Source organism: Pseudomonas sp. MDT1-85 (assembly GCF_054898065.1).
Genome location: NZ_CM142715.1, coordinates 1027706 through 1085376 on the forward strand (window position 1 = coordinate 1027706; position 57671 = coordinate 1085376).

At 59.0% G+C, this 57671-nt stretch carries 45 protein-coding genes, 2 tRNA genes, 3 rRNA genes and 2 pseudogenes (2 of these 52 running past the window's edge); 23 read left to right on the plus strand and 29 right to left on the minus strand.

The window, feature by feature from the left end; all coding sequences use genetic code 11:
- Positions 1 to 328, minus strand: the start of a protein-coding gene (locus ACYZT2_RS04555) for an ATP-binding protein (protein WP_461970494.1). The gene continues 2441 nt to the left of window position 1, outside the view; the window shows 328 of its 2769 coding nt (coding positions 1-328); it begins with the start codon at positions 326 to 328; the stop codon falls past the left edge of the window.
- On the minus strand, positions 325 to 765 hold the full coding sequence (locus ACYZT2_RS04560) for a TadE/TadG family type IV pilus assembly protein (protein ID WP_461970496.1): 441 nt from the start codon (positions 763 to 765) through the stop codon (positions 325 to 327). The genes ACYZT2_RS04555 and ACYZT2_RS04560 overlap by 4 nt, the downstream gene beginning before the upstream one ends.
- Before the next feature lie 75 nt (positions 766 to 840).
- Here ACYZT2_RS04560 and ACYZT2_RS04565 point away from each other — a divergent pair, with 75 nt between their 5' ends.
- The 3 genes from ACYZT2_RS04565 (at position 841) to ACYZT2_RS04575 (ending at position 3486) form a co-directional block, all read left to right on the plus strand.
- Entirely contained in the window at positions 841 to 1311 is a 471-nt protein-coding gene (locus ACYZT2_RS04565; RefSeq protein ID WP_461970498.1) for a prepilin peptidase, read from the plus strand.
- Positions 1312 to 1424: 113 nt separating this feature from the next.
- Positions 1425 to 2213, plus strand: a complete 789-nt coding sequence (locus ACYZT2_RS04570; RefSeq protein WP_461970500.1) for a response regulator — start codon at positions 1425 to 1427, stop codon at positions 2211 to 2213.
- A gap of 898 nt (positions 2214 to 3111) precedes the next feature.
- The gene (locus ACYZT2_RS04575; protein ID WP_461970502.1) at positions 3112 to 3486 is read left to right on the plus strand and encodes a DUF6124 family protein; all 375 of its coding nucleotides are present in this window, start codon (positions 3112 to 3114) and stop codon (positions 3484 to 3486) included.
- Between the two features lie 201 nt (positions 3487 to 3687).
- On the opposite strand, the gene ACYZT2_RS04580 is transcribed toward ACYZT2_RS04575, so the two are convergent.
- The 5 genes from ACYZT2_RS04580 to cpaB form a co-directional block, all read right to left on the minus strand.
- A complete protein-coding gene (locus ACYZT2_RS04580; protein ID WP_461970504.1) occupies positions 3688 to 4578 on the minus strand; it encodes a type II secretion system F family protein in 891 nt (296 codons plus the stop codon).
- Entirely contained in the window at positions 4575 to 5459 is an 885-nt protein-coding gene (locus ACYZT2_RS04585) for a type II secretion system F family protein (RefSeq protein ID WP_461970506.1), read from the minus strand. The genes ACYZT2_RS04580 and ACYZT2_RS04585 overlap by 4 nt, the downstream gene beginning before the upstream one ends.
- An 11-nt stretch (positions 5460 to 5470) precedes the next feature.
- Positions 5471 to 6751, minus strand: coding sequence for a CpaF family protein (locus ACYZT2_RS04590; protein ID WP_461970508.1), 1281 nt, complete (start codon positions 6749 to 6751; stop codon positions 5471 to 5473).
- The gene (locus ACYZT2_RS04595) at positions 6748 to 7953 is read right to left on the minus strand and encodes an AAA family ATPase (protein ID WP_461970510.1); all 1206 of its coding nucleotides are present in this window, start codon (positions 7951 to 7953) and stop codon (positions 6748 to 6750) included. The genes ACYZT2_RS04590 and ACYZT2_RS04595 overlap by 4 nt, the downstream gene beginning before the upstream one ends.
- Positions 7954 to 8042: 89 nt before the next feature.
- On the minus strand, positions 8043 to 8969 hold the full coding sequence (gene cpaB / locus ACYZT2_RS04600) for a Flp pilus assembly protein CpaB (RefSeq protein ID WP_461970512.1): 927 nt from the start codon (positions 8967 to 8969) through the stop codon (positions 8043 to 8045).
- 325 nt (positions 8970 to 9294) lie between these two features.
- On the opposite strand from cpaB, the gene ACYZT2_RS04605 reads away from it, so the two are divergent.
- Both ACYZT2_RS04605 and ACYZT2_RS04610 read left to right on the plus strand, forming a co-directional pair.
- Positions 9295 to 9492 (plus strand): Flp family type IVb pilin, encoded by a 198-nt coding sequence (locus ACYZT2_RS04605; protein ID WP_461970514.1) that lies wholly within the window; start codon positions 9295 to 9297, stop codon positions 9490 to 9492.
- A gap of 85 nt (positions 9493 to 9577) precedes the next feature.
- Positions 9578 to 9988 carry a response regulator gene (locus tag ACYZT2_RS04610; RefSeq protein WP_461970516.1) on the plus strand — a complete coding sequence of 137 codons (411 nt, stop codon included), beginning with the start codon at positions 9578 to 9580 and terminating at the stop codon, positions 9986 to 9988.
- A gap of 213 nt (positions 9989 to 10201) precedes the next feature.
- Here the strand turns inward: ACYZT2_RS04610 and ACYZT2_RS04615 are convergent, their stop codons facing one another.
- Positions 10202 to 11056, minus strand: a complete 855-nt coding sequence (locus tag ACYZT2_RS04615) for a MaoC family dehydratase (protein WP_461970518.1) — start codon at positions 11054 to 11056, stop codon at positions 10202 to 10204.
- Positions 11057 to 11058: 2 nt separating this feature from the next.
- Entirely contained in the window at positions 11059 to 12411 is a 1353-nt protein-coding gene (locus ACYZT2_RS04620; RefSeq protein ID WP_461970520.1) for a 3-oxoacyl-ACP reductase, read from the minus strand.
- A 171-nt stretch (positions 12412 to 12582) separates the two neighbouring features.
- On the opposite strand from ACYZT2_RS04620, the gene ACYZT2_RS04625 reads away from it, so the two are divergent.
- A complete protein-coding gene (locus ACYZT2_RS04625) occupies positions 12583 to 13860 on the plus strand; it encodes an acetyl-CoA C-acetyltransferase (protein ID WP_461970522.1) in 1278 nt (425 codons plus the stop codon).
- Between the two features lie 160 nt (positions 13861 to 14020).
- Here the strand turns inward: ACYZT2_RS04625 and ACYZT2_RS04630 are convergent, their stop codons facing one another.
- Positions 14021 to 14788 (minus strand): methyl-accepting chemotaxis protein, encoded by a 768-nt coding sequence (locus ACYZT2_RS04630; protein ID WP_370694472.1) that lies wholly within the window; start codon positions 14786 to 14788, stop codon positions 14021 to 14023.
- 138 nt (positions 14789 to 14926) lie between these two features.
- A pseudogene (locus ACYZT2_RS04635) lies at positions 14927 to 15967 on the minus strand (cache domain-containing protein); the annotation flags it as partial.
- 445 nt (positions 15968 to 16412) lie between these two features.
- On the opposite strand from ACYZT2_RS04635, the gene ACYZT2_RS04640 reads away from it, so the two are divergent.
- Positions 16413 to 17306 carry a PA4780 family RIO1-like protein kinase gene (locus ACYZT2_RS04640; RefSeq protein WP_253552160.1) on the plus strand — a complete coding sequence of 298 codons (894 nt, stop codon included), beginning with the start codon at positions 16413 to 16415 and terminating at the stop codon, positions 17304 to 17306.
- A gap of 210 nt (positions 17307 to 17516) precedes the next feature.
- A complete protein-coding gene (locus tag ACYZT2_RS04645) occupies positions 17517 to 18731 on the plus strand; it encodes an MFS transporter (RefSeq protein WP_461970525.1) in 1215 nt (404 codons plus the stop codon).
- On the opposite strand, the gene cueR is transcribed toward ACYZT2_RS04645, so the two are convergent.
- The 3 genes from cueR to ACYZT2_RS04660 form a co-directional block, all read right to left on the minus strand.
- Positions 18685 to 19098: a Cu(I)-responsive transcriptional regulator gene (gene cueR / locus ACYZT2_RS04650; RefSeq protein ID WP_461970527.1), complete on the minus strand. Its 414-nt coding sequence runs from the start codon at positions 19096 to 19098 to the stop codon at positions 18685 to 18687. The genes ACYZT2_RS04645 and cueR overlap by 47 nt on opposite strands.
- The gene (locus ACYZT2_RS04655; RefSeq protein WP_461970529.1) at positions 19095 to 21488 is read right to left on the minus strand and encodes a heavy metal translocating P-type ATPase; all 2394 of its coding nucleotides are present in this window, start codon (positions 21486 to 21488) and stop codon (positions 19095 to 19097) included. Before ACYZT2_RS04655 ends, cueR begins: the two co-directional genes overlap by 4 nt.
- A 200-nt stretch (positions 21489 to 21688) precedes the next feature.
- The gene (locus ACYZT2_RS04660; RefSeq protein ID WP_048396201.1) at positions 21689 to 22072 is read right to left on the minus strand and encodes a hypothetical protein; all 384 of its coding nucleotides are present in this window, start codon (positions 22070 to 22072) and stop codon (positions 21689 to 21691) included.
- A gap of 159 nt (positions 22073 to 22231) precedes the next feature.
- Between ACYZT2_RS04660 and ACYZT2_RS04665 the strand changes: the two genes are divergently transcribed.
- A complete protein-coding gene (locus ACYZT2_RS04665; protein ID WP_008069687.1) occupies positions 22232 to 22429 on the plus strand; it encodes a heavy-metal-associated domain-containing protein in 198 nt (65 codons plus the stop codon).
- A gap of 107 nt (positions 22430 to 22536) precedes the next feature.
- Complete coding sequence (locus ACYZT2_RS04670) at positions 22537 to 23733, plus strand: multidrug effflux MFS transporter (protein ID WP_461970531.1); 1197 nt, start codon at positions 22537 to 22539, stop codon at positions 23731 to 23733.
- A gap of 8 nt (positions 23734 to 23741) precedes the next feature.
- Here the strand turns inward: ACYZT2_RS04670 and ACYZT2_RS04675 are convergent, their stop codons facing one another.
- Together ACYZT2_RS04675 and ACYZT2_RS04680 are read right to left on the minus strand one after the other, a co-directional pair.
- Entirely contained in the window at positions 23742 to 23912 is a 171-nt protein-coding gene (locus ACYZT2_RS04675) for a hypothetical protein (RefSeq protein ID WP_461970533.1), read from the minus strand.
- A gap of 255 nt (positions 23913 to 24167) precedes the next feature.
- Entirely contained in the window at positions 24168 to 25181 is a 1014-nt protein-coding gene (locus ACYZT2_RS04680) for a zinc-binding alcohol dehydrogenase family protein (protein WP_461970535.1), read from the minus strand.
- Positions 25182 to 25299: 118 nt separating this feature from the next.
- Between ACYZT2_RS04680 and ACYZT2_RS04685 the strand changes: the two genes are divergently transcribed.
- The 3 genes from ACYZT2_RS04685 to ACYZT2_RS04695 all read left to right on the plus strand — a co-directional run bounded on the left by ACYZT2_RS04685 (position 25300) and on the right by ACYZT2_RS04695 (position 28795).
- Positions 25300 to 26229 (plus strand): LysR family transcriptional regulator, encoded by a 930-nt coding sequence (locus tag ACYZT2_RS04685; RefSeq protein ID WP_461970537.1) that lies wholly within the window; start codon positions 25300 to 25302, stop codon positions 26227 to 26229.
- 314 nt (positions 26230 to 26543) lie between these two features.
- Complete coding sequence (locus tag ACYZT2_RS04690) at positions 26544 to 27278, plus strand: ArsR/SmtB family transcription factor (RefSeq protein ID WP_030128369.1); 735 nt, start codon at positions 26544 to 26546, stop codon at positions 27276 to 27278.
- A gap of 137 nt (positions 27279 to 27415) precedes the next feature.
- The gene (locus ACYZT2_RS04695; RefSeq protein ID WP_461970540.1) at positions 27416 to 28795 is read left to right on the plus strand and encodes an MFS transporter; all 1380 of its coding nucleotides are present in this window, start codon (positions 27416 to 27418) and stop codon (positions 28793 to 28795) included.
- Between the two features lie 107 nt (positions 28796 to 28902).
- Here the strand turns inward: ACYZT2_RS04695 and ACYZT2_RS04700 are convergent, their stop codons facing one another.
- The 7 genes and pseudogenes from ACYZT2_RS04700 to ACYZT2_RS04730 all read right to left on the minus strand — a co-directional run bounded on the left by ACYZT2_RS04700 (position 28903) and on the right by ACYZT2_RS04730 (position 34956).
- A complete protein-coding gene (locus ACYZT2_RS04700; protein WP_007907140.1) occupies positions 28903 to 29856 on the minus strand; it encodes an adenosine deaminase in 954 nt (317 codons plus the stop codon).
- An 81-nt stretch (positions 29857 to 29937) separates the two neighbouring features.
- Positions 29938 to 30597 carry an isopenicillin N synthase family dioxygenase gene (locus ACYZT2_RS04705; RefSeq protein WP_461972989.1) on the minus strand — a complete coding sequence of 220 codons (660 nt, stop codon included), beginning with the start codon at positions 30595 to 30597 and terminating at the stop codon, positions 29938 to 29940.
- Positions 30580 to 30901: pseudogene (locus tag ACYZT2_RS04710) on the minus strand (2-oxoglutarate and iron-dependent oxygenase domain-containing protein); the annotation flags it as partial. The pseudogene ACYZT2_RS04710 and the gene ACYZT2_RS04705, both read right to left, overlap by 18 nt.
- Before the next feature lie 140 nt (positions 30902 to 31041).
- A complete protein-coding gene (locus ACYZT2_RS04715; protein ID WP_461970543.1) occupies positions 31042 to 32124 on the minus strand; it encodes a BMP family ABC transporter substrate-binding protein in 1083 nt (360 codons plus the stop codon).
- A 242-nt stretch (positions 32125 to 32366) separates the two neighbouring features.
- On the minus strand, positions 32367 to 33725 hold the full coding sequence (locus ACYZT2_RS04720; protein ID WP_461970545.1) for an 8-oxoguanine deaminase: 1359 nt from the start codon (positions 33723 to 33725) through the stop codon (positions 32367 to 32369).
- Positions 33726 to 33892: 167 nt separating this feature from the next.
- Positions 33893 to 34579, minus strand: coding sequence for an SDR family oxidoreductase (locus ACYZT2_RS04725; protein WP_448722911.1), 687 nt, complete (start codon positions 34577 to 34579; stop codon positions 33893 to 33895).
- 26 nt (positions 34580 to 34605) lie between these two features.
- Positions 34606 to 34956 (minus strand): MerR family transcriptional regulator, encoded by a 351-nt coding sequence (locus ACYZT2_RS04730; protein WP_461970548.1) that lies wholly within the window; start codon positions 34954 to 34956, stop codon positions 34606 to 34608.
- Between the two features lie 82 nt (positions 34957 to 35038).
- On the opposite strand from ACYZT2_RS04730, the gene ACYZT2_RS04735 reads away from it, so the two are divergent.
- Entirely contained in the window at positions 35039 to 35503 is a 465-nt protein-coding gene (locus tag ACYZT2_RS04735) for a hypothetical protein (protein WP_461970550.1), read from the plus strand.
- A 39-nt stretch (positions 35504 to 35542) separates the two neighbouring features.
- Here ACYZT2_RS04735 and ACYZT2_RS04740 read toward each other — a convergent pair whose 3' ends face one another.
- From ACYZT2_RS04740 to ACYZT2_RS04765, 6 genes are all read right to left on the minus strand, one after another.
- On the minus strand, positions 35543 to 36469 hold the full coding sequence (locus ACYZT2_RS04740) for an ABC transporter permease (RefSeq protein ID WP_461970552.1): 927 nt from the start codon (positions 36467 to 36469) through the stop codon (positions 35543 to 35545).
- Entirely contained in the window at positions 36469 to 37575 is a 1107-nt protein-coding gene (locus ACYZT2_RS04745) for an ABC transporter permease (RefSeq protein WP_461970554.1), read from the minus strand. Before ACYZT2_RS04745 ends, ACYZT2_RS04740 begins: the two co-directional genes overlap by 1 nt.
- 11 nt (positions 37576 to 37586) lie before the next feature.
- The gene (locus ACYZT2_RS04750) at positions 37587 to 39152 is read right to left on the minus strand and encodes an ABC transporter ATP-binding protein (RefSeq protein ID WP_461970556.1); all 1566 of its coding nucleotides are present in this window, start codon (positions 39150 to 39152) and stop codon (positions 37587 to 37589) included.
- 585 nt (positions 39153 to 39737) lie between these two features.
- The gene (locus ACYZT2_RS04755; RefSeq protein WP_461970558.1) at positions 39738 to 40319 is read right to left on the minus strand and encodes an IMPACT family protein; all 582 of its coding nucleotides are present in this window, start codon (positions 40317 to 40319) and stop codon (positions 39738 to 39740) included.
- Positions 40320 to 40326: 7 nt separating this feature from the next.
- Positions 40327 to 40977, minus strand: coding sequence for a TetR/AcrR family transcriptional regulator (locus tag ACYZT2_RS04760; protein ID WP_461970560.1), 651 nt, complete (start codon positions 40975 to 40977; stop codon positions 40327 to 40329).
- Positions 40978 to 41188: 211 nt separating this feature from the next.
- On the minus strand, positions 41189 to 42109 hold the full coding sequence (locus tag ACYZT2_RS04765) for a LysR family transcriptional regulator (RefSeq protein WP_008006295.1): 921 nt from the start codon (positions 42107 to 42109) through the stop codon (positions 41189 to 41191).
- Positions 42110 to 42247: 138 nt separating this feature from the next.
- Here ACYZT2_RS04765 and aptA point away from each other — a divergent pair, with 138 nt between their 5' ends.
- The 9 genes from aptA to recB all read left to right on the plus strand — a co-directional run.
- A complete protein-coding gene (aptA, locus tag ACYZT2_RS04770) occupies positions 42248 to 43597 on the plus strand; it encodes an omega-aminotransferase AptA (protein ID WP_461970562.1) in 1350 nt (449 codons plus the stop codon).
- A gap of 78 nt (positions 43598 to 43675) precedes the next feature.
- Complete coding sequence (locus ACYZT2_RS04775) at positions 43676 to 45169, plus strand: CoA-acylating methylmalonate-semialdehyde dehydrogenase (protein WP_007906810.1); 1494 nt, start codon at positions 43676 to 43678, stop codon at positions 45167 to 45169.
- A gap of 625 nt (positions 45170 to 45794) precedes the next feature.
- Positions 45795 to 47333 (plus strand): 16S ribosomal RNA (locus ACYZT2_RS04780).
- Positions 47334 to 47496: 163 nt separating this feature from the next.
- Positions 47497 to 47573, plus strand: a tRNA-Ile gene (locus tag ACYZT2_RS04785).
- 30 nt (positions 47574 to 47603) lie between these two features.
- Positions 47604 to 47679, plus strand: a tRNA-Ala gene (locus tag ACYZT2_RS04790).
- Positions 47680 to 47915: 236 nt separating this feature from the next.
- A 23S ribosomal RNA gene (locus tag ACYZT2_RS04795) occupies positions 47916 to 50807 on the plus strand.
- Positions 50808 to 50980: 173 nt separating this feature from the next.
- Positions 50981 to 51096 (plus strand): 5S ribosomal RNA (gene rrf / locus ACYZT2_RS04800).
- Together the 16S, 23S and 5S rRNA genes with 2 tRNA genes alongside form the textbook arrangement of a ribosomal RNA operon.
- Positions 51097 to 51252: 156 nt before the next feature.
- Positions 51253 to 54705, plus strand: coding sequence for an exodeoxyribonuclease V subunit gamma (gene recC / locus ACYZT2_RS04805; RefSeq protein WP_461970565.1), 3453 nt, complete (start codon positions 51253 to 51255; stop codon positions 54703 to 54705).
- A protein-coding gene (recB, locus tag ACYZT2_RS04810) for an exodeoxyribonuclease V subunit beta (protein ID WP_461970567.1) crosses the window boundary here: on the plus strand, positions 54702 to 57671 show its 5' portion. The gene runs 720 nt beyond the window's last position; 2970 of the gene's 3690 nt are visible here — the first part of the coding sequence; it begins with the start codon at positions 54702 to 54704; the stop codon falls past the right edge of the window. The genes recC and recB overlap by 4 nt, the downstream gene beginning before the upstream one ends.

A 57671-nucleotide genomic window follows, 5' to 3' on the forward strand; every position in this document is an offset into this window, starting at 1 on the left:
GCTGTACCCAGCCACGCAGATGCAGCGGTTGTTCGCCGAGGCTGAAAAAATCCAGGTCCAGACTTTGTCCTTGCCACTCGGCCGGCGCGCCTTCGACCGACAGGCCGCTATGGGGCATGAGGTAATCGAGTAGATGCGGTACCTGCGCGCCGGGCATTTGCTGCGCCAGCAGATGCCGCAGCGGGCCGCTCAGCTGAATCACTCGGCCCTCGTCATTCAGATGCAGCTGCAAACCGACACGTTGCACGCTCGGCGTGTCCGCACTGTGTGAGGGCTGTGGCGGTTGGCGATTGAGCAGGCGCCCGAAGAGCTTGTCCCCGGAACTCAAAATTGCAGGCTCGATCGGGCGGTAAGGGTCGCCGGCAGATCGGGTACCGAGCCGATCCCCGGCAGCACCAAAAACGGCAGGACTTGATTCAGTTTACTGGTGGGGTAGTTGATGCTGACCGTCAGCACGCCACTGATGTAGGTGGCACTGGTGTCGGTGGCCACATTGAAGTTCAGCGCGGCGGGAATCCAGGCCAGCTGCCGGGTCAGTTCGGTGGTGGCAACGGTTCGCACGGCGGTGTCGTAATTGGCGGTACTGGGGTCTAGCGCCACACTGCGGCGCACCGCTTCGGCTGTCGATTGATTGAACGATTGCATCAGCAACAGCGGCAGGCTGTAACTGACCACCCCATAAAACACGGCGAAGAAGATGATGAACACCAAGGCGAACTCAATCGCCACGGCACCTTTTTGTTTGCGGGGGAGGCCTGTTTTCATGAGTGCGTCTACCCTGACCATCACGACGTAGTATCAGCATAGAGTCATTCAGCCAAAACGGACGTTTTTTACCGGATGCAGAACCTTGTCCTACTTATCTGGCTGACGCTTTGCGCAGCACAGGATGTCCGAGAGCGGCACATCGCCAATGCCCTGACCCTTGGCGCAGGTGTGTTGGCGCTGACGTATCTGTTGTGGACGGGCACCACGTGGCTGGGGGCCGAGGCGGTGCAGGGCGGCTGGGCTTTGTTGTTGGCACTGGCCTTCACCTTGCCCGGTTATGCATTGAGACGTCTGGGGGCGGGCGACGTGAAACTGATGGCGACGCTGGGCCTTGCGACGGACGGTATGCACCTGCTCGGCGGTTTTATCGGCGCCGGTTTGGCCAGTGTGTTCTGGCTGCTGTTGGCGCCAAGACTCTGGCTGTATATGGGGCAGGGGCTTAGGGATCGTCTTCGCTACCTGGGGCCGGGAACGTCAAAAAAGCAGCCTTTTGCGCCGTTCGTATTAGTGGGCATGTTGCTCACTCTGGTCTGGATGCATTAGTCACCGTGCGCCGCCCGTTCTATGTACATAGTTGGAAAGTGCGTCTACTTTCAAAACAGTTGTTGTACAGCCTTTGGAAGTGGGTACAGGAACGGTCAAGCCTGGAGTGACACGTGAGCAAGCTAATCTCGGCAATAAAAGTCCTTGTGGTCGATGACGAGCCATTGGTTGTCGAAGAACTGTGCGAGTTCATCGAGCGCAATGGTTATCGCTGTGTTCCTTGTCAGTCCGGCAAACAGGCGATCGAGCGTTTCAATGCATATGAGGATATCGGTCTGGTGCTCTGTGATTTGCAGATGCCTGACATGGATGGCATTCAGCTCGTCCAGGCATTGCAACGGTTGTCCGGCAAGCACCGGGCGTTCGAGGCGATCATGCTCACCGGTCGCGCAGACAAGCAGGATGTGATCAAGGCCTTGCGCGCCGGGTTCGCTGACTACTATCAGAAGCCGATTGATCTGGCTGAGTTGCTCGAAGGTTTGCAGCGCCAGGAGGTGGTCTTGCAGGAGCGACAGAAAAACCTGCAGTTGGGGCATTTGAGTCAGAAGCTGCAGTACCTTTGCGAGTCGATCGACGAGTTGTATCAGGATCTGGACAAGGTTCGTCGGGGACCGTCCTCGGTGTCTTCGTCTGATTCGGCTGATGGTGTGGCCAGTGAGGCGGAGCGGGTGGAGATGCCGGCGGTTTTCAATCAGCTGTCGCCGCGGCAGTTGGAGGTGGCGCGGTTGGTGGGCAAGGGGCAGACCAATTATCAGATTGCCTGTGAGTTGGGGATTACCGAGAACACGGTGAAGCTTTATGTGTCGCAGGTGTTGCGGTTGACGCATATGCATAATCGCACGCAAGTGGCGTTGGCGTTGTCGCCTGGTAATGCGGGTGTGCGGCGGCTTACTGCGCACTGAGTTTTTTCGGGTGTACGCTGTTTCATTGGTGTACATATCCATTTCTGCGGTAACGGCGGCTTATGGTTTCGCCCTTACGGCGAGTCCCTTTTGGCAAACGCCCCAAAAGGAACCAAAAGGTCTCGCCCCAAGCGTCCGGCCCCTCGCTAAGGCTCGGCGTTCCTTCGCTCCGGTATCCATCTGGGGGCATCGCCCTACGGTCTGCTTCGCTACGACCTACATGCGATGGGTTCGACTGCGTCGAACGGCGCTACGCGCCAATCCCCAGATGAACACCTCCACTCAGCCTCCCGAAGGGGCGGGCAGATCAAGATCAAAAGCAGCAGGCGAGCTAACGCTCGGCCTGTTGAGTGGTGAGGGGCGGGTGCACACCGCTCCACTGTGGGAGCGGGCTTGCCCGCGATGGCGCCCTGACAGCCGACCAATCTCTCGCGGGTATACACAACCCCACGTAGGAGCTGCCGAAGGCTGCGATCTTTTGATCTTGGCGGCCTGACAGCCGACCAATCTCCCCCCGGATATACGCCGACCCACTGTGGGAGCGAGCCTGCTCGCGATGGCGGCCTCACAGCCAACGATGTTTATCGATCGGTAAAAACATCAGAACCTTCCCACATGTTTTTCAGGTTGCCCGTCGGACGCTGTGTCTCTAGCCTTTGTCCGTCGCTGACAATTCAGCGTCCGGGCGTCGCGGCTCGATTCTTGAGGCATAATCGCTCCACCAAACAACAGCACTTTTGGGTGTCTGTCGTTTCGTGTCATGGCGACTGTGCGCGGGATACCTTCGGGTATGCCGAGCAAGCCTCAGGGATCGGTCCGCGAACCCGCGTACAGCTGCCACCCCAAATTGCATCGCGGCAATTTGGAAGTGGCTCCATTTCATCCCAGAGGTGTAATCATGTTCAAAGCAACCCCGAATCCCCCAGAAACCGACAACATTTCCCCTTACGAATCTGCTGATTCAAAAAAATTCCACGACGCCGCTAACCGCGCGCTCGACCACTACCTCAATCCCACCCCAAACAAAACCGAAGGCCGCAAGCCGAGCAAGATGTTTATGGTTGCGCCAGATATGGATAACGAAAGCCTGCTAGCCCATGTCTGCGAGTCGTTGGCGTCGGCAAGCGTCATGACCAGCGACATTGCCGCGTATGTCGAAGCCCCACAGCGGCATACGATCCTGGCGATTCAGCAGGTCATCATGCTGGCCGAGCTGGCGGTGAATCGAATGCTGGATAACGTCGACATACCAAAACCCGCGCCACACAGCTGACCCCCCTGTAGGAGCGAGGCTTGCCCGCGAAGGCTTTCTCACATTCAACATGGATGTCGTCTGACATGCCGCCATCGCGAGCAGGCTCGCTCCCACAATTGAATCGTATGCATCTGCAAGAAATTGGTTGGCTGTCAGGTCGCCTTCGCGGGCAAGTCGGATCGCCGCACCGCTCGCTCCTACGGGATCGCCGTTGGTCTTTCAACGACCAAAGGCCCGGGCCAATGCGCTGAAACTGGGGCCGGCCAGTACGATCAGCAGCGCCGGGAAGAGAAACAGCATCATCACGACGGACATTTTCGCGGACATCTTGGAGATGTATTCCTGCAAGCGTGTCAGGCGCCGGTCATCGAGCAGTATTTTGAGCCCCAGCAGTGATTTCATGGCGCCGCCGCCCTGGTGGATCAATTGCTGAAGAATCACGCAGGTGTCGGTGAATTCGTCCACCGCCAACAATTGAGTGGCCTTGTTCAGTTCTTCGCCCAGTTCCAGACCGGAATCGACCCGGGTCAATATCAGGCGCAGTTCATGGGTCAGGGCTGGCAGTAATTGTTTGCCTTCGATGCTCAGCACTCGCAGCGACTGCTCCACCGCCATGCCGGATTCGAACAGGATGCGCAGCAGTGGAATGAAGGTCGAAATCTCGATCGCCAGTTGTCTTTGCCGACGGTGTGCGGCAGCGGCCAGCAAGCGTTTTGGCAACAAATAACCGAGGGCGGTGGCGAAGGCCGGGGCGATCCAGGCATTGTTCACCTGCGGGAAGAACACGCTCTGGATCAATAGACTCAGGACCAACGCAAGCACCGGTATGCCGATCTGGCAGGCGGCGAACAGCGAGCGTTGTCGGGCGCTGCGCCAGCCGAGGCGGTTGAGCAGTATTTGGGTTTCGTTGTCCAGTTTGACCGAGCGCTGACCGATGCGACTGTCGCCCAGCGCTTGCAACCAGTGACTGACGCGATGGTCGCTCAACGGTTTGCCGTCCAGTCGTTGAACCACCTGGCGAGCACGTCGATGCTGGTCCAGCAGCCCGTTGAGCAGCAACAGTGTGGCGGCCAGAAACAACAGTGCGCTGATCAGCAGGGCTATTTTCATACGCTACGCAACATGCGCCACAGCGCCAGGCAACCCACGACCTGCAGGCCGAACGCGGTCGCGAGCATCATTTGCCCCGAACTGCTGTTCCACATGGCGAGCAGGTATTTCGGATTGGACAGCAAAAAGTAAGCGGCAAGCCCCACTGGCATCAGGGCCAGCACTATCGCCGTGATGCGGGTTTCGCCCGTCATGGCGCGCAGTTGGCGCGCAGCCTGGTCTCGTTCGCGGATCATTTTGATCAGGTTCTCGAACAGCTCACTGGCATTGCCGCCGTAGCGGTGATTGACCTTCAGGCCCAGCGCGAACAAGCGAAACTCGTCTTTCTCGTACAGTTCGGCGAAGTCCGTGACAGCGTCAGGCAGGCTGACGCCCAGGTGCACGTTGCGCTGAACCCGGCCCATGGCGTTTTTCAGTGGGTCTTCGGCGGCGTCGATGGCGACCAGCACCGCATCGGCCAAGGTGCGTCCGGACTTCAGACTGCGCACCGTGTGATCGAGCAATGACGGCAGTTGTTCGATCATGCGCTTGAGCCGGCGCTGATAGCACCAACTGATGTACAGCCGTAGAGCCAGAGGTGGCATCAGCAACAACGCCAGCAAACCGATCCAGCTCGCGAGGGCAAACCCCAGCAAGATGCCCACGGCCCAGAGCAACAGCCACAACCCCAGGCGCTCGGTGGGACGACCGAGGCCGGCGCGTAGAAAGGCCCGTTCCAGGCCAGCCCAGGAAGATTTCGCCACCGCCAGTTGCGGTTGCCCCTGCATCAAGCGACCGAGGGTTCGATCGATGCCGGTCTGGCGCAGACCGTTGTAGAACAAACGGATCGACAGACCCAGCAACGTCAGGCAAATCAGGATGAGCAGCGCCGGTTTGAGCATGCTGTGACCCTTTAGTGCGGTAAGGGAGAGAGCGCCGATTCGCGACGCAGTTTATCGCCGGCGGGGTTGACCGCCTCGCGCAGAAAACCGAAACCGGTCCGTCGGTCGAAGCGGAACAGCGTATTGGTCACGTAGATGTCATCACGAATACCCACGACCTCCACCACTTCGCTGACGCAGCGGCGGCCATCGGGCAGGCGCGTCAGTTGAATCACCACGTCCAGCGCCGCACAGATCATTTGCCGCAGGGTGCGTTCAGCGATGGAGCGTCCGGTCAGGCCCACCAGGGTCTCCAGGCGCAACAGCGCATCCTGGGCATTGTTGGCATGCACAGTGCTCATGGAACCGTCGTGGCCGGTGTTCATCGCGGTGAGCACATCGACTACTTCGACGCCGCGGATCTCGCCGAGGATGATCCGGTCCGGGCGCATCCGCAGCGCGTTGCGAATCAGATCGCTGGCCTTCACTTCGCCGTGGCCTTCGGCATTCGGCGGTCGGGTTTCCAGGCGCACCACATGAGGATGGCCCAGTTGCAATTCGGCGACGTCTTCGATGGTGACCAGGCGTTCGTGAGGGGCGATCAACTGGCTGAGGATGTTCAGCAGCGTGGTCTTGCCGGTGCCGGTACCGCCGCTGACCAGAATGTTGCAACGCTTGCCCACGGCCTCCTGAATAAATTCAAAGATCGCCTGATCGATGGTTTGCATCGCCATCAGATCGGAGCTTTTGAGCATGTCCTTGCGAAATTTTCGAATCGACAAGCAGGGGCCATCGAGGGCAATGGGCGGGATGATCGCGTTGACCCGGCTGCCGTCGGGCAGGCGCGCATCGACCATCGGCGAAGATTCGTCGAGCCGTCGGCCCAGAGGCGCGAGAATTCGCTGCATCACCCGCTCGACGTGGTGGTCGTCGATGAAGCGCAGGTCACTCAGGTGCAACACACCCTCGCGCTCGACAAACACCCGGTGCGGGCCGTTGACCAGAATCTCGGTCACCGTCGAGTCACGCAGCAGCACCTCCAGCGGACCGAAACCGGTGAGCTCGTCGACGATTTCTTCAGCCAGCCGCTCCATCTCATAACGGGAAATCGCCAGGTGCAAACGGGCGATGTACTCGGCGACTTTGTCGATGACGAACTGCGACAGCATTTGCCGCGAACCTTCCAGCAGGTTTTTTCCAGACTCTTCGATGGCGTCGATGATGTAGCGGTGCAGCACCAGTTTCAGGCCTTCGTGGTCGGTATTGCCGGCCGGCCCGTGGGAGGGCGCGCCGAAGAGTTTTTCCCCGCTCATGGCGCGCCCCTCAATCGGTCGAACCAGCCGGCCTTGGGTTTGTCCGGGTCTTCGGAGCGTTTGGCCAGGCGTTCGCCGAGGGCGCGCAGGCTTTGGGTCAGGTTCTCTCGCGGAGCCAGTTCGAACAGGCTCACCCCCTGATTTTTGGCGCTGAGCCGCACTTCCGGGCTGTAGGCCAAGACCGCGATAACTTCCATGCCGAAACTTTTGCTCAAGGTGTCGGAGTCTGGCGCGACGCTGCGCAGATAGCGGTCCACCAGCAATCTGGCGTGGTCGAGCTTCAGGCCTTTTTCGCGCCAGCGGCCGAGCACCTCAAGGTTGCGTCGGCAGTCGAGCACATTCTGATCGGTGTACCACAGCAACTTGTCGCAATGGCTGACGAAGGTGCGCAAGGCTTCGCTGTCTGACTGGCCGGCGAGGTTCACCACGATGTGCTGGAAATGTTGACGCAAGGCACTGAGCAGCATGTACAGCTCGGCGGCACTGGTCTGTTCCAGCGGTTCGTCGTTGCTGGCGTAGGCGAGGATCCGCAGCCCGGCGTCACAGGTGGTGAAGGCACTGTCGATCAGTGTCGCGTCGAGGCGTCTGAGATGGCGCAACGCATCGCCGAAATGAAACGAACTCTCCAGCCCCAGCAATGCAAGGCTGTCGCCACGCGGCAGGCCCAGATCCAGCAACAGTGTCTGCTGGCCGCTCTTTTGCACCACGTGCGCAAGGTGGTTGGCGAGCAACGCTCCGTCGGCATTGCTCTGCGCACCGTAAAGCACGGTCAGGCCACCCTGTTGACTCTGTTGTGTGTTCGGCGACACGGTCGGCAGGCGTTTGCTCAGGCGTCGCACCAGCCCGGCCACTTCACTGGAACGCGAGCCGTAAGAGACGAAATCCCGCGCGCCGGCACGCATGGCATTGAGCACGAGTTGGTTATCCATGCCGTCGCCCAAGGCAACGATCGCCAGCATCGGTTTGGCTTCCAGGGCTCCTTCGATCAACGCGCTCTGGGCCACCACATGTTCACGGTCCAGACCCACGAACACCAGGCTGGCGAAGGTCACGTCTACCAGCGTCAAGAGTTCATCGAGATTACCGCCACCGGCGCTGATCACTCGGCCCAAAGGCGCAAGCGCACCTTGCAGCCACTCGAAGTCGGTGCTGTTGCGCGTGATCGCGAGGAACGTCTGACTCAGGTTCTGGGGCTGGCTCATTGCAATAACCCGCTGCATTTATCGAAGCAGCCGTTGTCGAGCAAGTACTGCGTGAAACGTCTGCGCATGGAAAAGCGTCCTCGCTCGATTCAGGGCGTTTGTTGGGTGACTTCATTGCCGCGGATGACTTCCACGCTCGCCTTGTGCGGTGCTGCGCCGGTCGCAGGTTTGGGTGTGCCGGCCAGGGCCAGTTGACTGAATTGCACCAGTTCGCGATGGGCGCTGGCCAGGCTCGCCTTTGAATCGCGGTTGCCGGCCCAGTATTGGTTCAGACGTTTTTCCTCTGCACTGCGCACGGCCAGGCGCAAAACCCCGACCTGAGCGGCGAGCATCAGGCGACTCAAGAGAGGTTCGGGGACGGCGAGCAAAACGGTGCGGGCGCTGGCGCGCTGTTGTTCCTGCTTGAGTCTTTCTTCGGTGCTGCGTGCCGGGTTGGCAGGCTGGCCATCGTTCATCAGCCCCAACTGGTCGCCGACACCGAGTACTCGCAACGCCGGGACCACGACCTGGGCCGATTGCTGGAGGTTGTTGGTGTCCATGCGCAGAAACAGCAGGACGTCGACATAGTCGCCGGGGCTCAGTTGACCGCCGACATTGACCACGTCATCCGCCGCCACAGCGAGGGCGCGCTCATCGGGGCGGATCATTCGCGCCAGCGCACCGCCGGTTTCGAAACTTTCATCATTTAGCCAACTGCCGGCAGTCAGCGTGCGCCAAGGCATACGGCCAATGGCTTGATCGAGACGAGACAGGCTGCCGGCCGGGGCAGTCCGGAGTTTTTCCACGGTCACGTCGGCGGCGGTGATTGGCTCGAACGGCGCTATGTCACGCAGCAGCACAACCACTGGCTGGCGACTCGGGTCGTCCGTCGGCGCCAAAATCGGGGCCGATGACGTGCCGGGTTGCGCGACGGATTCGGGTGCCGGTTGGCGACTCAGCGCCAGCCCCCAGTAACCGGCAATGATGGCGCCTACCAGAAACAGCCCGGCCAGGCCCATGGTGACGCGACTGTTCATGACGGCTCTCCCTTTCCTGCTGCGTAACGCCCCCAAGAGTTTATAAATGAGATGATTTCGCAATCAGGCAGCTATGAACATGGAACTATTTCGCTATTTGACCGTAGCGCAGGTAGAGCAAAAAGCCATTACAGGTCAGTAAATATCTGACAAAAGTTACGGGCTGCAGCCAAAAGGGCTGCTTTATTACGTAAATGACCCGGCTATTACTTAAGTATTAATGCGTTCTTACAGTTGTTGGTCCGGGGTTTGCCGACAATGCTGGTGCTGGCATAGGGGAATCATGTTGCGGCCGTGCAACATCCGCTGCCTTGGGAGACACGTCATGTCCTTTACTAAAGTTGTTCAGAAGATCAAAACCGAATTCGTTTTTTACAAAGGTCTGGCCAAAGATACTGAAGGTGCTTCGGGTATCGAGTACGCGATTATTGCGGGTATGGTGGCTGTCGCGCTGGCGGCATTTGCGGGACCCATCGCCACGAGTGTCACCGCAATGTTCACCACAATTTCAGATGCGCTTTGATTTGAAGGCTGGCAATAGGCAGTCATTTGCCAATCCCGTAAAGGGCTTCTAACGTCAAGGCTTAGTCCATTGCAGGTGTTACCCCATGAACGCTCCAGCGCTCCTTCGCCAACAGCTGCTTCTGGTCGATGATGAGGAGGATGCGTTGCTGGAGTTGGCGGAGTTGCTGGAGGGCGAGGGCTTTACTTGTTTTACGGCAACGTCGGTCAAACTCGCCCTTCATCATTTGACTTGTCATCCTGATATTGCGCTGGTGATTACTGATTTGCGGATGCCGGAGGAGAGTGGCATGTCGTTGATCAAGCGGTTGCGTGAGCATACGGCTCGCCAGCATTTGCCGGTGATTGTGACGTCGGGGCATGCGGATATGGATGATGTGAGTGATATGTTGCGGTTGCAGGTGCTGGATTTGTTTCGCAAGCCGATTTATCACGTGCGGTTGTTGGAGACGTTGAATAATTTGTTTCCGCAGCCTCGGAATTTGGTTAACTCCTGACCTACGGAAGATCAAAAGCCGGATCAAAAGATCGCAGCCTTCGGCAGCTCCTACACGGCGTACGCGTTTGCCCTGTAGGAGCTGCCGAAGGCTGCGATCTTTTGATCTTGGCGGCCTGGTAGCCGACCATTCTCTTTCAGCCATACGCTAACTGTAGGAGCGAGGCTTGCCCGCGAAGGCAATCTCGCAGGCGCTGTCAATTAAGCGCCGAACTCACGTAGCAGGCCGCCACTGCCCCACCATATGTTCCAGATCCCCCGCACCCATCAACTGAAAATCCCCACTGGACCCCGCCGCGCTGGACATCAGCGTCACTTCACTGGGAAGGCGCACCGGTTTCCTGAACTGCACCGCAATCTCAACGTTTGCCGTCGGCAAATGATCGGTCAGGGCTGCCAGCGTACGGGCCTTGTTCCACAGGCCATGGGCGATGGCGCCAGGAAAGCCAAAGAGCTTCGCGCTGATCGCACTCAGGTGGATCGGATTGTAGTCCCCGGACACCTTGGCGTACCGCCGACCTATGTCGGCCGGCGCTTTCCAGTGGGCCACTTCGGTCAGCGGTAGCGTCGATGCAAAAGCGTCCTCGACGGGCTCGCCTTCCAGTTTGACGCCGCGACAGAGCATCTGGCTTTCCGCTTCCCACAGCACGCCCAACTGATCGTCGAGCGTCGTCACCAAATCGAATGTCGCCCCCTTGGCATGAGGTTTCAGGTTCTGCACTTTCACACTGACCCGCACCCGGTGCACGCCGCCCATGGGGCGCAGGATGCGGATGCGATTGCTCAAGTGAATCAGCCCCAGCAGCGGGAACGGAAACGCTTTGGCCGTGAGCAATTGCATCTGCAAGGCAAACGCCAGGATGTGTGGATACGTCGGTGGTAGCAGCCCGTTGTCGGCGAAACCACAGACCTTGAGATAAGCCTCCAGGCGTTTCGGATCGACATTGACCCAGCAGTGATAACCCAGGTCAGGCAGTGTGGTGCCGATGATTTTGCGTCGCGTTGCCGCCTTCACATACAGCGTTTGCAGGCCCGGTTCGCTATTGAGTGTGTGCCAGTCGGTGGTCATGGTCAGGCTCCCAAAACGCTTTGCCCGCAGACGCGTAACGCTTGCCCGGTAAACGCTCCGGTGCCCGGTTGTGCCAGCCAGGCCACGGCTTCGGCGACGTCTTGTGGCAGACCGCCCTGACCCAATGAACTCATGCGTCGCCCGGCTTCGCGCAGGCCGAAGGGCAGGTGCGCGGTCATTTGGGTTTCTATGAATCCTGGTGCTACGGCATTGATGCTGATGCCGCGCTCACTCAGCAGCGGGGCCCAAGCCTGGGCCAGGCCGATCAACCCGGCCTTGCTCGCCGCGTAATTGGTTTGCCCGCGATTGCCGGCGATGCCGCTGATGGACGCCAGCAGGATCACTCGGCCGTTGTCGCGCAGGGTGCCGCTGTCGAGCAAAGCCTTGGTCAGCACTTGCGGCGCGTTGAGGTTGACTGCCAGCACCGCGTCCCAGAATTCCGGGGTCATGTTGGCCAGGGTTTTGTCCCGGGTGATGCCCGCGTTGTGGACCACGATGTCGATGCCATCGGGCAAGTGTTCGATCAATTGTACGGCGGCGTCTTCGGCGCAGATATCCAACGTGATGCCGCGCCCACCCAGGCGTGCGGCCAGGGCCTCGAGATCGTTCTTGGCCGGTGGCACGTCGAGCAGGATTACCTCGGCGCCGTCGCGGGCCAGGGTTTCGGCGATCGAGGCGCCGATGCCGCGCGCCGCGCCCGTCACCAAAGCCTTGCGTCCCGACAAGGGACGGCTCCAGTCCATCACCTGCGCCTCACACGCCTTCAAGCGAATGACTTGCCCGGAAATGAACGCGCTTTTGGGCGAGAGGAAAAACCGCAATGGGCCTTCCAGTTGATCTTCGGCACCTTCACCGACATAGATCAGCTGCAAGGTGCCGCCGCTGCGCAGTTCCTTGGCCAGCGAACGGCTGAAACCTTCCAACGCACGCTGTGCGCTTGCGGCGAAGGGATTGCTCAAGGTCTCTGGCGCCCGGCCAAGAATCACCAGGTGCGCATGGTGATCGAGGTTTTTCATCAGCGGCTGGAAGAACTCGCGCAGCTGTTTGAGCTGATCGACCTGCACCAGATCACTGGCGTCGTACACCACGGCTTTGCGTTTCTGACCATGGCCGGGAATCCACGCGGTGGCCAGGGTCGGGTCGGCGCCGTAGCTGTAAATCGTGTCGGTCAGGCGGTTGGCGAGGCTGCTGACTTTTTCTGTCAGCGGCCCACCGCCAATCAACAGCGCCCCCTCGATTGGCCGCAGCCGGCCTGCTTGCCAGCGTTCCAGTCGTACCGGCGACGGCAGACCCAGGGCACCGACCACACGATGGCCGATGGACGTATTGGCGAAGTCGATATAGCGGTCAGACATGAATCACGCTCCAGCAGCTGGGGTTAAAAGTGTGGACCAGGAATTGCAATTAGTCGTTCGATCCACGAGATACGGCCTACGCTTGATCATTGCAGGTTAGTTTGAGATTGGGTTTAGCAGGACTTTCAGGAAATGGTTTGGTGTTCATAGTTGATTAAAAGGAGCTTTTTCATGACTCAGCTGCGCCGCGTCGCGATTATCGGTGGTAACCGTATCCCCTTTGCCCGGTCCAACGGGCCGTACGCCACTGCCAGTAACCAGGCGATGTTCACCGCAGCGCTGGAAGGCCTGATCGAGCGCTATAACCTGCACGGTGTGCGCATGGGTGAAGTGGCGGCAGGTGCACTGCTCAAGTATTTGCGCGATTACGGCCTGACCCGCGAATGCGTGCTCGGCTCGCGGTTGTCGCCGATGACGCCGGCCTACGACATCCAGCAGGCTTGCGGCACGGGGCTGGAGGCGACGCTGTTGGTGGCGAACAAAATCGCCCTGGGTCAGATCGAATGTGGCATTGCCGGTGGCGTCGATACAGCCTCGGACGTGCCAATCGGGGTCAACGAAAGCCTGCGCAAGATCCTCTTGCAAGCCAACCGCGCCCGAAGCACCGCCGACAAACTGAAAACCTTCCTGCAACTGCGCCCCCGCCACTTGATGCCCGACTTTCCAAGCATCGGCGAGCCGCGTACCGGCCTTTCGATGGGCCAACACTGTGAAATGATGGCCCAGACCTGGAGCATCCCGCGTGACGAGCAGGATCAGCTGACCCAGCAAAGCCATCAGAAACTGGCCGCGTCCTACGCCGAAGGCTGGCATAACGATTTGATGACGCCGTTCCTCGGCCTGACCCGGGACAACAACCTGCGCCCGGATCTGACCCTGGAAAAACTGGCCTCACTGAAACCGGCCTTCGAGAAAAGCGCCAAAGGCACCCTGACCGCGGGCAATTCCACGCCACTCACCGATGGCGCGTCGGTGGTGTTGCTGGGCAGTGAGGAGTGGGCGAAAGAGCGCGGCTTGCCGATCCTCGCTTATTGGCGCGACGGCGAAGCGGCGGCGGTGGATTTCGTCAACGGTGCCGAAGGCCTGCTGATGGCGCCGGCTTATGCGGTGCCGCGTTTACTGGCACGCAACGGCCTGACCTTGCAGGACTTCGATTACTACGAAATCCACGAAGCGTTCGCCGCGCAAGTGCTCTGCACACTCAAGGCCTGGGAAGATCCGGAGTTCTGCAAAACCCGTCTCGGCCTCGACGCACCGTTGGGCTCCATCGACCGCAGCCGCCTGAACGTCAAGGGCAGCTCACTGGCCGCTGGGCATCCGTTTGCCGCTACCGGTGCGCGCATCGTCGCCAACCTGGCGAAGCTGCTGGACGCGGCGGGCAAGGGCCGAGGGTTGATCTCGATCTGCGCCGCTGGCGGTCAGGGCGTGACGGCGATTATCGAGCGCTGATTAATGAGGGGGTGAGCACTGCCGCGTTTTGTCGTTTTTTGAGTTATTTAGACAGTGACGGCCTCATCGCGAGCAGGCTCGCTCCCACAGGGTTTTGCACTGTCCTTGTGGGAGCGAGCCTGCTCGCGATTGGCCGCGAAGCGGCCACCGAGATTTTGGATCAGGTTCTAAAGCGCCGAACCAACCCATCCAGCTCATTGGACAACCCTGCCAGGCTCTGAGAATCCAGGCGCGCCGAGTTCGCCAGTTCTGCCACCAACTGCGCATCACCATGAATCTGGCTGATGTGGCGATTGATGTCTTCCGCCACTTGATGCTGTTCCTCAGCCGCCGTGGCGATCTGGGTGTTCATGTCGCGAATCACATCCACCGACTCACGAATCTGCCCGAAGCTGCTGCGCGCTTCGCCGATACGCGTCACCGATTGCTGAGACACTTCCAGGCTCGCATGCATCTGCTGCGTCACCTGGCTGGTGCGTTTGGCCAGGTTGCCCAGCAACCCGTCGATTTCCGCCGTGGAGTCGGCAGTCCGTTTGGCCAGGGCGCGAACCTCATCCGCCACCACCGCAAAACCACGGCCCTGTTCACCGGCCCGGGCTGCTTCGATGGCGGCGTTCAGCGCCAGCAGGTTGGTCTGTTCAGCGATCGAACGAATGGTCCCGAGGATCGACTGAATGTCATTGCTATCGCGCTCAAGCTGTTGCATCGATTGCGCCGACTGTTCGATTTCCTGGCTCAAGCGATCGACACTGCTCACTGCGGCATCGATCTGCTGCTGACCTTCGCGCGCCTGGCGCTGGCCGCTGTCGGCCGACTCGGCGGCCTGGCTGCAGGAGCGCGCGACTTCGTTGGCGGTGGCGACCATTTCGTGGAACGCCGTGGACACCATGTCCACTGCTTCACGCTGCCGCCCGGCGGCTTCGGCCATGTCGCTGGACACTTGCGTCGAGCTCTGGGAGGTGGCGAGGATCTTGGTCGCGGCGCCGCCGATGCTCTGGATCAGGTTGCGAATCGCCGCCAGAAACTGATTGAACCAGTTGGCCAATTGAGCCGTTTCGTCGCTGCCGCGGATTTGCAGGTTCTTGGTCAGGTCGCCTTCACCCTGGGCGATGCCTTCCAGACCGCTGGCCACGCTGCGGATCGGTCGCACGATCAGGCTGGCGAAACTGGCGCCGACGATGGCAAAGAACACCGCCAGTACCGCCGCGATGATCGCGATCAGCCAGGTCAGTTGAGTGGCCGGGCTCATTACGTCGGTCTGCTTGATCAGGCCGATAAAGGTCCAGCCCAGTTGCTCCGACGGCCAGACGTTGGCCATGTAGCGCTCGCCATTGAGCTCGACTTCCACCAGCCCTTTGCCGGCCTTGGCCAGTTGCGCGTAGCCGTCGCCGAGACTGTTGAGGGCCTTGAAGTTGTGTTCCGGTTGCTTCGGATCGACCAGCACTTTGCCGGTGTTTTCCACCAGCATCAAATAGCCGGTTTCGCCGAGTTTGATCTGTTTGACGATTTCGGTGAGCTGCTTGAGCGTCACGTCGATGCTGACCACGCCGCCATTGCTGCCCAGTTTGTTATCGATGGTGCGCACGGTGCTGACGTAAGTCGCGTCATCCTGAGCCCAGTAATAGGCTTCAGTGCGAAATGGCTTACCGGGTTTGGCCTGCGCGGCTTTATACCAAGGGCGTTGGCGCGGGTCGTAATTGTTAAGCTTCGCATCATCTGGCCAGGACACGTAACCGCCCGCTGCGGTGCCAAGGATGGCATAGGCATAGGCCGGGTGACTGTTGCCCAGGTCCTGGAGGAGGGCGAAGATGTTCTTGTCCGACTCGCCTTGGGGAATGCTCTCTGCGTTGGCGCTCATGTAGGTCTTGAGGCTGTCGTCGGAGTTCTTGATCAGCGGTTGGGTGGCCAGGTAATCGACGTTCTGGCTGATGCCGTCAAAGAACAGCTGCATGGCATTGCTGACCTGACGAATCTCGCGGCCGCTGCCGTCGACAAAATTATCCTTGGCATCGCTGCGCAAGTTCAGCACCACGAGGGTGGCGACCAGCACCACGGGCAAGCACGCGATGATTGCAAACGCCCAGGTCAACTTCTGTTTGATGTTCATCCGCGCTCCAGTTTTTTCTTGTAGGCCCACGCAGTGCAGATGACTCGCGGATTATTGGCAGCCGAAAATTTTTGATACACCCTCATCCTTGAGTGCGCCCTCGTTATCATTGTCGGGGCGATTGTCGGACAATTCCTTTTCTCTCTAATGACTTCGGCTGAGGAACGTGGAAATTTAGGCCTGTTGAGAAAAATCCGGCGAAGGGTAGGGGCTATGTGTCAGATTCTGTCGCAAATGCCCTTGTAGCCCTTCATCAACAAGTGGCGCAGGCTCAGCTATGATCCTGAGCGGTCGATAAGTTGCGCCGATTAATCCGGCACATTGTGTGCCTCTTGATGTTCATGGGAACGTTCATAGGTCGGCAACCCCTCCCGCGAATGAGAGGATTGCCGTATAACGAATGACTTTCGCGTGTTTGGTAATAAAGGACCCACAATAAAAGCTGATGAAGACTCCAAAACGCATTGAACCCCTGATCGAGGACGGTCTGGTCGACGAGGTGCTGCGCCCACTCATGAGTGGTAAAGAAGCAGCTGTTTATGTGGTGCGCTGCGGCAACGAGCTGCGTTGTGCCAAGGTCTACAAGGAGGCGAATAAACGCAGTTTTCGTCAGGCGGCCGAGTACCAGGAAGGCCGCAAGGTGCGCAACAGCCGGCAGGCTCGAGCGATGGCCAAGGGCTCCAAGTTCGGCAAGAAAGAAACCGAAGATGCCTGGCAGAATGCCGAAGTGGCGGCGTTGTTCCGGCTGGCCGGTGCCGGTGTGCGGGTACCCAAGCCGTATGACTTCCTCGAAGGCGTGCTGCTGATGGAACTGGTGGCCGACGAGTACGGCGATGCCGCGCCGCGTCTGAACGATGTGGTGCTGGAGCCGGACCAGGCGCGCGAATATCACGCGTTTCTGATTTCGCAGATCGTGCTGATGCTGTGTACCGGTTTGGTGCACGGTGACCTGTCCGAGTTCAACGTACTGTTGACGCCGACCGGCCCGGTCATCATCGACCTGCCGCAAGCGGTGGATGCGGCGGGCAACAACCACGCGTTCAACATGCTGGAGCGGGACGTGGGCAACATGGCGTCTTACTTCGGTCGTTTTGCACCGGAGTTGAAACGCACCAAGTACGCCAAGGAAATGTGGGCGTTGTACGAAGCTGGCACTTTGCACCCGGCCAGTGTGTTGACCGGCGAGTTCGACGAGCCGGAAGAGCTGGCGGACGTCGGCGGGATCATGCGCGAGATCGAGGCGGCCCGTCTCGATGAAGAGCGTCGTCAAGCGGTTCGGGCGGCGGACGATGCGCCACCGAGCAAGACCGAAGAGCCGCCTCCGCCGTGGATGCAGTAATCGGTTGACCCACAACCCGGCTTCGGCCGGGTTTTTCATGCCTGCTGGCTCTGAATCTCCAGACACTGGAAATTAACTGTGGGAGCGAGCCTGCTCGCGATGACGGCAGCACCCTCAACATCAATGCCACCTGACAGTCCGCTATCGCGAGCAGGCTCGCTCCCACATACTGGCTTCACTCGAAGCACCCCGCACACTCAAGGACTGAATGTGAATTCCACCCGCAACGCCCAACTGATCATCGCCGCCCGGCTGATTTCGGACTTCGGCGCTTTCCTCAACATGGTCGCCCTGGCCACTTACGTTTACCTGCTCAGCAATAGCGCCATGAGCGTCGGCATCTTCCTCGCCAGCCGTGTAGCCGGGGGGATCTTTGCCAGTCTGATCGGCACCCGGTTCTATCGCCGTTGGGCCGGGCGCCTGCCGCTGATTGCCTTCGACTTGCTGCGCGCCGGTTTGCTGGGCTTGCTGCTGGTGTTGCCGGTCACCCAACAAACGCTGCTGTTACCGCTGATCGCGTTCGGCCTGGGGGTCGGCAATTCGATGTTCGCCATCGGCCTCAACAGCCAATTGCCGCACATGATCGATAAGGCGCAGCTGCTCAAGACCAATGCCTGGATTACCTCTGCGTCGTCCGCGGCGGTGGTCGGCGGGAGTCTGGTGGCGGGGTTGTTGGTGGCGGGGTTTGGCTTTGAAACGGTGTTTGCCCTGAACGTGGCCACTTACCTGTTGGCGGCGCTGCTGATAGTGCCGCTGCGGTTTCCCAGACCTGCACCCAGTGATGAACCCCTTCACCCACAAGGCGAATGGTCGGCCCTGCGTCAGGGCTTGCGCACGGCGCCGGTGCTGACGGCGATGCTTGCCGTCGCGATGGCCGATACGCTGGGCAGCGCCGCACACAACGTCGGTTTCCCGATCATTTCAAAACTGCTGACACCCGAGTCGGCCAGTACCACCCTCGGCCTGATGCTGGCAGTCTGGGCCGGCGGGAAATTCATCGGAGCGCGCATCGCCAGTCGCCTGAAAGGTACGGACAACGTTCACCTGGAACGGCGATTTTTCTTCGGCGTGCTGTTGATGTCCTGCGGCTTCATCCTGATGTTCCAACAGCAAACCCTTCACGGTTTGCTGTTGTTTTCATTGCCCGCAGGCTTGGGCGATGGCTTCTCGGAAGTCGGCCTGATGTCGCGTCTGCAACGTGAACCGGACAACCTGCGCCTGCCGATTTTCAGTTTTTTGACGCTGCTGCAAATGACCGGGTTCGGCATCGGCATGTTGATCGCCGCGCCGTTCTATTCGTGGTGGACGCCCGGCGCGGTGGTGCTGTTGTTCCACGGCATTCCCCTCACCACGTTGCTGGTGGCGAAGGGGGTGGCGTTCAGGAATGGGCGGGTTCGGCGCAGCAGCCCGACGCCAGCTCCTTGAGGATCGGGCAGTCCGGGCGGTGGTCGCCGTGGCAATGTTCTACCAGGTCTTGCAGGGTGTCGCGCAACTGGCCGAGTTCGCGAATCTTCTGGTTCAGCTCGTCGATGTGCTGACGGGCCAGCGCCTTCACATCGGCACTGGCCCGCTGGCGGTCCTGCCAGAGGGTCAGCAGTTTGCCGACCTCTTCCAGCGAGAAACCCAAATCCCGAGAGCGCTTGATGAACGCCAGGGTGTGCAGATCGTCGTCGCCATAGACCCGGTAGCCGCTGTCGGTGCGATGGGCAGTCTTGAGCAGGCCGATGGCCTCGTAATAACGGATCATCTTTGCGCTCAGACCGCTCTGGCGGGCCGCTTGGCCAATGTTCATCGGTTGTCCTCCAGGTCTTTGGGTTTCCAGGTTTTCAACAGTAACGCATTGCTCACCACGCTGACGCTCGACAGCGCCATGGCCGCGCCGGCCAGCACCGGGTTGAGGAAGCCGAACGCCGCCAGTGGCAGGCCGATCAGGTTATAGACGAAGGCCCAGAACAGGTTTTGGCGAATCTTCGCGTAGGTCTTGCGGCTGATTTCCAGCGCCGCCGGCACCAGCCGTGGATCGCCGCGCATCAGGGTGATCCCGGCAGCGTGCATGGCAACGTCGGTGCCGCCGCCCATGGCGATGCCGATGTCTGCCGCGGCAAGGGCCGGCGCGTCGTTGATGCCATCGCCGACCATTGCCACTACCCCGGTTTTTTTCAGTGCGGCGACGGTGGCGGCTTTGTCCGCCGGCAATACTTCGGCGTGAACATCGCTGATGCCCAGCGCCTCGGCGACCACTTTGGCGCTGCCGCGGTTATCCCCGGTCAACAAGTGGCTGCTGATGTTTCGTGCGCTCAGCTGTTGCACCGCTTGCAGGGCGCCGGGTTTGAGCGTGTCACCGAAGGCGAACAGGCCGAGCACTCCCGGTTTGGGGCTTTGTTCGATCAGCCAGGACAGGGTCCGGCCCTCGGTTTCCCAAGCGCTTGCGGAGTCGGCCAAGGGCCCGGCGCTCAGGCCACTTTCTTCCAGCAGACGCCGATTGCCCAAAGCCAATCGCCGACCGTCGAGATTGCCGGCAATGCCGCGCCCGGTCAGCGATTGACTGTCGCTGACATCCGCCACGGTCAGGCCGCGCTCGGCGCAGGCATCCAGCACAGCCTTGGCCAGCGGGTGTTCACTACCGCGTTGCAGCGCACCAGCCATTTGCAGCAGAGCAGCTTCATCACCCTCGATGGCACTCAAATGCGCGATGCGCGGTGTACCCGAAGTCAGCGTGCCAGTCTTGTCGAACACCACGGCGCTGACTTCATGAGCGCGCTCCAAGGCTTCAGCGTCCTTGATCAAAATCCCGTAGCGCGCCGCCACACCGGTGCCGGCCATGATTGCCGTCGGCGTGGCCAGCCCGAGTGCACAAGGGCAGGCGATCACCAACACCGCGACGGCGTTGATCAACGCGGTTTCCAGTGGCGCGCCGTACAGCCACCAACCGATCAAGGTCGCCAGCGCGATCAATAGCACCGCCGGGACGAACACCTGGCTGACTTTATCCACCAGTTTCTGGATCGGTGCTTTCGCCGCCTGCGCGTCTTCGACCAGGCGGATGATCCGCGCCAGCACGGTTTCTGCGCCGAGCGCCAAGGTCCGAACCAGCAACCGACCTTCACCATTGATGGCGCCGCCGGTGACCTTGTCACCCGGTTGTTTTGGTACCGGCAGGCTCTCGCCGCTGATCAGTGCTTCATCGGCGTGGCTCTGGCCTTCCACCACTTCGCCATCCACCGGGAAACGTTCGCCGGGTTTGACCATGACCAGATCGTTGAGGCGCAAAGCGCTGATCGCAACATCCTGTTCGCGGCCATCGATCACCTGAATGGCTCGCTCCGGACGCAAGGCTTCGAGGGCGCGGATGGCGCTGGCGGTCTGGCGCTTGGCGCGGCTTTCCAGGTATTTGCCCAATAGCACCAGAGCGATCACCACCGCCGAGGCTTCGAAATACAGGTGCGGCATGCGACCGGCAGCGGTGGCCCACTCGTAAACGCTCAAGCCATAGCCGGCACTGGTGCCCAGGGCTACCAGCAAATCCATGTTGCCGGCACCGGCGCGCACGGCCTTCCACGCAGCGACATAGAAGCGCGCGCCGAAGATGAACTGCACTGGAGTGGCCAACGCAAACTGCACCCACGCCGGGAGCATCCAGTGCATGCCGAAAGGTTGCAGCACCATCGGCAGCACCAGCGGCAAGGCGAGGGCGATGGCCGCCAGCAAAGCCCAGCGTTCGCGGCGCAATCGTTGTTGTTGATTGTCGGTTTGCGGATGTTCGACTTCCCAGACGCTGGCGGAGTAACCGGCCTTGGTCACGGCGTCGAGCAAAAATTGCGGGTCGACCTGGCCGAGCAATTCGAGATGGGCACGTTCGTTGGCCAGGTTGACGCTGACGCTCTTCACCCCCGGCACCTTTGTCAGCGCCCGTTCGACGCGGCCGACACAGGACGCGCAGGTCATGCCGTCGATGCTCAATTCCAGGCTCTGCTGGGGCACGCTGTAACCGGCCTGCTGCACCGCCTCCATCAAGGCCGGCAGGCTGTCACTGGGCGCTTGAACTCGGGCCTGTTCGGTGGCCAGGTTGACGCTGACGGTCGTGGCGCCGAGAACTTTGCTTAAGGCACGCTCAACCCGCCCGGCACAACTGGCGCAGGTCATGCCGGCAATCGGCAGATCGAAAGTGGTGGATTCGGACATCGGTCACGCTCCCTGTAGAGATTGCCTACAGGATCAACCTTGCCATGCGGGCAAGGTCAAGCGCCACTCTGCAAATCGTCTCGCGACACTGCGCTTTGTAGGAGCGAGGCTTGCCCGCGAAGAGGCCATCACATCCAACATCGATGCTGAATGTAATGGACCCTTCGCGGGCAAGCCTCGCTCCTACAGGTAGGTGGTGATCAGTATTCGAGGGCAGCAGGCTTGAGGTACATCCCTTCCTGCGTCATCGCAATCCGGAACTTCAACACATCTCCGGCCTTGAGCGTGATGTTCTGCGAACCCGGTGCGAGCATGCCCGGGTTGCAACCCGGCGCCTGGCCCGGCAGCAGTTTGAGGCGCAGGGACACATTGCCCGGCGGCAGGTTGAACGAGGTGCTCTGTTCCTGGAACAGTCGCGCCGATAGCTGATCCTGGATGTACACGCCGATCTCGCAGGAAGTCGACACTTCCAGGCGCTCGCGGGAAATGATCAGCACACCGTAGTCCTCCCCGGCGGCTTGAACTGAAGGTGTCGCGGCAAATAGGCTGAGGAAGCCAAACAGGCTGAGAGCTGACCAGCGCATGGCTGAATCTCCTGATGTCGTGTCATAGATGGACGCAGCTTGGCCGAGCGCGGCGCCGATTGCCAGCCCGGCAGCTTGCTTGAGAACTTGACCTTGCCATGGTGGCAAGCTCAAGACTGCCCCCAACCCTATTAAAGGGCCCCATCAAGGAGACGTCCCATGCAAGTGTTCAACGTTGAAGGCATGTCCTGCGGTCATTGCGTCAAGGCCATCACCCAAGCGCTGCAAGCCAAGGATCCCGCAGCCAGCGTGCGCATTGATCTGGCGGCAAAAGAAGTCGGCGTTGAAAGTGCGCTGACGGCCGATCAGGTGATCGCCGCGATCAGCGAAGAGGGTTATGGCGTCAAACTGGCCTGAGTTTTTTAATAGTTAGCGACCTAACGGAATGTTCAAGGCGTCCACGCCCGGCTAGACTGTTGGCCTGCCGATCCATGGCCAACCTGCATGCCTAACCTGGACGCCTGATGAACCTCCGTACAATCCTGATTCTCGGCGCCTTGAGCGCCTTCGGTCCGCTGGCGATCGATTTCTATCTGCCGGCATTCCCGGCGATGGCGCTCGCTTTCGGCACCGACGAAAAACACGTTCAACTGACCCTGGCGGTCTATTTTCTCGGCTTGTCCATTGGCCAACTGGCGTACGGCCCAGTCGCAGATCGCTTCGGGCGACGGATTCCCTTGCTGACTGGTGTCGGCCTGTTCACCGCCGCTTCATTGGCCTGTGCCTATGCGCCGACGCTGGAGTGGCTGATCGGCGCACGTTTCGTCCAGGCGCTGGGCGGTTGCGCGGGCATGGTGATTGCGCGGGCGGTGGTCAGCGATAAATGCGATGCGGTGGGTTCGGCGAAGGTCTTTTCGCAGTTGATGCTGGTGATGGGCCTGGCGCCGATTCTTGCGCCGATGCTGGGCGGGTTGCTGGTCAACACGACGGGCTGGCAATCGATCTTTCTGGTGCTGACCGGTTTCAGCGCGTTGGCAGGGTTGGCAGTGGCCCTGGGGCTGCCGGAAAGTCTGCCGGCCCATGTGCCGCGCCAACCGTTGTCGGGCGCGCTGCGTCAGTACGGTCGGTTGTTGGCGGACCCGATCTTCCTCGGCCATGCCCTGACCGGTGGTGTCGCCATCGCCGGGATGTTTGCCTACATCGCCGGTTCACCGTTCGTCTTCATCAAACTCTATGGCGTGCCGGCCGAGCATTTTGGCTGGCTGTTCGGCATTAATGCGGCGGGTTTCATTCTGGTGGCCCAGGTAAATGCCCGGATGCTGGCCAAGCGCGGCCCGGCCTTTTTACTGGCACGTACCGTCTGGCTCTATCTGGTGGGCGGTCTAGCCCTGTTGGCGGTCAGCGCGTTGCACACCGCGCAGTTGTGGCCGTTGCTGATTCCGCTTTTCCTCTGCATCGCCAGCCTGGGTTGTATTGTGCCCAACGCCTCTGCCTGCGCCATGAACGGGCAGGGCGCGCGGGCGGGCAGTGCCTCGGCGATGCTCGGTTGCCTGCAGTTCAGCGTCGCCGCCGGGGCCGCAGCATTGGTGGGTGTTTTGCACGATGGCAGCGCCATGCCGATGGCCATGGTCATCAGCCTATGCGGGGTTCTGGTGGTGAGCGCGGCGATGCTCACCCGACGTTTGCTAAATGCCCGGGCGCTGGTGCAAGCCCAGGTCTGAGGACGGACTCAGCCAGCAGCGCGCTGCTGACGGTCGGGAATTGGATGGGGCGCGTGCAAGCGCGCTTCAAGCGTTTTAGTGAAGGCCAGCGCTTCGGCTTCACTGCGGAACATCACAGCGTGTTGATCCAGGCGGACCTGCCAGCGGGATTTTGCCACTTCTTTTATCAGGATCTTCATTGCTGAGCTCCTTTCGTAAAAGACGTCTCGTAAAAGACATCACGTAAATGATTGTTCGCAGAGTTTTCGATTGTAGACCCGAATACGATCGCAATTGTGACAACGGTCAATTCTCTGACTGACGGCAACAGGGATCGGCGTACCTCCCGGATATTTCGGTCGTACCCTGTAGGAGCTGCCGAAGGCTGCGATCTTTTTAACTTGTGTTTTTAAAAGCAAAATCAAAAGATCGCAGCCTTCGGCAGCTCCTACTCTTCAGAACCCTTCAAGCACAATTTTACCCTTGGACTTGCCGCTCTCCAACAGCTCATGGGCACGCCGCAGGTTGGTCGCGTTGATGGTCCCGAAGTGCTTGCCGACCGTGGTTTTCAGCGTGCCCGCATCGATCAGCCCGGCGACGCGGTTGAGCAATTTGTGCTGCTCGATCATGTCTGCAGTTTCGAACAGCGAGCGGGTGTACATGAATTCCCAGTGCAGCGACAGGCTCTTGCGCTTGAGCTTGGTCACGTCCAGCGACTTCGGATCATCGATCAGCGCCAGTTTGCCTTGCGGCGCCAACGCTTCCACCAATTGATCAAGGTGTTGATCGGTCTGGGTCAGGCTGGCGACGTGGGTCACCTGCTCGAACCCGGCACGTTTGAGTTCTTCACTCAGCGGCTCGCTATGATCGATCACCTGATCGGCGCCCAGGTCACGCACCCAGCTCTGGGTTTGTGCACGGGAAGCGGTGCCGATGACCTTCAGTCCGGTGAGCTGGCTGGCCAATTGCGTGAGGATCGAACCTACACCGCCAGCGGCACCGACGATCAGCAGGCTCTGGCCCTCATCGGTTTTGCCTTCGCGCACTTGCAGGCGTTCGAACAGCAGTTCCCACGCGGTAATGGCGGTCAGCGGCAGGGCGGCGGCTTCGGCGAAACCTAGGGTTCTCGGCATATGACCGACGATGCGCTCGTCCACCACATGCAACTCGCTATTGCCGCCGGCTCGGGCGATGGAGCCGGCGTAGTACACCTTGTCGCCAGCCTTGAACAAGGTCACTTCACTGCCGACAGCCTTGACCACACCGGCCACGTCCCAGCCCAGCACCTTTGCCGCGCCACCTTCAGGCTGGACGTTCTGGCGAATCTTGGTGTCCACCGGGTTGACCGAGATGGCTTTGACCTCCACCAACAGGTCGCGCGGGCCGGCGATCGGTTCTGGCAGTTCGACATCTTGCAGGGATTTTTCGTCGCTGATGGGCAGAGACGCGTAGTAGGCAATGGCTTTCATGGTGGGTTCCTTAGAGGGGATGATTTCGATGGGCCAGATGATTGGTTATTTCCCGGCAAGATAAAACCCGCTAAAAGAGCAGTCTCTTTCAATAATTTTTTGATAATCGAGGCTGACGATGTTGCGTTTCGATGACTTGCAGTTATTCGTTCGGGCCGCGGACCTGGGCAGCCTGTCGGCGGCAGCGCGGGGGATGGATATGTCGGCGGCGGTGGCCAGTGCGGCGTTGAAGCGCATCGAACAGCAACTCGGCGCGCGCTTGCTCGCCCGTTCTACCCGCAGCCTGCGCCTGACCGCTGAAGGTGAGGGTTTTCTGGAATACGCCCGGGCAGCCTTGAGCAATCTCGATGAGGGTCGCCGCTTGCTGGCCAGCGGGCAGGATCAGGTCAGCGGGATTTTACAGCTGTCGGCGCCTTCTGATTTCGGTCGCAACCTGCTACTGCCATGGCTCGACGAGTTTCAGCGTGAGCATCCGAAACTCACGGTACGGTTGCTGCTAGGCGACCGCATCGCCGACCTGTTCCGCCAACCGGTGGACATTGCCCTGCGTTATGGCGAACCGGAAGACTCGAGCCTGGTGGCGTTGCCCATCGCCCCGCAAAATCGTCGCGTGCTCTGCGCGGCGCCGAGTTACCTGACCCAGCATGGCGAACCTCGGCATCTGGAGCAACTGGCTCAGCACAATTGCCTGTTGTTCATGCTCGGCAGTCGGGTCCACGATCACTGGAGTTTCCACGATGGCAAACGCGAAGTGAGCCTGACGGTCAGTGGCGATCGCTTCAGTGACGACGCCGATGTTGTGCGTCTGTGGGCCGTAGCGGGGGCGGGGATTGCCTATAAGTCCTGGCTCGATGTCGCCGCCGATGTGTTGGCCGGTCGGTTGAAAGTGCTGATGCCGGAGCTGCTCTGTGAGCGCGCACCGCTGAATTTGCTGTGCGCCCATCGCGCACAATTAAGTAAGCCGGTGAACCTTTTGCGGGAAATGCTTGCCAGCCGATGCGCTCGCATAAGCAGTCAATTTCCGACGAAATCGAATGTCGATCATTAGTCGCAGGCAAATAGCGAAATTTCTGTCAGGAACTATCACCACCAAAAGATCCCCGAGAGCAGGAACCGGCGGTTAACCCGCTTATACTAGCGCCCGCCTCATGTACGCACCGTCGACCTCGCAATGGCGAGTTCAGGTTCGATTCGGTCAGACCCAATGGTCATACCGACCTTCGTTGCACCCGCGAAGCAATGGCCTGGGTGAGTGGGTGACTTTGCCCGGTCTATGGCGGTTTTCGCGTCTTGGCCGACGACACATTACTGGTCAAGATGTCTCTGAGCAGTAGACGAAACGATTCAACAGGGAGTGAATACATGGAACATGCACCTTGCATCAGCCAGATCGCCACATTGCTGGCTGACCCAAAGCGCAGCGCAATGATGTGGGCCTTGATGGACGGCTCGGCGCGGCAAACCGAAGAGCTGGCGTTGCTGGCCGGCCTGTCGCCGTCTTCGGCCAGTGCGCATTTAGGGCGATTGTCCGCCGGCGGTCTGTTGAAAGTCGAAACCCGTGGACGCAAACGGTTTTTCCGGCTTGCCGCGCCCGAAGTCGGCGCCGCGATAGAGGCCCTGGCCAGCGCGACGCTGGCCAGCGCGCCTCGGGACATTCCAGAGGTTTTCAAACGCACCAGCCCTATCGCCAAACCTCAGGCGGCGCCTTCATCATTGCTGCGCGCCAGGCTCTGCGACGACCATCTGGGCGGCACCCTGGCCGCCGACCTCTACCAGCGCCTGCTGGATGCGGGCTGGATCGAGCAATTCGATCAGCGGGTCATGATCACTCACAAGGGCGCCACACAATTGGCAACGCGCGGTGTGTTCATCCAGGCGCTGGCTCATCGCAACAGCAGAGTCGCCTGCGCTTGCCCGGACTGGAGCGAAAGACGCCCGCACATGGGTGGTTCATTGGGCGCGGCATTGTTGCAGCTGTTCATGCAATCCGGCTGGTTGAGCCTGCCCAACGATTCACGAGCGTTGCAGATTACCGCTGCGGGGCAACGGGAAATCCATCGCTTCGCCAAGGAAACCGAACTGGAAATGGCGTTGTAGAGCTATTGAGGGGCGACGTCCGGGATTCTGGGTTTCAGGCGTCGTTCAGAGCTGTGGACAGGTCGCATCCAGCAATAACTCCCAGCCGCTATCGCGCAAACTCGATCCGGGGACTTTCAGGATTGGGGGAATGTGGCATGGACACACGAAGCTTCAGCGCGGCAGAACGATTGGAACGGCTGCCCATCAGCGGCTATCACCGCATCATTTTCATCATCATTGCCCTGGCGTTTTTCTTCGACTCCATGGACCTGGCGATGATGACCTTTCTGCTCGGCTCGATCAAAACCGAGTTCGGCCTGAGCACGGCGCAGGCCGGGTTGCTGGCCAGTTCGAGCTTTTTCGGCATGGTCGTGGGCGCGTCGCTGTCCGGCATGCTGGCCGACCGCTTCGGGCGCAAACCGGTGTTCCAGTGGAGCATTGTGCTGTGGGGCATCGCCAGTTACTTGTGCTCCACGGCGCAGAATGTCGAAACGCTGACGTTGTTCCGAGTCCTGTTGGGGATCGGTATGGGCATGGAGTTTCCGATTGCCCAGTCGATGCTGTCCGAGCTGATTCCGGCGAAGAGGCGTGGGCGTTACATCGCGTTGATGGATGGTTTTTGGCCGCTCGGTTTCGTCGCGGCCGGTGTGCTGTCGTACTTCCTGTTGCCGGTGATTGGCTGGCGCGACATCTTTCTGGTGTTGGCGGTGCCGGCGGTGTTCGTTCTGGCGATTCGTTTTTTCATTCCCGAGTCACCGCGCTGGCTGGAGCAGGCCGGGCATCATGACGCGGCGGATAAGGTCTTGCTCGGCATCGAAGACCGGGTCCGGACTTCACTGGGCCATGCGGATTTGCCTGAACCCATTCGCCTGCCACGGATGGCGAGTCAACCGGGTACTTTTTTCTCTGCCCTGCGGGAGATCTGGTCGCCGCAGTATCGCCAGCGCACGATGATGATCTGGAGCGTGTGGTTCTTCGCCTTGCTGGGTTTTTATGGCCTGACATCCTGGCTCAGCGCGTTGTTGCAACAGTCGGGTTTCGCCGTGACCCAGTCGGTGTATTACACGGTGCTGATTTCCCTCGGCGGGATTCCCGGTTTCCTCATGGCCGCCTGGCTGGTGGAGCGTTGGGGGCGTAAACCGGTGTGCGTCGTGACATTGCTCGGCGGCGGGGTCATGGCGTTTCTTTATGGCCAGAGCGCGGTGTTCGGCGGCAACGTCAGCCTGTTGATTACCTCGGGACTGCTCATGCAGTTCTTTCTTTTTGGCATGTGGGCGGTGCTCTACACCTACACCCCTGAGTTGTACCCGACGTCGGCACGCGCCACGGGCTCGGGGTTCGCGTCAGCCATCGGCCGCGTGGGGTCGTTGCTCGGGCCGTTGGTGACCGGGCTGGTGTTCCCTATGACCGGGCAGGGCGGGGTGTTTGCGCTGGGGGCGATGTGCTTTGCGATTGCGGCGGGGGTGGTGTGGATGTTCGGGATGGAGACCCGGGGCAAGACGTTGGAAGAGTTGAGTGAGCCGACCCCAATCTAATGTGGGAGCGAGCCTGCTCGCGATAGCGGACTGACATTCAACATCGATGCTGAATGTTAGGGCCTCATCGCGAGCAGGCTCGCTCCCACAGGGTTATTCGGTGGCTTTCAAGGTTTGACCAATCTGGCATCCAGGCTGTTCTGCGCCAGACGCTTGGCCTGATCCTGGGTCATGCCCAGATCGGTATACAGCGCGTGGAAGTTCTCGGTGACGTACCCGCCGAAGTAGGCCGGGTCATCGGAGTTCACCGTGACCTTCACACCGCGCTCGAGCATGTCGAGGATGTTGTGCTGGGACATGTGATCGAACACGCAGAGTTTGGTGTTCGACAATGGGCACACGGTCAGCGGGATCTGCTCGTCGATGATCCGCTGCATCAAGCGCTCGTCTTCGATGGCGCGCACGCCATGGTCGATACGCTGGATTTTCAGCAGGTCGAGGGCTTCCCAGATGTACTCGGGAGGGCCTTCTTCACCGGCGTGCGCCACGGTCAGGAAGCCTTCGCTGCGTGCACGATCGAACACCCGCTGGAACTTGCTCGGCGGGTGGCCCATCTCCGAACTGTCCAGGCCCACGGCGACAAACGCATCGCGGAACGGCAGCGCCTGGTCGAGGGTTTTCTGCGCTTCATCTTCACTCAAGTGACGCAGGAAGCTGAGGATCAAACCGCTGGTGATGCCCAGTTGCTGCTCGCCATCCTTCAGTGCGGCGGCGATGCCGTTGAGCACCACTTCGAACGGGATGCCACGGTCGGTGTGGGTTTGCGGGTCAAAGAACGGTTCGGTGTGAATCACGTTCTGCGCCTTGCAGCGCAACAGGTAGGCCCAGGTCAGGTCGTAGAAATCCTGCGAGGTGCGCAGCACATCGGCGCCCTGGTAATACAGGTCGAGAAACTCTTGCAGGTTATTGAAGGCGTAAGCCTTGCGCAGGGTTTCGACATCGCTCCACGGCAGGGCGATCTTGTTGCGTTCGGCCAGGGCGAACAGCAGCTCAGGCTCCAGCGAACCTTCCAGGTGCAAGTGCAATTCTGCCTTGGGCAGAGCGTTCAGCCAGTCGTACATTTTTGAAGTCTCATCAGGTGCAATGTGGGCATTCTACAGATGCGCGCAGAAACAATTAGCAAAACCTGACCAGCCGGTTCATTACACGGCTTGCTGTTCCCGTCGATAGGGGTAGGTATCGGCAAAGCGCGACAGCAGGAACTCGGCGCAGGTGGTGGCCGGATAGTTCGCCGGATGCTGTTCATCCTGGCAACCGGGCAGGCATTCGATGGGCGTGTCGGGATGCGGTTCGGCAAAGAACGGCATCGAGTACCGATCAACCCCCAGCGGGCTGATCACCCGGTGCGGCGTCGACAGGTAACGGTCGTTGCTCCAGCGCGCCATCATGTCGCCGAGGTTGACCACGAACGTGCCTTTGATCGGCGGCGCATCGATCCATTCGCCCCGCACGTTGCGCACTTGTAGTCCGCCAGCGGCATCCTGGTAGAGCAGGGTGATGCAGCCGTAATCGGTGTGAGCGCCAGCGCCTTGTTGCTCTACGGAACTAGCGGTGTGGCGCGGCGGGTAATGAATCATCCGCAGCACGCTGACCGGTTGTTTGAAGCGGCTATCGAAGAAATCACGCTCGATGCCCAACGCCAGGGTCATGGCCCGCAGCAGGGTTTGAGCGAGCGCCTGCATGTCGACGTAGTGTTGTTCCATCAGCGATTCCCAACCGGGCATCGACGGATGACGGTTGGGGCCGCGCAAAGGTTTTTCCGCAATAACCTCGGGATTATCGGCCGGCAGGTGCAGGCCCATGTCGAAGGTTTCTTTCAGATCGCTGGGTTTGCTCGGGTCGAGTTGCTCGGTGGCGATGGCGCCATAGCCGCGATGGTGGCGGGTCTGGGTGATGTCGATCTTGAGTTTTTCGGTGGTGGGCAGCGAAGAAACGTTGGGCATGGTCGAGCACGGCGTCGATACGCGACGGGGCGATCGGGTGGCCCTTGATGTAGAAGAAGCCCCATTCCCGGCAGGCGCGGTCGATTTGAGTGGCGACCGATTGCCAGGCGGTTTGATCAGCGCTGTAGAGCGGGCTGATGTCGATGATCGGGAGTTGGTTCATGCGCAGTCTTAAGAACGCTGAAAATCCATTGTGGGAGCGAGCCTGCTCGCGATAGCGAACTGACAGTCAACATAGATGCTGAATGTTATGGCCTCATCGCGAGCAGGCTCGCTCCCACAGGGTTTTGTGTTCGGCCGGAATTACTTTGGTATCTCGGCCTTCATGCCTTCGACGTAGTAGTTCATCGACGCCAGTTCTGCATGGGTTGCCGTCGAGCCCGCCGGGATTTTCTCCACGCCGGCCTGATCCTTTATCGGCCCGGTGAACGGATGCAGCGCACCGCTCTTGATGTCTGCGATGATTTGCTCGGCTTCGGTTTTCACCGCAGCCGGCACCAGGTCGCTGATCGGCAGCTCAACGGTCCCTTCCTTCAGGCCACCCCAGTAATCCTGGGATTTCCACGTGTGGTCGAGCACGCTTTGAGTCGCCTGAATGTAATGCGGCCCCCAGTCGTTGACGATAGACGTCAGCACCGCTTTCGGCCCGAAGTGTGCCATGTCTGATGCATAACCGACGGCGTACACGCCGCGCCGTTCGGCCGCCTGGATCGGTGCCGGGCTGTCGGTGTGCTGGAACACCACGTCCACACCCTGGTCGATCAGGGCATTGGCGGCGTCGGCTTCTTTGCCCGGGTCGAACCAGGAATTGACCCACACCACTTTGATCTCGGTGCCCGGGTTGTACTTGTTCAGGGCCAGTTGGATGGCGTTGATGTCGCGAATCACTTCAGGGATCGGGAAGGAGGCTATGTAGCCGATCTTTTTGGTCTTGGTCATCTTCGCGGCGAGGAAGCCGCCCACATAGCGCCCTTCATAGCTGCGCGCCAGGTAGGTGCCGAGGTTCTTGTCCTGCTTGTAGCCGGTGGCGTGCTCGAAGGTCACCTTGGGAAATTGCTTGGCGACTTTCAAGGTCGGGTTCATGTAGCCAAAGGACGTGGTGAAGATCAGGTCGTACTTGTCCTTGGCCATGTTGCGGATCACCCGCTCGGCATCGGCGCCCTCGGCGACGTTCTCCACATAGTTGGTGGTGATCTGCTCGCTGAACTTTTCAGCCAGCGCCTTGCGTCCCTGTTCATGCTGATACGTCCAGCCGTGGTCACCGATCGGGCCGATATAGACGAAGCCGACTTTCAGCGGGTCGGCAGCACTGGCGGTCAGGCTGGCGCTCAGACCGATGGCTGCGGCGACAGCGCAAAGCAGCTGCTTCAACGGACGTTTATGCATGAACTGGAACTCCATTTTGTTGTGAGATTGAGGAGAGCAATGCAAATTGCTGACCAACAAGACAACAAAATCAAAAGATCGCAGCCTTCGGCAGCTCCTACAGGGGTACGCGAAATCATGTAGGAGCTGCCGAAGGCTGCGATCTTTTGATGTTCAGTTCACCACAGAACCATCCCGGTGCGCCCTCACCAATCCACGCCATCCACTGGTGCGGGCGCCTCCCACATTTGGTCGGTGTTGTGTCAGACGCCGGCGATTAGCTGCCGAGCCGCTTGGCTGTGATCGGCAATCAACCCTTTCAGATCCAGCCCCTCAACCTGCCCGTCGATCACCCGCCACTTGCCGCCGACCATCACCCGGTCCGCCCGGTCCGCGCCGCACAGCAGCAGTGCTGACACCGGATCATGGCTGCCGGAGAAGCGCAGTTCATCCAGTTTGAACAACGCCAGATCCGCCTGTTTGCCCACCGCCAGTTCACCGATATCGGTGCGCCCGAGCAAACTCGCGGAGCCCTTGGTCGCCCAGCCCAGTACCAACTCCGGCGTAATTTTTTCCGCGCCATAACGCAGCCGCTGGATGTACAGCGCCTGGCGGGTTTCGAGGATCATGTTCGACGCATCGTTGGACGCCGAACCGTCCACGCCCAGACCCAGCAGCGCACCCGCAGCGGTCAGGTCCAGCGTCGGGCAAATGCCGGAAGCCAGGCGCATGTTCGAACTCGGGCAATGGCAAATGCCCGTGCCGGCCGCGCCGAGGCGGGCGATTTCGTCGGGGTTGAAATGAATGCCGTGGGCCAGCCAGGTACGTGGGCCGAGCCAGCCGACGCTGTCCAGATAATCCACGGTGCGCAGGCCGAAACGTTGCAGGCAGAAGTCTTCTTCGTCGAGGGTTTCCGCAAGGTGGGTGTGCAGGCGCACGTCGAGTTTGTTCGCCAGTTCGGCGCTGGCGGACATGATCTCCGGGGTCACCGAGAACGGCGAGCAGGGCGCCAGGGCGATTTGAATCTGCGCACCATCACCACGCTCGTGGTACGCGGCAATCAAGCGTTGGCTGTCGTCGAGGATCACTTCGCCTTCCTGGACGGTTTGCTGCGGTGGCAGGCCGCCGTCTTTTTCGCCAAGGCTCATGGAACCGCGAGTGAGCATGGCGCGCATGCCCAGTTCGCGAACACTCTTGACCTGCACATCGATCGCGTTTTCCAGACCTTCCGGAAACAGGTAATGGTGATCGGCTGCTGTGGTGCAACCGGACAGCAGCAACTCGGCCAACGCGACTTTGGTGGCGAGGGCAAGTTTTTCAGGGGTGAGACGAGCCCAGACCGGATAGAGGGTTTTCAACCAGGGGAACAACGGCTGATTAACCACAGGCGCCCAGGCACGGGTCAGGGTTTGATAGAAGTGGTGATGGGTGTTGATCAGCCCCGGCAGGATCACGTGTTCGCGCGCGTCGAAAACATGATCACAGGGCACGGATGGCTGCTGGCCGGCGCTGAGCACTTCGACGATCAAGCCGTCTTGCACAACCAGACCGCCACGGGCATCGAGCGCGTTGGCCGTGAAAATGGCGAGGGGGGTTTTTAACCAGGTACGGGTCGCAGGCATGGTGGCCGGCTCCTCTGAAAGTTGGGTTCAGGGTTGCCAGCTCAGTGTTGCCCTGTCTGCTGATCCAGGGTCGCCGCGAGGGCGAGGTGCGGAGTTTCGAACAAAAAAGCTTCGCGGGCAAGCCCGGTCCGACAGGACGATGCGAAACCCCTGTGGGAGCGGCGGTGTTACCAGGGAATAGTCTCACCCCTGTAGTTCACAAAATGATGCCCGCCCTTGCCGGCATACGCATTCACCTGATCGATCAACCCGCGCGTGCTGGTTTCCACATCAATGTCCGCACCTTCACCGCCCATATCAGTCTTCACCCAACCCGGATGCAGCGACAGCACGGTGAGTTTCTGTTCGCCCAGTTGAGTGACGAAGCTGTTGGTCATGGAGTTCAGCGCCGCTTTGCTCGCCTTGTACAGCGCCAGCTCCGGCGCGTCGGGCATGGTCACGCTGCCCAGCACCGAACTCATGAACGCCAGCACGCCGCTGTCTTCACGAATCTGCCCGACAAAACGCTGGGCCAAATTGATCGGCGCCACGGCGTTGGTGAAGAACAATTGACCGACCTCGGCCAACGTCGCGCCGCCCGGTGTCTGGACCTCCGGGCCCTTGACCCCGGCATTCACGAACAACAGGTCGAACACTTCCCCCTTGAGTTGTTGGCTCAGGGCGATGACCGCTTGCTGATCGTCCATGTCGAGTTTTTCGACTCGCACCTTGCCCAACGCTTGCAAGGCTTCGGCGCTCTGCGGGTTGCGCACGGTGGCGGTGACTTGCCAACCGTCGGCCAGCAGGGTTTTCACCAGACCGAGGCCCAGGCCTCGGGAGGCACCGATGATGAGTGCGGTTTTTGCCGTAGACATGAATGGCTTCCTTGATGGATGAGAAATCACGGATTCAATGGACAATGCTGACCGAGCCGATGTTGCAATTCCTGACGCAAGACATCGAGTTCGGCGATGCGGGTTTCGATCAGGTTGAGTTTGTCTTGCAGCAGCCGGGTAACGGCATTGGCTGGGTCGGGCGCCTGCCACAGCGCGGCGACGCTGCTGCCGATCTCGCCAAGGGTAAAGCCCAGCCGCTGAGCTGTCTTGATGTACAGCACCAGTTGCACCATCTCCGCCGGATAGTCGCGATAACCATTGGCGCTACGTTGCGCGGCGATCAACCCGCGTTGCTCGTAAAAGCGCAACGTGTCGCGGCTGACGGCGCTGGCCTGGGCTAATTCACCGATGCGCATCTTGATGTCTCGAGAGGGCTTGACCCTGGAGCATACTCCAGGCTTTAGCCTTGTTGCTCCCTGAATTTATGGAGCAAGACGGATGTGGACTTCAACGCAATATCGTCAAGTGGTGCGTGGCAGTGCGTGGTACGACCTGATCGTGACCGCTGCGTTCGTTACGCCGTGGAGTTTTGCCGCGTTGCATGGCGTGTTGATGAGCCTGAGTCAGACTTTCAATCTGCCTGGCGAGCTACCGCCATTCGAGCCGATGCACATGCTGATGGCGAATTTGTTGGGTTCGATTGTGTGCGTCTGGGCGGTGCTGCGGATTCGTGATCCGCAGCAGGTGTTTGGGCGGTATGACGCGGTGGGGAGGTTTCTGTTTTCAGCTTGGCAGGCTTATGCGTTGTTCCATGGAGCGAGTTCGCTATTGGCGATTTTCTTGTTCTTTGAATTGGCGTGGGGCGTTGTTCAGGTGATGCCTGTTCGGGCGCCTTCGCGGGCAAGCCTCGCTCCTACGGATTTGAGTCGTTCACGTCATCCGCGAACTACACAAGATCTGTAGGAGCGAGGCTTGCCCGCGAAGAGGCCCTGATGGCCAACCCTAATGCCCGGCCTGCCACGGCTGCCCCAACGAAACCGGCGCATACAACCGTGTGCGCGCGGCATCCCGGGACAGCAGCACCAACACCACAATGGTCGCGACATACGGCAGCATCGCCAGCAGGCTAGACGGAATCGCCAGCCCCAACCCCTGCGCCACCAGGTGCAGGATGCTGGCGAGCCCGAACAGATACGCCCCGAGCAGCAATCGCCACACCCGCCAACTGGCAAACACCACCAGCGCCAGGGCAATCCAGCCGCGACCGGCGCTCATGTTTTCCGCCCACATTGGCGTGTAGGCCAGGGACAGATAAGCTCCGGCCAACCCCGCCATTGCGCCGCCAAACAGCACCGCCAGCGTACGCACGCGCAACACCGGCAAGCCCATGGCACTGGCGGCGTCCGGGTTTTCGCCGACCGCCTGAATAATCAACCCGACGCGACTTTTCAGAATCACCCAGGCCACTAACGTGAACAGCGCGAACGACAAGTACACCAACAAGTCCTGAGCAAACAGCATCCGCCCGATCAGCGGGATTTCACTCAACAACGGAATCGCCATCGGCTCAAAACCCGCCAACGGTTTGCCAACCCACGCTGCGCCGACAAAGGTCGACAGGCCCACGCCGAAGATCGTCAGCGCCAACCCGGTCGCCACCTGATTGGCGTTGAACACCAGTGCCACCAAGGCAAACAGCGACGACAACAGCATCCCGGCGAGCATCGCCAGCAACACGCCAAGCCAGAGGTTGCCGCTGTTCAGCGCGACGATAAAACCTATCACCGCCCCAAACAGCATCATGCCTTCCTGCCCCAGATTGAGGACGCCACTCTTCTCGCAAATCAGTTCGCCCAGCGCCACCAGCAACAACGGCGTACCGCAGCGGACCATGGCGTAGAAAATATTGCTCAGCAGATCGATATCCATCACAGCGCTCCTGCTTGTACGGCGGTGGCTTGTGCACGACGGGACCAGCGCAGGTTCAAGCGCGGTCGGTAGAGAATCAGCACATCACTGGCCAGCAGGAAAAACAGCATCATTCCCTGGAACAATTGGGTGATTGCCTGGGGCAGATTCATGCTCATCTGCGCGCTCTCGCCGCCGATGTACAGCAGCGCCATCAACAGGCTGGAAAACAGAATGCCGATGGGATTCAGCCGCCCGAGAAACGCCACGGTGATCGCCGCATAGCCGTAACCCGGCGAGACCTGCGGCACCAGTTGGCCGATCGGCCCGGTGACTTCGCAGACCCCGGCCAACCCCGCCAAACCACCGCTGATCAACAGCGCCAGCCAAATCAGCCGCTTCTCGCGAAAGCCGACGAAACCGGCCGCGCGCTTGTCCAGCCCGAGCACTTTGATCTGAAAGCCGACAAAGCTTTTCTGCAGCAACACCCACACCGCCACCAGCGCGAGCAAGGCGAAATACACACCGGCATGAACCCGACCGTCCTCGATCAACAGCGGCAGTCGACTGGCATCGCCGAACATCGCCGACTCTGGAAAGTTGAACCCGGCCGGGTCCTTCAGCGGCCCGTGGACGCAGAACAGCAGCAGGTTCAGGGCGATATAATTGAGCATGATGCTGGTGAGGATTTCATTGGCGTTGAAGCGCGTGCGCAACCACGCCGTCAGCCCGGCCCATACGGCGCCGGCCAGAGTGCCGGTGAGCAGGATCAACACCAGCGCCCAGCGGCTTTGCAAGCCAATGATGTTCACCGCCAAGGCACTGCCGGCCAAGGCGCCGAGCAGCAACTGACCTTCGGCGCCGATGTTCCAGATCCGCGCCTGATACGCCACCGCCAGGCCCAATGCGCAGAGCAGAATCGGCAACGCTTTGACCAACAATTCAGAGACGCCGTACACGTCGCTGATCGGTGCAATCAGCAAAGTGTGCAAGGTCAGCAACGGATCGTGGCCCAGCGCGATAAACAACAATGAGCCACAGCCCAGCGTCAGCACGGCCGCCAGCAAGGGCGAGCACCACAACATCAGGCGCGATTGCTGGCCGCGGGGTTCGAGAGAAAGCAGCATGTGAAACTCCGTTAAAGCGCTACGGGGGCGTGTGATTGAGGGGCGTCGAACTGGCCGGCCATCCAGCCGCCGACGTCGCTCAGATGGGTGTCGACGGTGGCCTGCAATGGCGACAGCCGACCGCCGCACAGGGCGCCGAGGCGGTCGCTGATCTGGAACAGTTCGTCGAGGTCTTCAGAGATCACCAGAATCGCCGCGCCAGCATCGCGCAAGGCAATCAACGCCCGGTGAATGGTCGCCGCCGCACCGACGTCGACGCCCCAGGTCGGGTGCGCGGCCACCAGCAATTTAGGCTGCTGGAGGATTTCCCGGCCGAGGATGAATTTCTGCAAGTTGCCGCCGGACAGACTGCGAGCAGGCGCCTGGGCATCAGGTGTCTTGACCCCGAAGCGGCGAATGATGTCTTCGGCCAGCGCTTCGACCTTGCCGCGCTGGATCAGCCCGTTGCTGACCAGCCCCTGTTGAAAGGCGGTGAGCAGCGCGTTATCTGCCAAGCTCAGCTCCGGCACCGCGCCATGGCCCAGACGCTCGGCGGGGACGAATGCCAGGCCAAGTTTGCGTCGTGCATCCGGCCGCAGATGCGCCACTGGTTGTCCGCCGAAACTGATCGTTGCGCTGTCATCGCGGGGCAACCGTTCTTCGCCACTGAGCAAGGCCAGCAACTCATCCTGACCATTGCCAGCCACTCCGGCGACACCGACGATTTCACCGCTGCGTACGTCCAAGTCAATGTCCTTCAGTGAGCAGCCGAACGGGTCCGGGTTGTGCCAGGACAATCCCGTCACGCTCAAAAACGCATCAGCGCCAATGACCTTCGGATAGTCGGTAATAAGCTCGGCGGCCTCACCGACCATCAACTGCGCCAGTTGCCGGTCCGAACACTCGCCCGGCACGCAATGCCCGGCCACCCGACCGCCGCGCAACACCGTAGCGCTGTGGCACAACGCGCGTACTTCGCCGAGCTTGTGGCTGATAAACAGAATGCTGCAGCCCTCGGCCGCCAGTCGACGCAAAGTGACAAACAATTCGTCGGCTTCTTGCGGCGTCAGTACCGACGTCGGCTCATCGAGAATCAGCAGGCGGATGTCTTGCATGAGACAGCGAATGATTTCCACCCGCTGACGCTCGCCGATGGACAGGCTGTGGACAAGCCGCTCCGGTTCCAGCGCCATGCCGTAGCGTTGGGACACTTCACGAATTTTTGGCTCAAGCTGCTTCGGCGTACCCGCCGCCGCGCCCATTGCCAGCGCGATGTTCTGCGCCACGCTCAGGGTTTCGAACAGCGAGAAGTGTTGGAACACCATGCCAATGCCGAGGCCGCGAGCCTGGGCCGGATTGCGCATGGTCACGCGCTGGCCCTGCCAGATCATCTCCCCTGAGTCGGCGAGAGTGACGCCGTAGATGATCTTCATCAGGGTACTTTTGCCCGCACCGTTTTCGCCGAGCAGGGCGTGGATTTCACCGGGCGCAATACTCAAGTCGATGGCATCGTTGGCCAGGCAACCGGGATAACGTTTGCTGAGTCTGCGCAATTGCAGGCGGGGTATTTGATCGGGGATCGGTACGGGGTTGGGCATGACAGTCTCGGGACGACAGAAGTTATGCCTGTGGGTAAAGCAATTTCCTGGCCATTGAGTCAGGAAATCGGCAAAGCCTTGCTGGCATAGGCGTTGTGAAGGGGGACCTCGTCATATTCCAATTCCGAATCAGGCACCACTTAAGGGCATGCTCTTTAATCAGGCTCCGGTTTGCGCGCGGGTAATTGATCAAAAAACGAGCAGTAGCCTGCAGGCTATGTCGGACATGGGACTGCGCCACCCATGAACGGGTTATCCACAGGTTGTTCCACAGTATTTGTGCGCAAGCCAATCGCACGGGCATAAGCACTGAGGGGCTTTCTTCTAAAGGTGATAAACCGCTCTAACTGATTGTTTTTTCTTGAAATAAACGTAGCCGTCGACGATTTGGACGAAAAATGAGCAAAGGCCGCAAAGCCGCATGACAGAAGGGCTACAGCGGAATGTGCTCAGGTTATCCACAGCCGGGTGCACAGCAGATGTGGGCAAGTATCGAATGCAGGGCAAATCAGCGCGCCCCAAAAGATCGCAGCGCCCCCAGGCGCGTAGGAGCTGCCGCAGGGCTGCGATCTTTTGATCTTTCTTTTATCGCTGCAACAAAATGCGCCCGCGACTCAAATCCGCCAGCTGCATCTGCAAGGTCACTATCTGCCCCTCGCCGATCGCCAATTGCAGTTCCACGCCATTGGCCGTGAAGATTTCCTCCACGACCAAACCACCCAGTTCCGCCACCCGAAGCTTCACCAGCGCCAACTCGCCAAATGCACAGGCACAACTGACCGGCACCCGACTGATCAGCTCAACCTTCGGCGCCCCTTGCAGGCATTTGTTGGCACCGCCGCCATAGGCCCGGGCGAGGCCGCCGGTGCCCAGTTGAATGCCGCCATACCAGCGGATCACCAGCACCGCGACCTGATCGCAATCCTGCGCTTCGATCGCTGCCAGAATCGGCCGGCCAGCGGTGCCGCCGGGTTCGCCATCATCGCTGCTGCGATATTGATCGCCGAGTTTCCAGGCCCAGCAATTGTGCGAGGCGTTCAAATCACTGTGCTGCTCGATGAACGCTTGGGCATCAGCTGCCCTAGTGATTGGTCCGGCGAGGGCGATGAAGCGGCTTTTGCGAATCTCTTCGCGGAATTCGCAAAAACCACTGAGGGTAAAAGGCATAAGTGTCTTAGATAGCAGGCGTCAGGCCGCAGCCTTTGAGAATGATGCGGATCAGGTTGTTGCCGGCGTCTTCCATGTCTTGCTTGGTCAACTTGGTGCGCCCGGTGACACGGCAGATCTGCGTGGCAAAATCGGCGTAATGCTGGGTGCTACCCCACAGCAGGAAGATCAGGTGCACCGGGTCGACCGGGTCCATTTTGCCGGCGTCGACCCACGCCTGAAACACTGCGGCCCGGCCCTGAAACCAGATGCGATAGTCCTGGTTGAAATGTGCGCTCAGGCATTCGCCGCCGCTGATGACCTCCATGGCGAAGACCCGCGAAGCTTGCGGTTGGCGCCGGGAGAATTCCATTTTTGCGCGGATGTATCGGGTCAATGCTTCTGCCGGATCATCCTCGACGGTCAGGGTATTGAAGGTGCTGTCCCACAATTCAAGAATGTTACTCAGCACCGCCACGTACAAACCGAGTTTGTTGGTGAAGTAGTAATGCAGATTCGCTTTGGGCAACCCGGCATTCTGCGCGATGGTGTTCATGCTGGTGCCTTTGAACCCGTGACGGGCGAACTCGTCTTCGGCGGCTTTGATGATGGTCTCTTCGTTCTTCTGACGAATGCGGCTGGCGGGTTTGCCGCCGTGGGCTGGGACTTCAAAGGTCATAGGCACTTCCGAACAGGGTAGATGGATGCAACCAGATGCGTTGATAGCGCACCCGCAGGTCTCAGACAAGTCCTGTTGCGATAAAACCTGAACACCGCAATCCCTGTAGGAGCCGAGCTTGCTCGCGAAGGCGGCTTAACATTCAGCATCGATGGCGACTGACCTGGAGCCATCGCGAGCAAGCTCGGCTCCCACAGGTTTCTATAGTTGTTCAACGCGTCGCTGCCAGACTCTCCAAAAAGCTCTCCAGCACCAAATGGGGACGACGGCCCTTGCGGGTGACCGATGCCAGGCTCAGGTCATAAAAACGCGCCTTGGGTTTCAGCGCACGTAATCGGCCCTGCTGCACCCAGAGGCTGGCGTAATGATCCGGCAGATAACCGATGTAGCGCCCGGTCAGAATCAGAAATGCCATGCCTTCGCGATCCGACGCACTGGCGGTGCAGTTGAGCGCCTGATAGTGGGCCTGAATCTCGGCGGGTAAACGGAAGGTCGGGGCGATGGCGTCCTGGCTGTTGAGGCGTTCATCGTCCAGTTGTTTGTCGTCGACATAGAACAACGGATGACCGACCGCGCAATACAGTAGCGAGCGTTCGCTGTAGAGCGGCTGATATTCCAGACCCGATAGCGCACTGGCTTGTGGCACCACACCGACGTGCAAGCGACCGTCGAGCACGCCTTGTTCGACTTCATTGGGCGCGATCATGCGGATTTGGATCTGTACGTCGGGGCCACGCTCCTTCAACTGCGCCAAGGCGTGAGTAATGCGCATGTGGGGCAGGGTCACCAGGTTGTCGGTCAGGCCGATGGTCAACTCACCGCGCAAGTGTTGGTGGAGACCGTTGACCTCGGTGCGGAAACTTTCCAGCGCACTTAATAGCTGCAGCGCTGATTGGTAGACCTCGCGGCCTTCTTCGGTCAGGGAAAAACCGGCGCGACCGCGTTGGCACAGACGCAGGCCGAGGCGTTGCTCCAGATCGCTCATCTGTTGGCTGATCGCCGAGCGACCGATCCCCAGCACCGATTCTGCCGCGGAGAAGCCGCCGCATTCCACGACGCTGCGAAAAATCCGCAGCAGGCGAATATCAAAGTCACTGACTTGCGCCAGCGGGTCGGGACGACGGCTGCTCATGCTTTGTTTACTCAAAGTTTAGTAGCGGGCTGACTGAAGGTTAGAAAAGTTGAATTTCACCGACTTTATCCCCGTGGCAATTTAGCTGCAAGAACGCTTTTCATCTCCACGCCGCTATTGCCCTGCGAGGTTTTGCCCATGAACGTGCCTGAAAACGCCCCGACTTCCCTGGCTAGCCAGCTCAAGCTCGATGCGCACTGGATGCCCTACACCGCGAACCGCAATTTCCAGCGCGACCCGCGACTGATCGTGGCTGCCGAAGGCAGTTGGCTGACAGACGACAAGGGTCGCAAGGTCTACGATTCGCTCTCGGGTCTGTGGACCTGCGGCGCCGGACACACCCGCAAGGAAATCCAGGAAGCGGTAGCCAAGCAATTGGGCACCCTCGATTACTCGCCGGGCTTCCAGTACGGTCACCCGCTGTCGTTCCAGTTGGCCGAAAAAATCACCGAGCTGACGCCGGGCAATCTGAATCACGTGTTCTTCACCGACTCAGGTTCCGAGTGTGCAGACACGGCGGTGAAAATGGTGCGTGCTTACTGGCGCCTGAAAGGCCAGGCCACCAAAACCAAAATGATCGGTCGTGCTCGTGGTTATCACGGCGTGAACATCGCCGGCACCAGCCTCGGCGGCGTGAACGGCAACCGCAAACTGTTCGGTCAGGCGATGATGGACGTCGATCACCTGCCGCACACTTTGCTGGCGAGCAATGCGTTTTCCCGTGGGATGCCGGAGCAAGGTGGTATCGCCCTGGCCGATGAACTGCTCAAGCTGATCGAGTTGCATGATGCCTCGAACATTGCTGCGGTATTCGTCGAACCAATGGCCGGTTCCGCTGGCGTTCTGGTTCCGCCGCAGGGCTACCTAAAGCGTCTGCGCGAAATCTGCGATCAGCACAACATCCTGCTGGTGTTCGACGAAGTGATCACCGGTTTCGGTCGTACCGGTTCGATGTTCGGCGCCGACAGCTTCGGCGTGACTCCTGACCTGATGTGCATTGCCAAGCAAGTCACCAACGGCGCGATCCCGATGGGCGCGGTGATTGCCAGCTCCGAGATCTACCAGACCTTCATGAACCAGGCGACGCCTGAGTACGCGGTGGAGTTCCCGCACGGCTACACGTATTCCGCCCACCCGGTGGCTTGTGCTGCGGGCCTAGCTGCACTCGACCTGCTGCAAAAGGAAAACCTGGTGCAAAGCGTGGCGGAAGTGGCGCCGCACTTCGAAAATGCGTTGCATGGTTTGAAGGGCTCGAAAAACGTCGTCGACATTCGTAACTACGGGTTGGCCGGTGCCATCCAGATTACGCCTCGCGACGGCGATGCCATCGTGCGTCCGTTCGAAGCCGGCATGGCCTTATGGAAAGCCGGGTTCTACGTGCGCTTCGGCGGCGACACCCTGCAGTTCGGCCCAACCTTCAACAGCAAGCCGCAAGACCTTGATCGTCTGTTCGACGCGGTCGGCGAAGTGCTGAACAAGATCGACTGATTTTTCCCTCTATTCCCACTAATAGAAAGAAAGGCGCCCTTTGAAGGGCGTCCGTGGACAACTTTTCAGGAGCCCCGCATGAGCCTTATCCCGCATTTGATCAATGGCGAACTGGTGACCGAAGACGGTCGTACGGCCGACGTATTCAACCCGTCCACCGGTCAGGCGATCCACAAGCTGCCATTGGCCAGCCGTGAAACCATTCAAAAAGCCATCGACTCGGCCAAAGCTGCGTTCCCGGCCTGGCGTAACACTCCGCCGGCCAAGCGTGCTCAGGTGATGTTCCGCTTCAAACAATTGCTGGAACAGAACGAAGCCCGCATCGCCCAATTGATCAGCGAAGAACACGGCAAGACCCTGGAAGATGCGGCTGGTGAATTGAAGCGCGGGATCGAGAACGTCGAATTCGCCTGCGCAGCACCGGAAATCCTCAAGGGCGAGTACAGCCGTAACGTCGGGCCGAACATTGATGCCTGGTCGGATTTCCAGCCATTGGGCGTGGTGGCCGGTATTACTCCGTTCAACTTCCCGGCCATGGTGCCGCTGTGGATGTATCCGCTGGCGATCGTCTGTGGCAACTGCTTTATTCTGAAACCGTCCGAGCGCGATCCAAGCTCGACGCTGCTGATTGCTCAGCTGCTGTTGGAAGCCGGCCTGCCGAAAGGCGTGCTGAGTGTGGTGCATGGCGACAAGGCTGCGGTGGATGCCTTGATTGAAGCGCCAGAAGTCAAAGCGCTGAGCTTTGTCGGTTCGACACCGATTGCCGAATACATTTACGCCGAAGGCACCAAGCGCGGCAAACGCGTCCAGGCGTTGGGCGGGGCGAAGAACCACGCGGTATTGATGCCGGATGCGGATCTGGATAACGCAGTCAGCGCGCTGATGGGCGCGGCGTACGGTTCGTGCGGTGAGCGCTGCATGGCAATCTCGGTGGCGGTGTGCGTCGGCGATCAGGTGGCCGATGCGTTGGTGGCCAAACTGGTACCGCAGGTCAAAGCGTTGAAAATCGGTGCCGGTACGACCTGTGGCCTGGACATGGGGCCGCTGGTTTCCGGTCAGGCTCGCGACAAAGTCAGCGGCTATATAGAAGACGGCGTTTCAGCGGGTGCGACTTTGGTGGTGGATGGTCGTGGTCTGAGCGTGGCCGGTCATGAGGAAGGTTTCTTCCTGGGCGGTTGCCTGTTCGATAACGTCACGCCAGAGATGCGCATCTATAAAGAAGAAATCTTCGGGCCGGTGCTGTGCGTCGTTCGGGTCAACAGCCTGGAAGAGGCGATGCAACTGATCAACGATCACGAGTATGGCAACGGCACTTGCATCTTCACGCGTGATGGGGAAGCGGCGCGGTTGTTCTGCGATGAGATTGAAGTGGGCATGGTCGGCGTCAACGTGCCATTGCCGGTCCCAGTGGCTTATCACAGCTTTGGCGGCTGGAAGCGTTCGCTGTTTGGCGATCTGCATGCGTATGGTCCGGATGGCGTGCGTTTCTACACTCGTCGCAAGGCGATTACCCAGCGCTGGCCGCAACGAGCGAGCCATGAGGCTTCGCAGTTCGCATTCCCTAGCTTGTAAGGAGGGGGCAGAAGGCCGACCTCTTGAGGTCGGCCTTCGTGTTTTCGGGCTTTTTGGGCTTATATGACAGAAATGTGAAAATTGGTGTTGACGGCAGATTCTGACAGCCTATAATCCGCCCCACTTCCGGCGCAGTCGAAACGGAAAACTCCTTGGTAAACAAAGAGTTACGCAGTTTTCGACAGCGGTTACGCTTCAGTTCATCGAAGCCAGAAGGAGTTGAAAGGGCGGTGTTGTTTGGCTCTTTTGACGGTTCGATCTTCTCGGTCGAAAGCGGAGAAAAAGAGGTGTTGACAGCAGCGAGTAACGCTGTAGAATTCGCCTCCCGCTAACGAGAGATCGGAAGCGCAAGTGGTTGAAGTTGTTGAGGAAAACCTTGAAAACTTCTGAAAATAACCGCTTGACAGCAACAGAGGCTGCTGTAGAATGCGCGCCTCGGTTGAGACGAAAGATCTTAACCAACCGCTCTTTAACAACTGAATCAAGCAATTCGTGTGGGTGCTTGTGGGGTCAGACTGATAGTCAACAAGATTATCAGCATCACAAGTTACTCCGCGAGAAATCAAAGATGTAACCAACGATTGCTGAGCCAAGTTTAGGGTTTCTTAAAAACCCAAAGATGTTTGAACTGAAGAGTTTGATCATGGCTCAGATTGAACGCTGGCGGCAGGCCTAACACATGCAAGTCGAGCGGCAGCACGGGTACTTGTACCTGGTGGCGAGCGGCGGACGGGTGAGTAATGCCTAGGAATCTGCCTGGTAGTGGGGGATAACGCTCGGAAACGGACGCTAATACCGCATACGTCCTACGGGAGAAAGCAGGGGACCTTCGGGCCTTGCGCTATCAGATGAGCCTAGGTCGGATTAGCTAGTTGGTGAGGTAATGGCTCACCAAGGCGACGATCCGTAACTGGTCTGAGAGGATGATCAGTCACACTGGAACTGAGACACGGTCCAGACTCCTACGGGAGGCAGCAGTGGGGAATATTGGACAATGGGCGAAAGCCTGATCCAGCCATGCCGCGTGTGTGAAGAAGGTCTTCGGATTGTAAAGCACTTTAAGTTGGGAGGAAGGGCAGTTACCTAATACGTAATTGTTTTGACGTTACCGACAGAATAAGCACCGGCTAACTCTGTGCCAGCAGCCGCGGTAATACAGAGGGTGCAAGCGTTAATCGGAATTACTGGGCGTAAAGCGCGCGTAGGTGGTTCGTTAAGTTGGATGTGAAATCCCCGGGCTCAACCTGGGAACTGCATTCAAAACTGACGAGCTAGAGTATGGTAGAGGGTGGTGGAATTTCCTGTGTAGCGGTGAAATGCGTAGATATAGGAAGGAACACCAGTGGCGAAGGCGACCACCTGGACTGATACTGACACTGAGGTGCGAAAGCGTGGGGAGCAAACAGGATTAGATACCCTGGTAGTCCACGCCGTAAACGATGTCAACTAGCCGTTGGGAGCCTTGAGCTCTTAGTGGCGCAGCTAACGCATTAAGTTGACCGCCTGGGGAGTACGGCCGCAAGGTTAAAACTCAAATGAATTGACGGGGGCCCGCACAAGCGGTGGAGCATGTGGTTTAATTCGAAGCAACGCGAAGAACCTTACCAGGCCTTGACATCCAATGAATCTGCTAGAGATAGCGGAGTGCCTTCGGGAGCATTGAGACAGGTGCTGCATGGCTGTCGTCAGCTCGTGTCGTGAGATGTTGGGTTAAGTCCCGTAACGAGCGCAACCCTTGTCCTTAGTTACCAGCACGTTAAGGTGGGCACTCTAAGGAGACTGCCGGTGACAAACCGGAGGAAGGTGGGGATGACGTCAAGTCATCATGGCCCTTACGGCCTGGGCTACACACGTGCTACAATGGTCGGTACAGAGGGTTGCCAAGCCGCGAGGTGGAGCTAATCCCAGAAAACCGATCGTAGTCCGGATCGCAGTCTGCAACTCGACTGCGTGAAGTCGGAATCGCTAGTAATCGCGAATCAGAATGTCGCGGTGAATACGTTCCCGGGCCTTGTACACACCGCCCGTCACACCATGGGAGTGGGTTGCACCAGAAGTAGCTAGTCTAACCTTCGGGAGGACGGTTACCACGGTGTGATTCATGACTGGGGTGAAGTCGTAACAAGGTAGCCGTAGGGGAACCTGCGGCTGGATCACCTCCTTAATCGACGACATCAGCTGCTCCATAAGTTCCCACACGAATTGCTTGATTCATTGAAGAAGACGATAAGAAGCAGCCTGTATCAGGTTGTAGCTGAGTTGGTTGGAGCGCACCCCATGCTGTGTGGTTAAGAGCAGGGTGAGGTCGGCCTTAGTAGCTCGAAATTGGGTCTGTAGCTCAGTTGGTTAGAGCGCACCCCTGATAAGGGTGAGGTCGGCAGTTCGAATCTGCCCAGACCCACCAATTTTGTGTGGGAAACGCCTGTAGAAATACGGGGCCATAGCTCAGCTGGGAGAGCGCCTGCCTTGCACGCAGGAGGTCAACGGTTCGATCCCGTTTGGCTCCACCACTACTGCTTCTGTTTGTTGAAAGCTTAGAAATGAGCATTCCATCGTGACGATGGTGAATGTTGATTTCTAGTCTTTGATTAGATCGTTCTTTAAAAATTTGGGTATGTGATAGAAAGATAGACTGAACACTACTTTCACTGGTAGTGGATCAGGCTAAGGTAAAATTTGTGAGTTTAATCGCGAATTTTCGGCGAATGTCGTCTTCACAGTATAACCAGATTGCTTGGGGTTATATGGTCAAGTGAAGAAGCGCATACGGTGGATGCCTTGGCAGTCAGAGGCGATGAAAGACGTGGTAGCCTGCGAAAAGCTTCGGGGAGTCGGCAAACAGACTTTGATCCGGAGATGTCTGAATGGGGGAACCCACCTAACATAAGTTAGGTATCTTAAGCTGAATACATAGGCTTAAGAAGCGAACCAGGGGAACTGAAACATCTAAGTACCCTGAGGAAAAGAAATCAACCGAGATTCCCTTAGTAGTGGCGAGCGAACGGGGACTAGCCCTTAAGTGGCTTTGAGATTAGCGGAACGCTCTGGAAAGTGCGGCCATAGTGGGTGATAGCCCTGTACGCGAAAATCTCTTGGTCATGAAATCGAGTAGGACGGAGCACGAGAAACTTTGTCTGAATATGGGGGGACCATCCTCCAAGGCTAAATACTACTGACTGACCGATAGTGAACTAGTACCGTGAGGGAAAGGCGAAAAGAACCCCGGAGAGGGGAGTGAAATAGATCCTGAAACCGTATGCGTACAAGCAGTGGGAGCCCACTTTGTTGGGTGACTGCGTACCTTTTGTATAATGGGTCAGCGACTTATTTTCAGTGGCGAGCTTAACCGAATAGGGGAGGCGTAGCGAAAGCGAGTCTTAATAGGGCGTCTAGTCGCTGGGAATAGACCCGAAACCGGGCGATCTATCCATGGGCAGGTTGAAGGTTGGGTAACACTAACTGGAGGACCGAACCGACTACCGTTGAAAAGTTAGCGGATGACCTGTGGATCGGAGTGAAAGGCTAATCAAGCTCGGAGATAGCTGGTTCTCCTCGAAAGCTATTTAGGTAGCGCCTCATGTATCACTGTAGGGGGTAGAGCACTGTTTCGGCTAGGGGGTCATCCCGACTTACCAAACCGATGCAAACTCCGAATACCTACAAGTGCCGAGCATGGGAGACACACGGCGGGTGCTAACGTCCGTCGTGAAAAGGGAAACAACCCAGACCGTCAGCTAAGGTCCCAAAGTTATGGTTAAGTGGGAAACGATGTGGGAAGGCTTAGACAGCTAGGAGGTTGGCTTAGAAGCAGCCACCCTTTAAAGAAAGCGTAATAGCTCACTAGTCGAGTCGGCCTGCGCGGAAGATGTAACGGGGCTCAAACCATACACCGAAGCTACGGGTATCACTTAGGTGATGCGGTAGAGGAGCGTTCTGTAAGCCTGTGAAGGTGAGTTGAGAAGCTTGCTGGAGGTATCAGAAGTGCGAATGCTGACATGAGTAACGACAATGGGTGTGAAAAACACCCACGCCGAAAGACCAAGGTTTCCTGCGCAACGTTAATCGACGCAGGGTTAGTCGGTCCCTAAGGCGAGGCTGAAAAGCGTAGTCGATGGAAAACAGGTTAATATTCCTGTACTTCTGGTTATTGCGATGGAGGGACGGAGAAGGCTAGGCCAGCTTGGCGTTGGTTGTCCAAGTTTAAGGTGGTAGGCTGAGATCTTAGGTAAATCCGGGATCTTAAGGCCGAGAGCTGATGACGAGTTACCCTTTGGGTGACGAAGTGGTTGATGCCATGCTTCCAAGAAAAGCTTCTAAGCTTCAGGTAACCAGGAACCGTACCCCAAACCGACACAGGTGGTTGGGTAGAGAATACCAAGGCGCTTGAGAGAACTCGGGTGAAGGAACTAGGCAAAATGGCACCGTAACTTCGGGAGAAGGTGCGCCGGTGAGGGTGAAGCATTTACTGCGTAAGCCCATGCCGGTCGAAGATACCAGGCCGCTGCGACTGTTTATTAAAAACACAGCACTCTGCAAACACGAAAGTGGACGTATAGGGTGTGACGCCTGCCCGGTGCCGGAAGGTTAATTGATGGGGTTAGCTAACGCGAAGCTCTTGATCGAAGCCCCGGTAAACGGCGGCCGTAACTATAACGGTCCTAAGGTAGCGAAATTCCTTGTCGGGTAAGTTCCGACCTGCACGAATGGCGTAACGATGGCGGCGCTGTCTCCACCCGAGACTCAGTGAAATTGAAATCGCTGTGAAGATGCAGTGTATCCGCGGCTAGACGGAAAGACCCCGTGAACCTTTACTATAGCTTTGCACTGGACTTTGAATTTGCTTGTGTAGGATAGGTGGGAGGCTTTGAAGCGTGGACGCCAGTTCGCGTGGAGCCAACCTTGAAATACCACCCTGGCAACTTTGAGGTTCTAACTCAGGTCCGTTATCCGGATCGAGGACAGTGTATGGTGGGTAGTTTGACTGGGGCGGTCTCCTCCTAAAGAGTAACGGAGGAGTACGAAGGTGCGCTCAGACCGGTCGGAAATCGGTCGTAGAGTATAAAGGCAAAAGCGCGCTTGACTGCGAGACAGACACGTCGAGCAGGTACGAAAGTAGGTCTTAGTGATCCGGTGGTTCTGTATGGAAGGGCCATCGCTCAACGGATAAAAGGTACTCCGGGGATAACAGGCTGATACCGCCCAAGAGTTCATATCGACGGCGGTGTTTGGCACCTCGATGTCGGCTCATCACATCCTGGGGCTGAAGCCGGTCCCAAGGGTATGGCTGTTCGCCATTTAAAGTGGTACGCGAGCTGGGTTTAGAACGTCGTGAGACAGTTCGGTCCCTATCTGCCGTGGACGTTTGAGATTTGAGAGGGGCTGCTCCTAGTACGAGAGGACCGGAGTGGACGAACCTCTGGTGTTCCGGTTGTCACGCCAGTGGCATTGCCGGGTAGCTATGTTCGGAATAGATAACCGCTGAAAGCATCTAAGCGGGAAACTAGCCTCAAGATGAGATCTCACTGGGACCTTGAGTCCCCTGAAGGGCCGTCGAAGACTACGACGTTGATAGGTTGGGTGTGTAAGCGCTGTGAGGCGTTGAGCTAACCAATACTAATTGCCCGTGAGGCTTGACCATATAACACCCAAGCAATTTGCAGGCTTCGAGCTGAAAAGCGAAAAGGCACCAGATTGCGGTGTGTGAAGACGAAACGAACCGAAAGTTTGTGACACTCACGAAACACCGATCTATCACATACCCATTCGCTGGAGCGTGATCTCGCAAGAGAGAACGACCTGGCTACCGAATTTCTTGACGACCATAGAGCATTGGAACCACCTGATCCCATCCCGAACTCAGCAGTGAAACGATGCATCGCCGATGGTAGTGTGGGGTTTCCCCATGTGAGAGTAGGTCATCGTCAAGATCAAATTCCGAAACCCCTATCTGCGTATGCAGGTAGGGGTTTTGTTTTGTCCGCAGGAAAGTTCGTACAGCATCATCGGACCGCTTCCGGCTGTCACAGTCTGACGACAGTGCTAAGGTTCGGCCCTAGCTTTTGTATTTTTCCAAGGAAGCCTTTATGCCGGACGCTACGTCCCTCAGTGCTGGTTTTATGGTGGTTCACGGCAACCGCCTGGACGAGTTACGCAGCCTGGTGGTCAGCTGGATGCGGCGCTACCCGCTGGCTCCCTTGGAAAATGAAATCGCCCTGGTACAGAGCAACGGCATCGCCCAGTGGCTTAAGCTGGCATTGGCCGAAGACCCTGAAGATGACGACATGGGCGGCTGCGGAATCGCCGCCGCCATCGACGTGCAGTTACCGGGAAGCTTCATGTGGCAGCTCTATCGCATGGTGCTGGGACGTGACGAAATCCCGGTCAAATCCCTGCTCGATAAAGCCCCGCTGACTTGGCGTCTGATGCGCCTGCTACCACAGTTGATCAACCAACCGCACTTCGAACCCCTGCAGCGCTTTCTTACCAATGACACCGACTTACGTAAACGCTATCAATTGGCGGAGCGACTGGCGGATCTGTTCGACCAATATCAGGTCTACCGTGCCGATTGGCTCGAAGACTGGGCAGAAGGTCGTCATCAGTTACGAAATGGCAGAGGCGAAGCCAAAGCCCTGACCCCGGCCAACTGCTGGCAGGCAGAGCTGTGGCGTGCGCTATTGCTGGATGTCGGTGAGCAAGGCATGGCGCAAAGCCGCGCAGGCGTCCATCAACGCTTTATCGAACGCATCAATAGTCTTGACATAGCGCCCAGCGGATTGCCGTCACGGGTGATCGTTTTCGGGATTTCTTCACTGCCTGCTCAGGCCCTGGAAGCGCTTGCCGGGCTTGCTCGATTCAGCCAGGTCTTGCTGTGCGTACACAACCCATGTCGTCACCATTGGGCGGACATCGTCGCCGATAAAGATCTGTTGCGACATCAGTACAAGCGTCAGGCTCGCAAGAGAGGCATGCCGGTTGTGCTCGACCCGCAAACGCTCCATCAGCACGCCCACCCGCTACTGGCCGCGTGGGGTAAGCAGGGGCGGGACTACATTAATCTGCTCGACAGCTACGACGATCCTAATACCTATCGCGCGGCGTTTCGCGACGGGCGCATCGACCTTTTCAGCGAAAACCAGCCACAAAACATGCTCAATCAGTTGCAGGACGACATCCTGGAATTGCGTCCCCTGAACGAAACTCGCGACCGTTGGCCTGCTGTCGATCTGAAAAATGACGAATCGATCCGTTTTCACATCGCCCATAGTGCTCAACGCGAAGTGGAGATACTCCACGATCAGTTACTCGCACGATTCAGTGCTGACCCAGACCTAAGGCCTCGCGATGTAATCGTGATGGTCCCGGACATCGACAGTTATGCCCCGCACATCCGTGCTGTCTTTGGTCAGCTTGATCGCTTTGATCCGCGCTTCATCCCTTTCACACTTGCGGATCAAGGCCAGCGCGGCCGGGATCCGCTACTGATTGCTGTCGAACATCTGCTCAAACTGCCCGATAGTCGCTTCCCTGTCAGCGAGATCCTTGATCTGCTCGACGTTCCGGCATTACGCGCTCGGTTTGGCGTAGAGGAACGTGACCTGCCGACCTTGCATCGCTGGATTGAAGGCGCAGGCATCCGCTGGGGGATGAACGCCGAGCAGCGCGCGGGTCTGGGCCTGCCTGAAGAATTGGAGCAGAACAGTTGGCGTTTCGGTCTGCGACGGATGCTGCTGGGTTATGCCGTGGGCAGTGCCAATGCCTGTGAGGGTATCGAACCCTACGATGAAATCGGTGGTCTGGATGCCGCGCTCATAGGTCCTTTGGTCGCACTGCTGGATGCGCTGGAAATTGCCCACCAGGAACTCACTCAACCTGCAGCGCCCAAACAATGGGGCTCGCGGTTGCAAGCTTTGGTGCAGTTGTTCTTCCTGGCCAGTAACGAGCATGACGACTACTTGCTGGCCCAACTCGAAGAGCTGCGCGAGAGCTGGCTTGAAACCTGCGAATCCGTAGGTTTGCAGGACGAGTTACCGCTGACCGTAGTCCGGGAAGCCTGGCTGGCGGGTCTCGACCAAGGTCGCCTGTCTCAGCGCTTCCTCGCCGGGGCCGTTAACTTCTGTACCTTGATGCCCATGCGAGCTATCCCTTTCAAACTGGTCTGCCTGCTCGGCATGAATGACGGCGATTACCCTCGCGCGCAGCCGCCGCTGGACTTCGACCTGATGGGCAGTGACTACCGCCCCGGCGATCGTTCCCGACGCGAAGATGATCGCTATCTGTTGCTGGAAGCATTGTTGTCGGCACGCGACCAACTCTATATCAGCTGGGTCGGCCGCAGTATTCGGGACAACAGCGAGCGCCCTGCTTCGGTGTTGATAGGGCAGTTGCGTGACCATCTCGGCAGCGGCTGGCGACTGCACGATGATAATGATGACCTGCTTGAATCCATGACTCAGGAACACCCGCTGCAACCTTTCAGCCATCGCTACTTTCATGAGGGCGATGATCTATTCAGCTACGCCAGCGAGTGGCAGGTTCTTCATCAAGCCAGTGATGGGGCGACTGATATCGAAGTGCTTGAACCCTACGTCCAGGACGAACCGCTGAGCCTGGGTCAACTGCAGGATTTTCTGCGCAATCCTGTACGACATTTTTTCAGTCAGCGGCTCAAAGTGTTCTTCGAGGCTGCCGAAGTGCCTTTGGCAGATGAAGAGCCATTTGTACTCGACGCGCTGCAACGCTATAGCCTCAGCGACAGCTTGCTCGAAGCGGCGCTGGGGCAATTGGACCAGACCGATCAGGTACTGGAGGCGCAGGCAAAGCGCCTGCAAAACAGCGGGCTCTTGCCCATGGCCGGTTTTGGCGAATGTCTTCAGCGAGAGTTGATCGAGCCGCTGCCGGATCTGCTGCTGCGCTATCAGCAACTTCTGGCGTTATGGCCGACCCCGCTCACCAGTGCGTTGCCGGTGAGTCTGGAGCTACAAGGATTGCGTCTGGAGGGTTGGCTCAGTGGCCTGCATCAACGCGCAGATGGCGGATTGTTGTCGGTTACTACGATTCCCAACAGCATCGGTTCGATCAAGGCCCGCAAATGGCATCGCCTGACGCGACCTTGGGTCAATCACCTTGTTGCGTGTGCCTGCGGCATGCCGATGACAACTGCGTTGGTGGCCAGCGACGACAGTTTGCTGCTCGGTCCGATGGAGGAGGCGACAGCATCCCGGATTCTGGGCGATCTGTTGTTGGCCTGGCAAACGGGCATGCGCCAGCCGCTGCCGATTGCAGTAAAAACAGCTTTCGCCTGGCTCGCTCAAATCGACCCGAGCAAAGCTGACGCCGCTGCTCGCAAGGCCTATGAAGGCGACGGCCAGACCACTGACGGCGAGCGTCGCGAAAGCCCGGCGCTCGCTCGGCAATTCGCCGACTACGATGCTCTGATTGCCGATGAAACCTTCTCCGATTGGTGCAACGCTTTGTATCGGCCGCTGTTTGAGGCCTCCTGGCGTTCATCGACCAGCGAGGAGGCGCGCTCATGACCACGAAAACACCACTGGCCCTGGCGTTCCCTCTGCATGGCAGCCAGCTGATTGAGGCTAGCGCCGGGACCGGCAAGACCTTCACTATTTCTGCGCTGTACTTGCGTCTGGTCCTTGGCCACGGCGGCGAGTCGAGTGGCTTTGGTCGTGAATTGCTGCCGCCGCAAATCCTCGTGGTGACCTTCACCGATGCCGCGACCAAAGAGCTGCGCGAACGTATTCGCACGCGGCTGGCTGAAGCAGCACGGTTTTTCCGCGATGAGACACCGGCGCCGGATGGCCTCATTGCGCAATTGCGCGAGCAGTACCTTCCCGAACAGTGGTCCGGTTGTGCAAACCGTCTGGACATTGCCGCCCAGTGGATGGATGAAGCGGCGGTATCGACCATCCACAGTTGGTGCCAGCGCATGTTGCGCGAACATGCGTTCGACAGTGGCAGCCTGTTCACCCAGACCCTGGAAACCGATCACAGCGATTTGCTCGGCGAAGTTCTGCGCGACTACTGGCGACTGTTCTGCTATCCGATGCAAGGCGATGCGTTGAACTGGGTGCGCGGCAATTGGGGTGGCCCGGCGGCATTGCTACCACGAGTACGTGGGTTGTTCGCCAGCGAGCGTGACAGCGTTGCAGGTAAAGAACCTGCCGAGTTGATCGCCGAATGCCTGCAGGAGCGACGGGCCGCTTTGCTCGAACTCAAAATGCCTTGGCGCCAATGGGCGGACGAGTTGCTTGCCATCTGTCACCAGGGCGTCGCGAGCAAGAGCGTCGATGGCCGCAAGATGCAGCCGCGCTACTTCGAACCCTGGTTCGAAAAGCTCCGGGCCTGGGCCGAAGACGAATCTCTCGAGCAACTGGACATTGGCACCGGCTTCACTCGCCTGACCCCCCATGGCATGGCTGAAGCCTGGAAGGGTGAAGCTCCCCGTCATCCCGGTCTTGATGCAATGCCCAGTCTCAAGACCAGTCTCGATGGGTTGCCGACCCCCGATGCCGCTGTACTGCAACACGCCGCTCACTGGGTCGGTGCACGGTTCGAGGAAGAGAAGCGTCGCCGCGCGGAAATGGGTTTTGATGACATGCTGCTGCGCCTCGACGCGGCTTTGCAGTCCGAAGGCGGTGAGCGCCTGGCAACACTGATCCGAGAACAATTCCCGGTCGCGTTGATCGACGAATTCCAGGACACCGACCCGGTGCAGTATCGAATCTTCGAGAGCATTTATCGCATCGAACACAACAATCCTGAAACCGGCCTGTTTTTGATCGGCGACCCGAAGCAGGCGATCTATGCCTTCCGCGGTGCCGATATCTATACCTATTTGCGCGCCCGCCAGGCCACCACTGGCCGACTGCATACCCTGGGCACCAACTTCCGTTCCGGTCATGGCATGGTCAGTGCGGTGAACCATGTGTTCGAGCGCGCCGAATCTCGTGAGCAGGGACGCGGAGCATTCCTCTTTCGTGAGAAGAATGGCGAGAACCCGGTACCGTTCCTGCCCGTCGAATCCCAGGGGCGCAAAGAAGTCCTGCAGATTGATGGTCAGGTTGTACCGGCCCTGAACATCTGGCACCTGTCCGCCGATCAGCCACTGTCTGGCGCGGTGTATCGACAACAACTGGCCGCTGCCTGCGCCAGTGAAATCACCGCGCTGCTCAATGGTGGCCAGCAAGACCGTGTTGGCTTCATCCAGGACGGTAAGGACTTCAAAGGTCTGCTGCCATCGGATATTGCAATTCTGGTGCGCGACGGCAAAGAGGCCCAAGCCGTGCGTGGCGAACTTTCGGCCCGCGGCGTGCGCAGTGTTTACCTGTCAGACAAGGACTCAGTGTTCGCCGCGCAGGAGGCCCATGACCTGCTGACCTGGCTCAAGGCGTGTGCCGAGCCGGATGTCGAGCGTCCCCTCCGTGCCGCGCTGGCCTGCATCACGCTGAACCTTTCGCTGGCTGAGCTAGAGCGGTTGAATCAGGACGAACTGGCTTGGGAAGCGCGGGTCATGCAGTTCCGCGGTTATCGCGAGCTCTGGCGCAAGCAGGGCGTGCTGCCAATGCTGCGACGTTTGTTGCACGACTTCCGACTGCCTCAGGCGTTGATCGCGCGCAACGATGGCGAGCGGGTCCTGACCAACCTGCTGCACCTGTCCGAGCTGCTACAGCAGGCCGCCGCTGAGCTTGATGGCGAGCAAGCCTTGATCCGTCATTTGTCCGAGCATCTGGCATTGTCCGGTCAGGCAGGCGAAGAACAAATCTTGCGCCTGGAAAGCGACGAGCAACTGGTCAAGGTTGTGACCATCCACAAATCCAAAGGGCTTGAATATCCGTTGGTGTTTCTGCCGTTCATTTGCTCGGCAAAACCGGTGGATGGCAGCCGTTTGCCCTTGTATTACCACGACGCGGTGGGCAACGCTCAAGTGAGTTTAAAGCCGACGCCGGAATTGGTCGCCCAAGCCGATGGCGAGCGCTTGGCCGAGGATCTTCGGCTGCTTTATGTCGCCCTGACCCGGGCACAACATGCCTGCTGGGTCGGTGTGACTGACCTCAAGCGCGGCAATAACAACGGCTCAACGTTGCACCTTTCAGCGTTGGGTTATCTGCTGGGCGGTGGTGCGCCATTGGCCGAGTCGGCAGGGTTGCGGCGTTGGCTGGAAGATTTGCAGCAGGACTGCCCGGCGCTGAACTACGGTGAAATGCCTGAAGCGAGCGCTGAGCACTACCATCCGCCGCGCAATGAAGCGACCTTGCTTGCGCCGCTGATACCCAAGCGCAAGGCCAGTGAAAACTGGTGGATTGCCTCTTACAGCGCCTTGCGCATTGGCGACAGTCTGAGCGTGGGCAGTGACGAAGCCCCGGAGAGCCCGCAAGCACAAAAGCTTTTTGACGACGAACGTCTCGATCCGCAAGCGCCGCGAGAAGTGATTGCTGGCGGCGCTGATATCCATCGATTCCCTCGCGGGCCGAACCCCGGCACTTTT

What these genes read in the sequence shown, in the direction of transcription:
- ACYZT2_RS04560 (WP_461970496.1), bottom strand. Translation starts at nt 765, where the DNA reads ATGAAAACAGGCCTCCCCCGCAAACAAAAAGGTGCCGTGGCGATTGAG.
- ACYZT2_RS04565 (WP_461970498.1), top strand. Translation starts at nt 841, where the DNA reads ATGCAGAACCTTGTCCTACTTATCTGGCTGACGCTTTGCGCAGCACAG.
- ACYZT2_RS04575 (WP_461970502.1), top strand. Translation starts at nt 3,112, where the DNA reads ATGTTCAAAGCAACCCCGAATCCCCCAGAAACCGACAACATTTCCCCT.
- ACYZT2_RS04580 (WP_461970504.1), bottom strand. Translation starts at nt 4,578, where the DNA reads ATGAAAATAGCCCTGCTGATCAGCGCACTGTTGTTTCTGGCCGCCACA.
- ACYZT2_RS04585 (WP_461970506.1), bottom strand. Translation starts at nt 5,459, where the DNA reads ATGCTCAAACCGGCGCTGCTCATCCTGATTTGCCTGACGTTGCTGGGT.
- ACYZT2_RS04590 (WP_461970508.1), bottom strand. Translation starts at nt 6,751, where the DNA reads ATGAGCGGGGAAAAACTCTTCGGCGCGCCCTCCCACGGGCCGGCCGGC.
- ACYZT2_RS04595 (WP_461970510.1), bottom strand. Translation starts at nt 7,953, where the DNA reads ATGAGCCAGCCCCAGAACCTGAGTCAGACGTTCCTCGCGATCACGCGC.
- cpaB (WP_461970512.1), bottom strand. Translation starts at nt 8,969, where the DNA reads ATGAACAGTCGCGTCACCATGGGCCTGGCCGGGCTGTTTCTGGTAGGC.
- ACYZT2_RS04605 (WP_461970514.1), top strand. Translation starts at nt 9,295, where the DNA reads ATGTCCTTTACTAAAGTTGTTCAGAAGATCAAAACCGAATTCGTTTTT.
- ACYZT2_RS04610 (WP_461970516.1), top strand. Translation starts at nt 9,578, where the DNA reads ATGAACGCTCCAGCGCTCCTTCGCCAACAGCTGCTTCTGGTCGATGAT.
- ACYZT2_RS04615 (WP_461970518.1), bottom strand. Translation starts at nt 11,056, where the DNA reads ATGACCACCGACTGGCACACACTCAATAGCGAACCGGGCCTGCAAACG.
- ACYZT2_RS04620 (WP_461970520.1), bottom strand. Translation starts at nt 12,411, where the DNA reads ATGTCTGACCGCTATATCGACTTCGCCAATACGTCCATCGGCCATCGT.
- ACYZT2_RS04625 (WP_461970522.1), top strand. Translation starts at nt 12,583, where the DNA reads ATGACTCAGCTGCGCCGCGTCGCGATTATCGGTGGTAACCGTATCCCC.
- ACYZT2_RS04630 (WP_370694472.1), bottom strand. Translation starts at nt 14,788, where the DNA reads ATGGCCGAAGCCGCCGGGCGGCAGCGTGAAGCAGTGGACATGGTGTCC.
- ACYZT2_RS04640 (WP_253552160.1), top strand. Translation starts at nt 16,413, where the DNA reads ATGAAGACTCCAAAACGCATTGAACCCCTGATCGAGGACGGTCTGGTC.
- cueR (WP_461970527.1), bottom strand. Translation starts at nt 19,098, where the DNA reads ATGAACATTGGCCAAGCGGCCCGCCAGAGCGGTCTGAGCGCAAAGATG.
- ACYZT2_RS04655 (WP_461970529.1), bottom strand. Translation starts at nt 21,488, where the DNA reads ATGTCCGAATCCACCACTTTCGATCTGCCGATTGCCGGCATGACCTGC.
- ACYZT2_RS04660 (WP_048396201.1), bottom strand. Translation starts at nt 22,072, where the DNA reads ATGCGCTGGTCAGCTCTCAGCCTGTTTGGCTTCCTCAGCCTATTTGCC.
- ACYZT2_RS04665 (WP_008069687.1), top strand. Translation starts at nt 22,232, where the DNA reads ATGCAAGTGTTCAACGTTGAAGGCATGTCCTGCGGTCATTGCGTCAAG.
- ACYZT2_RS04670 (WP_461970531.1), top strand. Translation starts at nt 22,537, where the DNA reads ATGAACCTCCGTACAATCCTGATTCTCGGCGCCTTGAGCGCCTTCGGT.
- ACYZT2_RS04675 (WP_461970533.1), bottom strand. Translation starts at nt 23,912, where the DNA reads ATGAAGATCCTGATAAAAGAAGTGGCAAAATCCCGCTGGCAGGTCCGC.
- ACYZT2_RS04680 (WP_461970535.1), bottom strand. Translation starts at nt 25,181, where the DNA reads ATGAAAGCCATTGCCTACTACGCGTCTCTGCCCATCAGCGACGAAAAA.
- ACYZT2_RS04685 (WP_461970537.1), top strand. Translation starts at nt 25,300, where the DNA reads ATGTTGCGTTTCGATGACTTGCAGTTATTCGTTCGGGCCGCGGACCTG.
- ACYZT2_RS04690 (WP_030128369.1), top strand. Translation starts at nt 26,544, where the DNA reads ATGGAACATGCACCTTGCATCAGCCAGATCGCCACATTGCTGGCTGAC.
- ACYZT2_RS04695 (WP_461970540.1), top strand. Translation starts at nt 27,416, where the DNA reads ATGGACACACGAAGCTTCAGCGCGGCAGAACGATTGGAACGGCTGCCC.
- ACYZT2_RS04700 (WP_007907140.1), bottom strand. Translation starts at nt 29,856, where the DNA reads ATGTACGACTGGCTGAACGCTCTGCCCAAGGCAGAATTGCACTTGCAC.
- ACYZT2_RS04705 (WP_461972989.1), bottom strand. Translation starts at nt 30,597, where the DNA reads ATGGGCCTGCACCTGCCGGCCGATAATCCCGAGGTTATTGCGGAAAAA.
- ACYZT2_RS04715 (WP_461970543.1), bottom strand. Translation starts at nt 32,124, where the DNA reads ATGCATAAACGTCCGTTGAAGCAGCTGCTTTGCGCTGTCGCCGCAGCC.
- ACYZT2_RS04720 (WP_461970545.1), bottom strand. Translation starts at nt 33,725, where the DNA reads ATGCCTGCGACCCGTACCTGGTTAAAAACCCCCCTCGCCATTTTCACG.
- ACYZT2_RS04725 (WP_448722911.1), bottom strand. Translation starts at nt 34,579, where the DNA reads ATGTCTACGGCAAAAACCGCACTCATCATCGGTGCCTCCCGAGGCCTG.
- ACYZT2_RS04730 (WP_461970548.1), bottom strand. Translation starts at nt 34,956, where the DNA reads ATGCGCATCGGTGAATTAGCCCAGGCCAGCGCCGTCAGCCGCGACACG.
- ACYZT2_RS04735 (WP_461970550.1), top strand. Translation starts at nt 35,039, where the DNA reads ATGTGGACTTCAACGCAATATCGTCAAGTGGTGCGTGGCAGTGCGTGG.
- ACYZT2_RS04740 (WP_461970552.1), bottom strand. Translation starts at nt 36,469, where the DNA reads ATGGATATCGATCTGCTGAGCAATATTTTCTACGCCATGGTCCGCTGC.
- ACYZT2_RS04745 (WP_461970554.1), bottom strand. Translation starts at nt 37,575, where the DNA reads ATGCTGCTTTCTCTCGAACCCCGCGGCCAGCAATCGCGCCTGATGTTG.
- ACYZT2_RS04750 (WP_461970556.1), bottom strand. Translation starts at nt 39,152, where the DNA reads ATGCCCAACCCCGTACCGATCCCCGATCAAATACCCCGCCTGCAATTG.
- ACYZT2_RS04755 (WP_461970558.1), bottom strand. Translation starts at nt 40,319, where the DNA reads ATGCCTTTTACCCTCAGTGGTTTTTGCGAATTCCGCGAAGAGATTCGC.
- ACYZT2_RS04760 (WP_461970560.1), bottom strand. Translation starts at nt 40,977, where the DNA reads ATGACCTTTGAAGTCCCAGCCCACGGCGGCAAACCCGCCAGCCGCATT.
- ACYZT2_RS04765 (WP_008006295.1), bottom strand. Translation starts at nt 42,109, where the DNA reads ATGAGCAGCCGTCGTCCCGACCCGCTGGCGCAAGTCAGTGACTTTGAT.
- aptA (WP_461970562.1), top strand. Translation starts at nt 42,248, where the DNA reads ATGAACGTGCCTGAAAACGCCCCGACTTCCCTGGCTAGCCAGCTCAAG.
- ACYZT2_RS04775 (WP_007906810.1), top strand. Translation starts at nt 43,676, where the DNA reads ATGAGCCTTATCCCGCATTTGATCAATGGCGAACTGGTGACCGAAGAC.
- recC (WP_461970565.1), top strand. Translation starts at nt 51,253, where the DNA reads ATGCCGGACGCTACGTCCCTCAGTGCTGGTTTTATGGTGGTTCACGGC.